Here is a 57,671-nt window from a genome sequence, read left to right on the forward strand (position 1 = left end):
GCTCGGTGAGGTCTCCGGTGTCGGTGACCGGCGGCTGGCGGACCTGCTGCCCCTGGTGCTGGTGTTGGTCGCCGTCGCGATGGAGACCGGGCTCGGCCTGCCCGGCGGAGCCGGCGGCGGGCGAGGCGACGCCGACCACGGCGCCGGAGGTCGTCGTGGACGTCGCCGGCCGTGTGGCGCGCCCCGGGGTCGTGCGCCTGCCGGCCGGATCCCGGGTCGTGGACGCCGTGGAGCGGGCCGGCGGTGTGCTGCCCGGCACCGACACGACGGGGCTGGCACTGGCCAGGGTCCTCACGGACGGTGAGCAGGTCCTCGTCGACGGGCGGCCGGGTCCCGCCCCGCCGCCTCCGGAGGCGGCCGGTGGCGGCTCGCCCTCCGGGTCGTCAGCCGGTTCGGCCGGCGGTTCCGCGGTTGGTTCGGCGGGCCGGCCGCTGAATCTGAACACCGCCACGGTGGAACAGCTCGACGCCCTGCCCGGGGTGGGTCCCGTGCTGGCCCAGCGGATCATCGACTGGCGGGCGGCGAACGGGCCCTTCACCTCGCCCGACCAGCTCGGTGAGGTCTCCGGTGTCGGTGACCGGCGGCTGGCGGACCTGCTGCCCCTGGTGACGGCCTGATGGTCGCCGTCGCGATGGAGACCGGGCTCGGCCTGCCGAGCGGCTCCGATGCGGCGGGCGGCGGTCGGCTGGACCTCCGCCTGGTCGGTCCTGCCGTCGCGGTCTGGGGCGGGGCGGCCGCGGCGGGGTACTGGGGCTTCGGGCCGGTGCTTCTCGGCGCCGCCGGCATGGTGCTGTGTGCGTGCCCGGTGGGGGTGCTGATCGCGCTGCATCAGGGTCCCGGCGGCCGGCTCGGCCGGCCGGGAGCGCTGGTGGCGTTCGTCACCCTGGCGTTCCTCGCGGCCGGGGTTCTCGTGGGCGGGGCGGCCGCGCGGCCCCGGTTCACCGGCCCGCTCGCCGAGATGGCGCGGGCCCACCGGACCGTCAACGCCGAGGTCGTCCTGAGCGACGATCCGAAGATCTCGGCGGCGGCGGCGCCGGCTGCCACTTCGGGCCCGCGGGAGGGGGCGACGGTCACCGCCCGGGCTCGACTCGAGGCCGTGACCGAGCCCGGCCGCCGGCTGCGGGCCTCCGTGCCCGTGCTCCTGGTGGGGCGCGGCTCGGATCTCGCGAACTACCTGCCGGGGCAGCGGCTCAGCGTCCGCGCCGGGCTGGCGCCGGCGGGTCCGGGCGACACGATCGCGACGGTTCTGTTCGTCCGGGCACCGCCACGGGCACGGGGGCGCCCGGACGCCGTGCAACGGGCCGCCGGGTGGCTGCGGGCCGGCCTACGGGACGCCGCCGACGTGGTGCCCCAGCCCGCCGGCGGGCTGCTGCCGGCACTGGTCGTCGGTGACACCTCGGGCCTTGATCCCGGGCTGAAGGACGACTTTCGCACCGCCGGGATGAGCCATCTGACCGCGGTGTCCGGCGCCAATCTGGCGATTACCGCGGGGACGGTGCTGTTCCTGCTCGGGCGGCTCCGGCTCGGGGCCCGCTCCAGGGCGGTCGCCGCGGCCCTGGTCCTCGTCGGGTTCGTGATCCTGGCCCGGCCGTCCGCCAGCGTGGTCCGGGCCGGAGCCATGGGCCTGGTCGGCCTGGTCGCGCTCGCCGCGGGTCGGCCCCGCGCGGTGCTGGCGGCGCTGGCCACCGCGGTCATCGCCGTCGTGATGGCGGATCCGGCGTTCGCGCTGTCGGCCGGGTTCGCCCTGTCGGTGCTCGCGACGACCGGGATGATCGTGTGGGGGCCCGGCTGGAGTGACGCGCTGGAGCGCGGCCGCGCGGTCGGCCGGCTCGGCGAGGTCGTGGCGGTGGCCGCCGCCGCCCAGCTTGCCTGTACGCCGGTGCTGGCCTGGCTCGGCGGGGGCATCAGCATCGTCGCGATCCCGGCCAACGTGGTGGCGGCGCCGGCGGTCGCGCCCGCCACCGTGCTCGGCGTGTCGGCGATGGCCGTCGCCGCCGTCAACGACCCGGTCGCCGCGCTGCTCGCGCGGCTCGCGGGGCTGGCCTGCCGCTGGCTCGTGCTGGTCGCGGACGTGGCCGCCGGCGTCCCCGCGGCCACGATCGGCTGGCCGGCGGGGCTCGCGGGGGCGGCCACCGCGCTCGGCTGCGTAGTACTGGTGGTGGCCCTGGCGCGCCGGCGCCCGACCCGCTGGCTGCTGGTGTCGGCGGTGGTGGGCCTGCTGGCGGCCCGGGTGCTCCTGCTGCCGAGGCTGGCGGGCTGGCCGCCGCCGGGCTGGCGGCTCGTTGCCTGCGATGTGGGCCAGGGCGACGGCCTGGTCCTGCGCGCCGGGCCGGCCTCGGCGGTCGTGGTCGACGTGGGTCCTGACCCGGCGCTGATCGCCGCCTGCCTGGATGACCTCGGAGTACGCGAGGTGCCGCTGCTCATGCTCACCCATCTGCACACGGATCACGCCGCCGGCCTCAGCGGGGTGGTGGGCCGGCTGCCGGTGGGGGAACTGGTGGTGAGCCCGCTGCCCGAGCCGGCCGACCAGTGGGACGCGGTCGAGCGCGCGGCGCGGGCGGCGGGCGTGCCGGTGCGGGCCGTCACCGCCGGCGCCGCGGGGGAGACCGGAGCGGTCCGCTGGCGGGTGATCGGCCCGGAACGGGTCCTGCGGGGCACGGCCAGCGATCCGAACAACGCCAGCCTTGTGGTCCTGGCGGCGGTCGGCGGCGTGACGATACTGCTCACCGGGGATGCCGAGCCGCCGGAGCAGCGGCAGGTGGCGCGGCGCGGTCTCGGGCCCGTCGACGTGCTCAAGGTGGCTCACCACGGCTCCGAGGACCAGCTGCCGGAGTTCCTCACCCGGACCGGCGCCGAGGTGGCGCTGATCAGCGTCGGCGTCGACAACACCTACGGGCATCCCGCGCCGAGCACGCTGGCCGGCCTGCGCGCGGCCGGGATGGCGGTGGCCCGCACCGACCTGCACGGCACGGTGGCCGTTGTCGAGACGGCCGGCGGTGGCGTCCGGGCGGTGGCTCGCCGGCCCGGCCCGCGAGGAGGCGGGGCCGGCTCGTGACATGCTGATCCACGTGCCGCCGCCCTCCGCCCCGCCACCGCTGGTCGTCGTGAGCGGCGACGAGGACCTCCTCGTCGCACGGGCCGTCCGGGAGGTGCTCGACGCCGCAAGGGCCCGTGATCCGGAGGTCGAGGTGGTCGACCGGTCACCCGGCGAGCTGACCGAGGCCGACATGATCGATCTCGGCGCCACCTCGATGTTCGGGGGTGGCCGGGTGCTGGTGGTTCGGGGTGCTGCCGACCTGGCGGAGGATCTGCGCGACGCGCTGTTGGCCTACGTGGCCCACCCGCTCGACGATGTGGTCCTCGTTGTGGTCCACAGCGGCGTGGTGAAGAACCGCAAGCTCGTTGACGCGATGAAGAAGGCCGGCGCCCGGGTCATGCCCGCGGCGAAGATCACCCGTCCGCGCGACCGGCACGACTTCGTGATCGCGGAGATCCGCCGGCTTGGCGGGCGGATGACCGACGAGGCGGTCCGTGCCCTGCTCGACGCGGTCGGCGGTGACCTGCGCGAGATTGCGGCGGTGTGCGACCAGCTCGTCGCCGACACCGCCGGGGTGATCGACGAGTCGGCGGTCGCCCGCTACCACCGGGGCCGGGCCGAGGCGAGCGGGTTCGCGGTCGCGGACGCCGCCGTCGCCGGCGATCTGGCCGGCGCGCTGACCCTGCTGCGGCAGGCGCTCGAGGGCGGGACGGCACCCGTCCTGGTCACCAGCGCCATCGCCGGCGGGCTGCGTGACCTCGCCCGGGTGTCCGCCGTGGGCGGCGGGTCCAAGTGGGACGTCGCCAAGGCCCTCGGCATGCCGGACTGGAAGGTCGAGCGCGCCCAGCGCGCGGCCCGGAGCTGGTCGGACGCGGGGCTGGCCCGGGCGATCCGGGCGGTCGCGGTCGCCGACGCCGGGGTCAAGGGCGCCGCCGTGGACGCCGGGTACGCCCTGGAACGGCTCCTCCACGAGGTCACCCAGGCGCGAGGCCGGGGCGAGTACGCCGGGCGGGCGCGGTGAACGACTCGGCGGGCCGGCACGGCGGCCCAGGGCACGGCGAGCGGGACGAGCCCGGCCACGACGGCCACGACGACTACGAGGTGCAGCCCGGGGGGATGCTCGGCCTGCGGGTGCTCCCGGCGGGCTGGATGCGCGGCGTGCTCGGCACGGTGACCGCCCTGGTGACGCTGGTGATCGCCATGGGGGACCTGGCCAGCGCCTGGGTGCTGCTGGTGCTGCCGGCTACCGTCGCGGCGCTGGTGGCGTATGCCGAGAACCTCGAACGGGTGCTGGGCCCGGCTGCTGACCCCGAGGACTGACGACTCGGGGACTGGTTGAGTAGGGGCGTCCCGGACGTGTCCGGGACGCGCCGAAGACCGGGGCCCGTCTGGCGGGTTGCCCGGTCTTCGAACGAAGTCTGTGATGAACCTGACGCGGGCGCGGATGCCCGCGGTCGGGTCAGGAGGCGCCGATCTCCGCGTTGGCCTTGGCGAGCGCCGACTTGCGGTTGGCGGCCTGGTTGGGGTGGATGACACCCTTGCTGGCGGCCTTGTCGAGCTTCTTGGAGGCGATGCGGAGGGCGCTCTCGGCGCGCTCGACGTCCCCGGCCTCGACGGCGTCGCGGAAGCGACGGACGTGCGTCTTCAGCTCGGACTTCACGGCCTTGTTGCGCAGCCGTCGCTTCTCGTTGGTGAGGTTGCGCTTGATCTGCGACTTGATGTTGGCCACGCGGGAGAACCTCTGAGTTTCGAGTCGGGATGGTACGAGAGTGCCGGGAGGCACCGACGTTATCAAACCAGCGTGCCGGGGCGGTGGTGCGGGCGCGGCCACGCGGACGGGCGCGGCGCGCCTGGCACGATGGGGGCCTGGCACGATGAAGGACTCGAGCCCGTGCACATGACAGTCCGTGCACACGGCGCCAGCCGGACCGAGTGCCCGACAGACCGACGAGCAGCGAAACGAGACCAGCCCGCGTGTCCGAAGCCCCGCACGAGGCCTCCGGCGTCGACCCCGCGTCGATCCGCAACTTCTGCATCATCGCCCACATCGACCACGGCAAGTCCACGCTTGCCGACCGCATGCTGGGCGTGACCGGTGTGGTCGAGGCGCGCAACATGCGCGCGCAGTACCTCGACCGGATGGACATCGAGCGCGAGCGCGGCATCACGATCAAGGCGCAGAACGTCCGGCTGCCCTGGCGGGCCGACGACGGTCAGGACTACGTCCTGCACCTCATCGACACGCCCGGCCACGTGGACTTCACCTACGAGGTGAGCCGGTCGCTCGCGGCCTGTGAGGGCGCGGTGCTGCTGGTCGACGCGGCCCAGGGCATCGAGGCGCAGACGCTCGCCAACCTCTACCTGGCGATCGAGAACGACCTGACGATCATCCCGGTGCTGAACAAGATCGACCTGCCGGCCGCGCAGCCGGAGAAGTACGCCGCGGAGATCTCCTCGATCATCGGCTGCGACCCGGGCGACGTCCTCAAGGTCTCCGGCAAGACCGGCCAGGGCGTCCCGGAGCTGCTCAACGAGATCGTCCGCCGTATCCCGGCGCCGAGTGGCGACCCGGACGGCCCGCTCCGGGCAATGATCTTCGACAGCGTGTATGACATCTACCGCGGTGTGATCACCTATGTCCGGGTGGTCGACGGGTCGCTCAGCACCCGTGACCGTTGCCTGATGATGTCCACCGGGACCAGCCACGAGACCCTCGAGGTCGGTGTCATCTCGCCGGAGCCCCAACCGACCGGGTCGCTGTCGGCAGGTGAGGTCGGCTATGTCATCCCCGGTGTGAAGGACGTCCGCCAGGCCCGTGTCGGGGACACGATCACCTCGGCGCGCCGCCCGGCCACGGAGATGCTCGGCGGCTACCGGGACCCGCGTCCGATGGTCTACTCGGGGCTGTATCCCCTGGACGGCAGCGAGTACCCGGCGCTGCGCGAGGCGCTGGACAAGCTGCAGCTCAACGACGCGGCGCTCACCTTCGAGCCGGAGACGTCGGCGGCGCTGGGGTTCGGCTTCCGGTGTGGCTTCCTCGGGCTGCTCCATCTGGAGATCGTCCGGGAGCGGCTGGAGCGGGAGTTCGACCTCACGCTCATCTCGACGGCCCCCAACGTGGTCTACCGGGTCGTCATGGAGGACACGTCCGAGGTCACGGTGACCAACCCCAGCGACTGGCCCGGCGGCAAGATCGCCGAGGTGTACGAGCCGGTCGTGGATGCGATGCTGCTGCTGCCCACCGACTTCGTCGGCGCCGTGATGGAGCTGTGTCAGGGCCGGCGCGGCGTGCTCAAGGGGATGGACTACATCTCCACCGACCGGGTGGAGCTGAAGTACACGCTGCCGCTCGGTGAGATCATCTTCGACTTCTTCGACGCGCTGAAGTCGCGCACCCGCGGCTACGCCAGCCTCGACTACGAGCCCGCCGGCGAGCAGGCCTCGGACCTGGTCAAGGTGGACATCCTCCTGCAGGGCGAGGCGGTGGACGCGTTCTCGGCGATCGTGCACCGGGAGAAGGCCTACTCCTACGGAGTGGCGATGACCTCGAAGCTGCGGGAGCTGATTCCCCGCCAGCAGTTCGAGGTGCCGATCCAGGCGGCCATCGGTAGCCGGATCATCGCCCGGGAGAACATCCGCGCCATCCGCAAGGACGTCCTCGCCAAGTGCTACGGCGGTGACATCAGCCGTAAGCGGAAGCTGCTGGAGAAGCAGAAGGAGGGCAAGAAGCGGATGAAGACCATCGGCCGGGTGGAGGTCCCGCAGGAGGCGTTCATCGCGGCACTGTCCACGACCGAGAGCCCGAAGGCGCCGGCGCCCAAGACCGGGCGGTAGCGGCGCGGCGGTCCGCACCGTGCGAGCGGCACGGCGGCCCGTGCCGGCCCTTCGCGGGCCGGGCGCGGGCGGGCGGCCGTCAGACGTTCTCGGGAGCCGCGGCGATCCGGGGAAGCCGGATCGGTTCGGTGGCCGGTTCGGCTTGGGCGAAGCCCAGGGCGAGGACGGATCCCGACCGGTACTCGGTGGTATGTGGGGGTAGAAGTTCCTCGATGGTCACGAGGGCACTGATGGGCTCCTCTTGCATGGTCGAATCATTTCGTACCGACCTCGACTGATCCATGACCAATCGCCCACGATTTGACCCTGCGATTGTCAACAGACCACAAACTGGGTGATTCTGGGCGGTCGGTGGCGTCGTGCCGCCGGTGTCGGCCCGGTGATGGCCCGTAAGGGCGGCGCGCCGGGGCGTCTTGTCCGTTCCTGGTCCCGATGTCGTCCGAGACCGGCAAAAATGACGGTCTCCGGGCACGTTGACAAACAGAGCGTTGCGGTCTCGGCACGCGTTGGGGGCACACTGGGGACATGCCATCCAAGCCTCTCGAGGGGGCGCCGGCACCCGTCGACGGCGCACTCCCCGACGCCGCGCTCACCGAGGTCGGGACCCGGCCGTTCGGTGTCTACGTGCACGTGCCGTACTGCGCGGCACGCTGCGGGTACTGCGACTTCAACACCTATACCCCGGCCGAGCTCGGCGCGGGCGGCCAGGGTGGGGCCGCCTCGTTCGTCGACTCGGTGGCCACCGAGGCCCGGCTGGCCCGCTCGGTCCTGGGCGAGCGGGACCTGACGGTCTCGACAGTCTTCGTCGGCGGCGGCACTCCGACGCTGCTGCCGGCCGCCGACCTGGCCAAGGTCCTGCGGGTCCTGGACGACACCTTCGGCCTGGCCGGCGACGCGGAGGTCACCACCGAGGCCAACCCGGAGTCCGTCGACCGGGAGACTCTCGAACAGCTCCGGGCGAGTGGGTACACGCGGATCTCGTTCGGCATGCAGAGCGCCCGCCCGCACGTGCTCGCGGCGCTGGACCGGCGGCACACCCCCGGCCGGGTGCCCGAGGTGGTCGGATGGGCGCGGTCCGCCGGGTTCCGCCAGCTCAGCCTCGACCTCATCTACGGCGCGCCGGGGGAGTCCGAGAGCGACTGGGCGGCGAGCCTGGACACGGTGATCGAGCTCGCGCCCGACCACGTCAGCGCCTACGCCCTGACCGTGGAGGAGGGCACCAAGCTCTCCCGCCGGGTGCGCCGCGGCGAGCTGCTGGAGCCGGACGACGACCTGCTCGCCGATCGCTACCTGCAGGCCGACGAGGCGCTCGCCGCCGCCGGCCTGACCAACTACGAGGTCAGCAACTGGGCGCGCGACCAGTCCTCCTGGTGCCGCCACAACATGGGCTACTGGCGGGGCGACGACTGGTGGGGGCTGGGGCCGGGCGCCCACAGCCACGTGGGCGGCGTCCGCTGGTGGAACGTCCGCCACCCGACCGAGTACGCCACCCGGGTCGGTGCCGGCCACAGCCCGGCCGCCGGCCGCGAGGTGCTGGACGCCCAGGCCCGCCGGGTCGAGCGGGTCATGCTGGGGGTCCGCCTCGTCGAGGGGCTGGGCCTCGACGCGCTGGGCGAGCAGGCGCTGGACGTCGCCGCCGAGCTTGCGGCGGACGGCCTCATCGTCGCGGACGTCCTCGCGCAGGGTCGGGTGGCGCTCACCCGCCGTGGTCGGCTGCTGACCGACACGGTCGTCCGTGCCCTGTTGCCCGACTGAGCGTCCCGCCGCCCGCCCGGGCGGTGACCCGCGGTCGGAGGATCTCCGTGTGTCCTCGGAGGCGGGTCTGCTCACGATGGCTGCCCCGACCTGGGTGGGAAGCTACACTTGGCACTCACGGCGGCCGAGTGCCAGGACCGGGTTACCAGTAGGGCCGGGTTACCAGTGGGACAGGGTGACCAGTAGCACAGGGTGACCGGTCCGGCGCGCGCCGCCAGCCCCGCCTGGCTTACCGAAACCGGCGAAGGGGGTGTGGCCACGTGTTGGAGGAACGGCGGCTGGAGGTGCTGCGGGCGATCGTCGAGGATTTCGTGCTCAGCAACGAGCCGGTGGGATCCAAGACGTTGGCCGAGCGGCACGCTCTGGGCGTGTCGCCCGCCACGGTGCGCAACGACATGTCGGCCCTCGAGGAAGAGGGCTACATCACGCAGCCGCACACCAGCGCGGGCCGCATCCCGACAGACAAAGGCTATCGCCTCTTCGTCGACCGGCTCTCCGGCGTCAAGCCGCTGTCACGCGCCGAGCGCCGGGCCATCCAGAGCTTCCTGGAGGGCGCGGTCGACCTCGACGACGTGGTGCGGCGGTCGGTGCGCCTGCTCGCGCAACTCACACGTCAGGTGGCTGTGGTCCAGTACCCCTCACTCTCGTCCAGCAGCGTCCGACACATCGAGATCGTCACGCTCAACCCGAACCGCCTGCTCCTGGTACTGATCACGGACACAGGCCGGGTTGAGCAGCGGGTGGTGGACATTCCCACCCCGGTCGACGACGGCGTGGTCGGCGAGCTGCGCGGCCTGCTGAACGGCTCGCTGCGGGGCCGCCGTGTGGTCGACGCCACAGAGGTCGCGGCGGACCTGCCCGAGACCGTCCGGCCGGATCTGCGTCCGCACCTGACGACGCTCACCACCGTGGTGCTCGAGGCCCTCCTGGAGCGGCAGGAGGAGCGGGTCGCGCTGGCCGGTACCGCCAACCTCACACGCTCCTCGGTCGACTTCGCAGACTCGCTGCGGTTCATTCTGGAGGCACTCGAGGAGCAGGTCGTGCTCCTCAAACTGATCGGTTCAGCCCGGGAGACCGGTACTGTGACGGTGCGCATCGGGCGTGAGACGGATGTGGACGCCCTCCGCTCAACGTCGGTAATCGCCACCGGGTACGGTCTCGGCCCAGCGGTGCTGGGCGGAATGGGAGTCGTCGGCCCGATGCGGATGGACTATCCGGGAACGATGGCGGCCGTACGAGCCGTCGCCAAGTACGTGGGTGAACTCTTGGGTGCCGACTGATGGCAGTGGATTATTACGCGACGCTCGGTGTGCGGCGTGACGCCACCGGTGACGAGATCAAGCGGGCCTACCGCAAGCTGGCCCGGGAGCTGCATCCGGACGTCAATCCGGACCCGGAGGCGCAGCAGCGGTTCAGGAACGTGACGAACGCCTACGAGGTCCTCTCGGACCCCGAGAAGCGGCAGATCGTCGACCTCGGTGGTGACCCGCTCGCGCCCGGTGGTGGCGCGGCCGGCGCCGGTTCGCCGTTCGGCGCCGGTTTCGGCGGCCTCGGCGACATCATGGACGCCTTCTTCGGTGGTGGCGCCAGCCGCGGCCCGCGCTCGAGGGTGCGCCGTGGGAACGACGCGCTGCTGCGGCTCGAGCTCGACCTGGCCGAGACCGCGTTCGGTGCCACCCGGGACATCACCGTCGACACGGCCGTGGTGTGCGCGACCTGTACCGGCGCGGGCGCCGCGCCCGGCACGCAGCCGTCGACCTGCTCGACCTGCCACGGCCGCGGCGAGGTCCAGCAGGTGACCCGCTCGTTCCTCGGCCAGATGGTGACCTCGAGGCCCTGCCCGCGCTGCTCCGGCACCGGAACGGTCATCGAGCACCCCTGCCGGGACTGCTCCGGTGACGGCCGCGTCCGCAAGCGCCGGACCCTGACGGTGAAGATCCCCTCGGGCGTCGAGGACGGCATGCGCATCCGGCTGTCCGGCGAGGGCGAGGTCGGCCCCGGCGGCGGGCCGCCCGGCGACCTGTACGTCGAGGTCTCCGAGCGTCAGCACGCGGTCTTCAGCCGGGAGGGCGACGACCTCCACTGCGACCTTCGCCTGCCGATGACCGCCGCGGCCCTGGGCACGATGGCGACGCTGGAGACCCTCGACGGCTCCGAGACGATCACGGTGAAGCCGGGCACCCAGCCCGGCGAGGTGCTCAGGCTCGCCGGGCGCGGTGTTCCGCACCTGCGCGCGGTGGGGCGCGGGCACCTGCACATCCACATCGTCGTCGAGACGCCGACGAAGCTCGACGCCGAGCAGGAACGCCTCCTGCGGGAGCTGGCGAAGCTGCGTGAGGAGGAGACGCCGGCGGTGGTCGGCGGGTCCTCCAGCGGGTCCGGCCTGTTCTCCCGGCGCCGTGGCGGTCGGCGCAACCGCTGACCGCGCCCGTCTTCCACCTGGATCCGCTGCCGTCGGCCGACGTCTTCGTGCTGGGCGGCCCCGAGGGCCGGCACGCCGCGACGGTGCGCCGGCTGCGGGTGGGTGAGCGCCTGGACGTCACCGACGGCGCCGGTGCCGCGCTGGAGTGCGAGGTCCGGTCGGTTGGCCGCGACGAGCTCGAATGCGTCGTCCTGCGCCGGCGGTCGCCGGCCGCGGCCGGGCCCCGGCTGGTGGTGGCGCAGGCCCTGGCCAAGGGCGACCGTGGGGAGTTGGCGGTCGAGATGCTCACCGAGATCGGGGTCGACGAGATCGTGCCCTGGGCGGCCTCGCGCTGCGTCGTCCGCTGGGACGGGGAACGCGGCGAGCGGTCGCGCGCCAGGTGGACCCGCGCCGCCCAGGAGGCGGCCAAGCAGTCGCGCCGGCACGCCTGGCCGCTGGTCGGCCCGTTGGCGGGCACCGCGGCGCTCGCCGAGCGCGCGCGCCGGGCGGCGCTCGCCGTCGTGCTGCACGAGACGGCGACGACGCCGCTGGCCGGGCTCGCGCGTGCCCTGCAGCCGGCGTTCGCGGTCGAGCCGGTGCCCGCGGTCGAGCCGGAGATCGGCGAGATTCTGCTGGTCGTGGGTCCGGAGGGCGGTGTGGCCGACGGTGAGCTCGAAGCGCTCACGGCCGCCGGCGCGGTGGCTGGCAGGCTCGGCCCGACGGTGCTGCGGACGTCCACGGCAGGCGTGGTCGCGGCGGCCGTGGTACTCGCCGACATCGGTCGGCTGGGCGGATAGACTCGAGATCGGCCGGTAACGTGTCGGCCCCGCCCCGGGTGGCACAGCTGGCCGGTGGCGTGGTTGGTGTGGCACAGCATGGCTGGCGTGGCACAGCGTGGCTTGTTCGCAGTTTCGACCTGGTCCTCGGTGGCCGAGGCATGGATCCGACGGTCCCGCGGCGTTACCGCCTTCTGAGGGCGACCTTCGTCCCAGGTTGAAGCGAGAGGTGCTCCGGCCCAGGCGGCCGTACTACATGCCCGAATCCGACACCCCACCCGGCTCCCGGGTCACCACACGCATCGTCGTCCCCGACGGGCACAGCATGGTGAGCCTGCTCGGGCACCAGGACCAGCTCCTGCGTGTGATCGAGAAGGCCTTCTCCTCTGACATCCACGTCCGCGGCAACGAGATCACGATCACGGGTGACCCGGCGGAGAACGAGCTGGCCGCCAGGTTGTTCTCCGAGCTCGTCGCGCTGCTCGACGCCGGCACCGAGATCAGCCCGCAGCACGTCGACCACTCGGTGGCGATGCTGCGCAGCGGCGCGGGGGAGCGGCCTGCCGAGGTGCTCACCCTCAACATCCTGTCCAACCGTGGTCGGACGATCCGTCCCAAGACGTTGAACCAGAAGCGGTACGTGGACGCGATCGACCAGCACACGATCGTGTTCGGGATCGGCCCGGCGGGCACCGGCAAGACCTACCTGGCGATGGCCAAGGCCGTGCAGGCGCTGCAGGCGAAGAAGGCCAACCGGATCATCCTCACCCGGCCGGCGGTCGAGGCGGGTGAGCGGCTCGGCTTCCTGCCCGGGACGCTCTACGAGAAGATCGACCCGTACCTGCGTCCGCTCTACGACGCGCTGCACGACATGATCGACCCCGACTCGATCCCGCGGCTCATGCAGAGCGGCACCATCGAGGTCGCGCCGCTGGCGTACATGCGTGGCCGTACGCTCAACGACGCCTTCATCATCCTGGACGAGGCGCAGAACACCTCGGCCGAGCAGATGAAGATGTTCCTGACCCGCCTCGGCTTCGGGTCCAAGATCGTGGTGACCGGTGACGTCACCCAGGTCGACCTGCCCAGTGGCACGCAGAGTGGCCTGCGAGTGGTCCGCGAGATCCTGGACGGCGTCGCCGACGTCCACTTCGCGACCCTGACCAGCACGGACGTCGTCCGGCACCGGCTGGTCAGCGACATCGTCGACGCCTACGCGCGCTGGGACGCGGCGAGCCCGGCACCGAGCACGGACGCGCGCCCCACGCGGGCGGCCCGCCGGGACCGCCGATGAGCGCCGGTGCCGGCGCTGGCGCCGTGGCTCCCCCCCCGGCGGCGGGAAGGGTTCTCTGATGGCCGTCTTCGTCGCCAACGAGTCGGGCGTGACGGACTTCGACGAGGTCACGCTGGCCGCGCTCGCCCGTTTCGTGCTCGACACGATGAAGGTCAACCCGTTGGCGGAGCTCTCGGTCATGCTCGTCGAGATCGACGCGATGACCGACCTGCACGTGCGCTACATGGCCGAGGAGGGCCCGACCGACGTGCTCGCCTTCCCGCAGGACGAGGCGTTCGAGCCGTCGTGGTCGGAGTCGCCCGAGGAGGACCCGACGACCCTGCTCGGCGACGTCGTCCTGTGCCCCGAGGTGGCCCGGCGGCAGGCCGCGCAGGCCGGCCACGGGATGGAGCGCGAGCTGCACATCCTCTGCACCCACGGCATCCTGCACCTGCTCGGCTACGACCACGCGGAGCCGGAGGAGGAACGGGAGATGTGGAAGCTCCAGAACAGCCTGCTGGCCTCCTGGGACACCGCGGCCGGCACCGGCGCCTCCTGACGGGGCCGGGCCGCCATGGACTCCGGTGATCTTCTCCTCGTCTTCATCGCCGCGGTGACCGCGCTCGCCGCAGCCGGCCTGGGCGCGGTGGACGCGGCGCTGACCAGGGTCTCCCGGGTCAGCGTCGACGAGTTCGCCCGGCAGGGCAAGGCGGGGGCGGCGAACCTCGCCCGGGTCGTCGCCGACCCCGGGCGCTACCTGGCGTTGTTGCTGCTGCTGCGGATCGCCGGCGAGATGGCCGCGGCGGCCTGCATCACCGTCCTGGCCGTGCACGCCTACGGCTCCGGGTTCGCCGCCGTCGGGCTGGGGGCCCTGGTGTCGACGCTCGTCGCCTACATCCTCGTCGGCGTGATGTTCCGGACGCTCGGCCGCCAGCACGCCCCGGCGGTGTCGCTGGCCACCGCCGGGCTGACCATCCGGCTCGCGAAGGTCTTCGGCCCGCTGCCCCGCCTGCTGATCGCCTTCGGCAACGCGGTGACGCCCGGCCCCGGCTACCGGGACGGCCCGTTCGCCTCGGAGGCGGAGCTGCGCGACCTCGTCGACCTCGCAGAGGAGAACGAGGTCATCGAGCCCGAGGAGCGCGACATGATCGCCTCGGTGTTCGAACTGGGTGACACGCTCGTCCGCGAGGTGATGGTGCCGCGGCCCGACATGGTCTTCATCGAGTCCGACAAGACCGTCCGGCAGGCGATCTCGCTGGCGCTGCGCAGCGGCTTCTCCCGCATCCCGGTGATCGGCGAGAGCATCGACGACGTCGTCGGCATCGGCTTTCTCAAGGACATGGTCGGCTGGGAGCGGGAGGGCCGGGAGAGCAGCCGGGTCGCGGAGGTCATGCGCCCACCCGTGCTCGTCCCGGAGAGCAAGCCCGCCGACGACCTGCTGCGCGAGATGCAGGCGTCGCGCACCCACATGGCCGTCGTCATCGACGAGTACGGCGGCACGGCCGGCCTGGTGACCATCGAGGACGTCCTCGAGGAGATCGTCGGTGAGATCACGGACGAGTACGACAGCGCCGCGCCGCCGGTCGAGTGGCTCGACGACGACACCGCCCGGGTGACGGCGCGGCTCGACGTCGACGACCTCGCGGACCTGTTCGGCGTCGAGGAGCTGCCCGGAGCGCAGGACGTCGAGACCGTCGGCGGGCTGCTCGCGAACGCGCTGGGCCGGGTGCCCATCCCCGGCGCGACGGCGGACGTCGCCGGCCTGCGGCTGTCGGCGGAGCGCGCGGCCGGGCGGCGCAACCAGATCGGCACCGTCGTCGTCCACCGGCTGTCCCCGGCACCGGGCAACGGCGGGAACGGAGCCGGCAAGAGCGGCGATGGCAGGGGCACCACCGGCAAGGGTGCCACCGGGAGTGACAGCAAGGGCAGCAACGGCAAGGGCAGCAACAGGAAAACCGACGGCAAGAAGACCGACAGCGAGTCGGAGGGCCACCCGCCGGGCCCAGCGAGCAGAAAGGTGACATCGTGACGTCTCCCACCCCGCCGGCCGGCCTCGTCCTTGAGGCCGAGGACGCGAAGCTGGTGGTGCTGGCTCGGTCCGCCCGGCTGCGCGCGTACACGTCCGCGGGCCAGCCGGCCGAGGGCGCGGCGGTGCGCGACACCGACGGCCGGACGTACGCCGCCGCGACTGTCTCCCACACCCGGCCCGAGCTGGCCACGTCGGCGCTGCGTGCCGCGGTCGTGGCGGCGGCCTCCAGCGGCGCCCGCCGCTTCGAGGCCGCGGCCGTGGTGACCGAGGCGGGCGAGGCCGCCGGCGACGACCTGGCGATGCTCGCCGAGTTCGGCGCCGGGGTGCCCGTCTACCTCGCCGGTCCCGACGGCGTCGCGCACAGCCGGGTGACGAGCTAGTGGACATCGAGCTCGCCGACCCGGCGACGGACTTCCGGTCGGGGTTCGCCTGCCTGGTGGGGCGGCCCAACGCGGGCAAGTCGACGCTGACGAACGCCCTGGTGGGGACGAAGGTGGCGATCACCTCCGGGCGGCCGCAGACGACCCGCCACGCCATCCGGGGCATCATCAACCGCCCCGACGCGCAGCTCATCCTGGTCGACACCCCGGGGTTGCACCGTCCGCGCACCCTGCTCGGCCAGCGGCTCAACGACGTCGTCCGCACGACGCTGTCCGAGGTCGACGTGATCGGCTTCTGCATGCCCGCCGACGAGCCCCTCGGCCGCGGCGACCGCTTCATCGCCGACGAGCTGGGCCGGATGGCGGGGCGCACCCCGGTGGTGGCGATCCTGACCAAGGTCGACGCGGTCGGCGACCCGGACCGCGTCGGCGCCCGGCTGCTCGAGGTCTCCGGGCTCGGCGACTTCGCCGACATCGTGCCGGTGAGCGCGGTGTCGTCCTTCCAGGTCGGCACGCTGGCCGACGTGCTCGTCTCCCGTCTGCCCGAGGGCCCGCGGCTCTACCCCGACGGGGAGCTGACCGACGAGCCCGAGCAGGTCATGGTCGCCGAGCTGATCCGCGAGGCGGCGCTGGAGGGGGTGCGTGACGAGCTGCCGCACTCACTGGCCGTGGTGGTCGAGGAGATGATCCCGCGGGAGAACCGCCCGGAGGACAGGCCGCTGCTCGACGTCCACGTGAACGTGTACGTGGAGCGGCCGAGCCAGAAGGCGATCGTCATCGGCGCCGGCGGCTCCCGGCTGCGCGACGTCGGCACCCGGGCCCGGACGCAGATCGAGGCGCTGCTGGGCACCCCGATCTACCTGGACCTGCACGTCAAGGTTGCCAAGGACTGGCAGCGGGACCCGAAGCAGCTGCGCCGGCTGGGCTTCTGAGCGTCACGGCGCGGAGCGTCATGGCCGTGGGTGTCACGACGGTGTCGGCAGCCGGCGCCGCAGGCGGTCCCGCCAGCGCCGGGCCGGCGACCGCTCGTCGGTGGTCCGGCCCGCCGGGGCGCCGACGATCTCGCCGTCCACGATCTCGAGGATGGGCGGCATCGACGGCCGGGCGGGCTCCGGCTCCGGCTCCGGCTCCGGGGCGTCGGCCCGCATCAGCGGCGGGTCGTCACCGCTGAGCGCGGTGGCCAGCAGGGCCTGTCTGTTGGCCACGATGTAGTCCTTCACCGCGGCCGGCTGGAGGTCGTAGCGGGCGAGCTTCTTGCCGCGCAGGTCGATCCGCTCGACGGCGTAGCGGCCCTTGGCCGGGTTGCCGAACTCGGCGCCGGTACGCCGGTCCAGGTCCATCGAGACGAGCCGGCAGACGAAGAAGTGCTGCAGGTTCATCCCCTCGCCGCGGGGCGCGGCGGTCACGTAGACCTGCTGGACCCGGTCCACCACGGCGCCGAGCTCCTCGGCGAGTTCGCGGTGCAGCGCGTCCTCCACCGAGGCGTCCTCGGGGTCCACGCCGCCGCCCGGGGTGGACCAGTACGGCTTGCGCTTGGGGAAGGTTCTGCGGAACAGCACCAGCCGCCCGTTCTCGTCAATGATGATGCCTCGCGCCGTCCGCCGAACAACCCGCACCCACACATGATGGCGATCGCGGCGGCGGTGGTCGCCGGAATCCCCGCCCAACGCCGCGCCAGCGGTCTGCCGCCGCCGGGTCCGTCTCGTCGTGCCCTGCGGGCGGCGGCCTACCTGTTCGGGGGGACGGGCGTGCAACCATGGGAACGTGCCGGTGTATCGCGATGAAGGCGTCGTCCTGAGGACGGCGCCCTTCGTCGAGGCCGACCGCGTCGTCACGGTGCTCACCCGGCGTAACGGCCGGGTCCGCGCGGTGGCCCGGGGGGTGCGGCGGACGTCCTCGCGGTTCGGTGCCCGGCTGGAGCCCGGCACCCACGTCGACCTCCAACTGCACGAGGGTCGGTCGCTGGACACGGTGACCCAGGCGGACATTCTCGGTGCCTACGGTGCGACGATCGCGCAGGAATACGCGCGGTACACGGCGGCCGCGGTGATGCTGGAGACGGCCGAGCGCCTGACCAGCGAAGAACGCCAGCCTGCCCTACGGCTGTTCCTGCTGCTCGTCGGCGGCCTGCGTACCCTGGCGGGCGGTGAGCGTCCGCCGTCGCTGGTCCTGGACGCCTTCCTGCTGCGTTCCCTGGCGGTCTCGGGGTACGGCATGGCCCTCGACGAGTGCGCCCTGTGTGGGGAGCCGGGGCCGCACCACTCGCTGTCCGTTCCCGGCGGCGGCGTAGTGTGCCCGGAATGTCGACCGCGGGGTGCGGCGTCGACGTCTCCGGCCGCGGTGCGGCTGCTTGCCGACCTCCTGCACGGTGACTGGGACGGCGCCGAGGCGAGCGATGCCCGCGTCCGGCGGGAGGCCGGCGGCATCGTGGCCGCCTACCTGCAGTGGCATCTCGAGCGGGCGCTGCGCGCCCTTCCGCATCTCGAACGGACGTGAGGGCCACGGGCATGGGCGGCCGGAGGACACGTGGCCGAGGGCGGGGGCCCTGGCCGGGCACGGCAGTGCGCGGCGGGCGTGAGGGACCGTGTGAGGAGCGGGGACGGGATGTGTGCTGCGAGACCGGCGGTCCGGGTGTGCGCGGGCCGGCCGGTTCGGACCATGGGGGTGAGCGCCCCACCGGGGCGGAGGTCGGTCGCCGTGCCGTCGGCCCGAACGAGAGGATGTCGGCTGTGAGCCTGCGTGAAGAGGTGGGCCGGCGGTTCCGCGATCCGCGTCCTCATCCGTCCGGAGCGCAGCCACCGCCGTTGCCGCCGGCCCTGGTCCCGCAGCATGTCGGGATCGTCATGGACGGAAACGGGCGCTGGGCGAAGCTGCGCGGCCTGCCCCGTACCAAGGGGCACGAGGCGGGTGAGGAGGCGCTGTTCGACTGCGTCGAGGGCGCCATCGAGATGGGGGTGCGCTGGCTGTCGGTGTACGCGTTCTCCACGGAGAACTGGAAGCGCTCGCCGGACGAGGTCGCGTTCCTGATGCGGTTCACCGACGGCGTGTTCGGTCGCCGTATCGACGACATGGACGAGCTCGGAGTCCGGGTCCGCTGGGCGGGCCGCCGTCCCCGGCTGTGGGGCAACGTGATCCGGCGGCTGGAGTCGGCGGAGCAGCGCACCCGGGACAACGACCGGCTCACGCTCGTGATGTGCGTGAACTACGGCGGGCGGGCCGAGCTGGCGGACGCCGCGGCGGCGATCGCCCGGGACGTGCGGGCCGGCCTGCTGCGCCCGGAGCGCGTCAACGAGGAGACCGTCGCCCGGTATCTCGACGAGCCCGACATGCCGGACGTCGACCTGCTCATCCGGACGTCCGGCGAGCAGCGGCTGAGTAACTTCCTGCTCTGGCAGGCCGCGTACGCCGAGTTCTCCTTCGTGCCCACTCTGTGGCCTGACTTCGACCGCCGGGATCTGTGGCTGGCCTGTGAGGAGTACGCCCGTCGTGACCGGCGCTACGGCGGGATCATCACCAACCGTGCCTGACCGCGACCAGACGGGGGCTCCGGTGGTGGCGGTCCTGCGCTTCGAGGTGCCCGAGCCGGCCCAGGTCGACTTCGCCGCGGCCGGGGAGCGGGTGGTGGCGGCGCTCGCCGGCCAGCGCGGGTTCCGCTCGGCCCGGCTCGGCCGCGCCGTCGACGAGCCGGTGGCCTGGCTGCTGGTGACGGAGTGGGCAGGGCCCGGGGCCTGGCGGCGGGCGCTGTCCGCCTTCGCCGTGCGGTGCGAGCTGACACCGCTGCTGGCCTGGGCTCAGGACGCGCCCGGCGCCTTCGAGGTGCTGCACGAACGGGAGGCCGACGGCGCGGCGCGCTCGCACGGGTCCGCGCTGGCGCCGGACGCCGCCGTAGCTGCGCCTGGCGGGCGCCGGGAGGGCTAGCCACGCCCGGAGCACGCCACGCGGGCTACGGGTAGCGGCGCCGCCACCCGGTAGCCTCGGCTGTGAGTGGCCGAGACCGAGTCGCCGAAACCGAGCTGCCGAGGCTGAACCCGATGCTGACCATGCAGGACGCCCTGCTGACGTTGACCCGCTACTGGACCGAGCGCGGCTGCATGATCGTGCAGCCGTTCAACACCGAGGTCGGCGCCGGTACGCACAACCCGGCGACCATCCTGCGGGTGCTCGGCGGCGAGCCGTGGCGGGTGGCCTACGTCGAGCCCTCGGTGCGCCCGGACGACTCCCGCTACGGCTTCAACCCGAACCGGCTGCAGACCCACACCCAGTTCCAGGTCGTCCTCAAGCCCGACCCGGGCAACCCGCAGGAGCTCTACCTGGGCAGCCTGCAGGCCCTGGGCATCGACACCGCGGCGCACGACGTCCGCTTCGTGGAGGACAACTGGGCCTCGCCGGCGCTCGGCGCCTGGGGGCTGGGCTGGGAGGTGTGGCTGGACGGGCAGGAGATCACCCAGTTCACCTACTTCCAGCAGGCCGGCGGCCAGAGCCTGGACCCGGTGAGCGTCGAGATCACCTACGGGATCGAGCGGATCCTGATGGTGCTGCAGGAGGTCCGGCACTTCACCGAGATCGCCTACGCGCCGGGGGTCTCCTACGGCGAGGTGTTCGGCCAGGCCGAGTACGAGATGTCGCGGTACTACCTCGACGAGGCCGACATCGACACGGTGCGCCGCATGTACGCCGACTGCGCCGCAGAGGCGCGCCGCCTCATCGACGCCCGGCTGCCGGTGCCCGCGCACATTTACGTGCTGAAGTGCTCGCACGCGTTCAACATCCTGGACTCGCGCGGCGCGGTCTCCACCACCGAGCGGGCCACCTCCTTCGCCCAGATGCGCGGCATGTCGCGCGAGGTCGCCCAGCTCTGGCGGGACAGGCGCGACGAGCTCGGCGACCCGCTGGGGGAGGCGCCGCGCCTGGCCCCGGCCGTCGCCCGGCCGGTCGACCCGGCCGCTGTGCCGGCGGGGCCGGCCACCCTGCTGTTCGAGATCGGCACCGAGGAACTGCCCGCCGCCGAGGTGACCCGCCAGACGGCCGCCGTCCGCGCGGCCCTCGTCGAGCGGCTCGCGGCGACCCGGCTCACCTACGGCGAGCTGCGGGTGCAGGGCACCCCGCGGCGCATCGTCGCGATCGTCGACGACGTCGCGCCGCGTGAGCCCGACGTCGAGCGGGTCGTGCGCGGCCCGCGCCGCTCCGCCGCCTACGACGACCAGGGCGCGCCGACGAAGGCCGCGACGGGTTTCGTGCGCGGGCAGGGCGGCGACGTGGCGGACCTGACGGTCGTCGAGCACCGCGGGGTGGAGCACGTCGCCCTGGTGCGCACCGACACCGGCCGTCCCGCGACGGAGGTGCTCGCCGAGGTCCTCGGCGCCGTCCTGGGCGGGCTGCGCGCCGAGCGGAACATGCGCTGGAACGACCCGGAGCTGTCCTTCAGCCGTCCGGTGCGCTGGGTGGTGGCGCTGCTGGGCGGGGCGGTGGTCCCGGTCGCGGTGTCGACGCTGGCCGCGGGCTCCACCACCCGCGGGCACCGGCGCGCCGGGTCCCCGCCGATCGAGGTGACCGGCGCCGTCGGCTACCCGGAGCTGCTCGCCGAGAACTCCGTCCTGCTCGACCCGGCCGCGCGCCGCGAACTGATCGTCGACGAGGCCGCGAAGCTGGCGGCCGAGCACGCGGGCACGATCGACCTCGACGCCGAGGCCGACGTCCTCGACGAGGTGACCAACCTGGTCGAGTTCCCGCGTCCGGTGCTCGGCTCCTTCGAGCCGCGTTACCTCGACCTGCCTGCCGAGATCCTCACCACCGTCATGCACAAGCACCAGCGCTACCTGGCGGTGCGGGACACGGCCGGGGCGCTGCTGCCCTGCTTCGTCACGGTCGCGGACGGCGCGGTGGACGTGCCGCTGGTCCGCGCGGGCAACGAGGCGGTGGTGCGGGCCCGGTTCGAGGACGCGGCGTTCTTCTTCGACGCCGACCTCAAGGTCCCGCTGGAGACGTTCCGCGCGGGGCTGGCGAAGCTGACCTTCGAGCAGCGGCTCGGGTCGGTGGCCGACCGCGCGGAGCGCATCGCGCGGCTGGCCGGCCTGTTCGCGGACCGGCTCGCCACCTCCGACGCGGGCGCGCTGTCCCCGGCGGAGCGGCGGACGTTGGACCGCGCCGGCGAGCTGGCCAAGTTCGACCTCGCCACCCAGATGGTGATCGAGCTGTCCAGCCTGGCCGGGACGATGGCCCGCGAGTACGCCCGCCGCGCCGGCGAGCCGGAGGCGGTCGCCGTCGCGCTCCACGAGATGGAGCTGCCGCGCCGGGCCGGCGGGACGCTGCCGGCCACGGTCCCCGGCGCGCTGCTCGCCCTGGCCGACCGGATCGACCTGCTTGCCGGGCTGTTCGCGCTCGACGCGGCGCCCACCGGCAGCTCCGACCCGTTCGGTCTGCGCCGCGCCGCGCTGGGCGTCACCGCGATCCTGGCCGAGCGGCCGGAGCTGGCCGGGATCACCGTGGCCGACATGCTGGCCGAGGCCGCGAAGCTCGTCCCGGTGCCGGTTCCGGAGGCGGCCCTGGAGCAGGCCGACGCGTTCGTGCGCGGCCGGTTCGCCCAGTACCTGCTCGACACCGGCGTCGACCACCGGCTGGTCGGCGCGCTGCGCCCGCTGACCGGCCGGCCCGGCCAGGCGATGGTGACCCTGCAGGCACTGCGCCCGCTGGTGGAGACCGCGTCGTTCGCGCGGCTGGCCGCCGCGCTGGGGCGGGTCCGCCGGATCGTCCCGGCCGACGTCGCGCCGGGCATCGAGATCAGCGCCCTCGTCGACCCCGCCGACCACCGCCTCGCTCAGGCCGTCACCGAGCTGTCCCGCCAGCTGGCGGCGCGCACCGCCGGCCGCCTGCCCGGGCTCGACGACTTCGTGGCCGCCGCCGGGCAGCTCCCGGACGCGGTCGACGGCTTCTTCGACGCGGTGCTGGTGATGGCCGACGATACCGCGCTGCGCGCGGCCCGGCTCGGGCTGCTGGCGGAGATCCGCGACGTCGCCGCCGAGGTGCTGGACTGGGACGCGCTCGGCCCGCTGCCGGCCGCGCCGGGCGGCGCCGACGGCCCCACCGGCACCTGAGTACGCGTTGCGGAGCACCCAGGTGCGCCCGGGAGGTTTGGGCTGGTCCCGGACGGCTAACGTGACATCGCGTGGACCTGTCCCTCCGGCGGCTTGTGCCCCGTCCGCCCTCGGCGTCCTGGTTCAGGGTGCCCTGGTGGCGCTGGGCGGCCCGAATCGTCGCGATCATCGTCGGGATCGTGCTGCTCGGGTCCGTGATGACCTTCGGGCAGGTGTGGTGGGTCGGGCGCGGTGACGACCGGCGGGCCTCCGACGCGCTGATCGTCCTGGGCGCCTCGCAGTACGACGGCCGGCCGTCCGCCATCCTGGCCGCCCGGCTCGACCACGCCCTCGAGCTCTACCGGTCCGGGGTCGCGCCACGGGTCATCACGGTGGGCGGCAACCAGCCGGGGGACCGCTTCACCGAGGCCGAGGCCGCCGGGTCCTACCTGCGTGACCACGGCGTCCCGTCCAGCGCCGTGCTGGTGGTGCCCCAGGGCGTCGACACACTGTCGTCGCTGACCGCGGTGGCCGGGCTGATGGACAGCCGGCAGTGGCGGTCCGCGGTGGTGGTGACCGACCGCTGGCACAGCCTGCGCTCCCGGGCGATCGCCGACGACCTCGGCGTCGACGCGGTGACGTCGCCGGCGACGGCGGGCCCGGCCAACCGCGGGTTCGGCACCCAGATGCGGTACATCCTGCGCGAGGGGATCGGGTACCGCTTCTATCAGCTGTTCCATCGGGCCTCGCCGTCCGCGGCCCACACACCCGCCGTCTGACCCGCCCGGGGATCCCCGGGCGGGTGCCCCACCGGGGGGCGGCGGGACGCGCCCGCCGCGTGATGATCACCACGGTGTGGTGTCGGCCCAGGACGGGTGGACGTCGCGGACCACGCCCAGTAGTCCCTGCGTCCCGGCCGATCGCCAGGTGGCGGCGGGGCCGTGCGGGCCGGGTGACGAGCGGGAAGGTGTGACGAAGGCGCGATTGCGCCAGGCGTGGCGGGCCGTAGGTGCTGGTACGGTTCGGATCGCGGAGTGACAGGGTACTTCGGCAGGCGACGGAACGCTCGGGCCGGCCGGCCCTTGACACATCCGTGCAACCGATCTGCGCAGCACAATCCTGACTAAGGAGGCTGGTGTGGCAACTCCCGTGTCCGAAGTGGTCGGTGTCGCCGACCTGGAGACGGTTCGGGAACTCGCACAGCAGCTGCGGGTCGACTCGGTGCGCAGCAGCACCTCGGCCGGATCCGGTCACCCGACCTCCTCCATGTCCGCCGCGGACGTCATGGCGGTGCTGCTGACGCGCCACCTGCGCTACGACTGGGACACCCCGGACGACCCGGCGAACGACCACCTGATCTTCTCCAAGGGGCACGCGTCGCCCCTGATCTACTCGATGTTCAAGGCGGTCGGCGTCGTCACCGACGACGAGCTCATGACCGGCTACCGCCGGTTCGGGCACCGGCTGCAGGGCCACCCGACCCCGGTCCTGCCCTGGGTGGACGTGGCGACCGGATCGCTCGGCCAGGGCCTGCCCGACGCCGTCGGGGTCGCGCTGGCCGGCAAGTTCCTGGACAAGGTTCCGTACCGGGTCTGGGTCGTCTGCGGCGACAGCGAGATGGCCGAGGGCTCGATGTGGGAGGCGCTGGACAAGGCCGCCTACTACGGCCTGTCCAACCTGATCGCGATCGTGGACGTCAACCGTCTCGGCCAGCGCGGTCCCACCGAGTTCGGCTGGGACATGGACGCCTACGCCCGCCGGGTCGAGGCGTTCGGCGCCCGCGCGGTCGTGATCGACGGCCACGACCTGGGCGCGATCGACGCCGCGCTCGCCGACGCCGAGGACGCCTCCCGGCCCACGGTGATCCTGGCCCGCACCCGCAAGGGCGAGGGCTTCTCCGAGGTCGCCGACGCCGACGGCTGGCACGGCAAGCCGCTGCCCGAGGACATGGCCGCCCGGGCGATCGCGGAGCTGGGCGGCGAGCGGAACCTGCGCGTGCGCGGCCCGGTTCCCCCGGCGGACATGGCGCGCCCGGCCCCGGCCCAGAAGCCGGCGATCAAGCTCCCCACCTACGAGCTGGGCGCCAAGGTCGCGACCAGGCGGGCCTACGGCCAGGCGCTGGCCGCGGTCGGCGCGCACACCGACGTCGTCGCCCTCGACGCCGAGGTGAGCAACTCGACCTACGCCGAGGACTTCGCCAAGGCGCACCCCGAGCGGTTCTTCGAGATCTTCATCGCCGAGCAGCAGCTCGTCGCGGCCGCGGTCGGCCTGTCGGTGCGCGGGTACGTCCCGTTCGCCTCCACGTTCGCCGCGTTCTTCTCCCGCGCCTACGACTTCATCCGGATGGCGGCCATCTCGCAGGTCGACATCCGCCTGGCCGGATCGCACGCCGGGGTGGAGATCGGTGCGGACGGCCCGTCCCAGATGGCGCTCGAGGATCTCGCGATGATGCGGGCCGTGGGCGGCTCGACGGTGCTCTACCCGAGCGACGCGACCTCCGCGGCCAAGCTGATCGAGGCGATGGTCGGGATCTCCGGTGTCAGCTACATGCGGACGACCCGCGGTGCCTACCCGGTGCTCTACGGCCCGGACGAGACGTTCGCGCCGGGCGGTTCCAAGGTGCTGCGCAGCTCCGACGCCGACACCGTGACGCTGATCGGCGCCGGGGTCACCCTGCACCACTGCCTGGCCGCGGCCGACGTGCTCGCGGCCGAGGGAGTCTCGGCACGGGTGATCGACCTGTACTCGGTCAAGCCGGTGGACACCGCGACCCTGGCGGAGGCGGCGCGGGCGACCGGTGGCCGCCTCGTCGTCGCGGAGGACCACTACGCCGAGGGCGGCCTCGGCGGCGCGGTGCTCGAGGGCCTCGCGGGCGTCCTGCGCGACGGCAGCGTCTCGCTGCGGCTAGCGCATCTTGCCGTCGGTGAGCTTCCCGGTTCCGGTACCCCGGACGAGCTGTTGGACTTCGCCGGCATCTCCACGCCGCACATCGTCGAGGCGGCACGCGGCCTGCTGCGCTGAGACCACCTCCCGCGCCGGCTCGTCCGGCGCGGGATCCGCGGCCGCCCGTCTCCCTGGCCGGGCGGCCGCGGATCGTCACCGCGAGGGGTCGTACCAGACCTTCGCGGCGTTCCGGAGCCGGGCGATCACCTGGTCTCCGATCTCGAGGGCGGGCCGGTCGCCGGCCACCCGGGCCCGGGCACGCAGCTCCGTGCCGCTGACGGTGGTGCCGCTGACGGTGCCGCTGCCTGCCCCCGGGCCGGGGATGTTGGCCGCGTTGGCCGCGAGGGCGGCGTCCTCGTCCCGCACGGCGAGGGTGACCAGCACCTCGTGGCCGTGGTAGTCCCGCGCGACGACGCGGGCGAGGCGGCCCGACTCCTGTCCGCCGCCCGTGCCGGGCGGTGTCATCCGGCAGTGAGCGTCCGCGGGCACGAGTTCGATCTGCTCGGGCCGGACGAGCACTGTCACCGGCACCGGCCCAGGAGCGGGGTCGGTGAGGTCGACGTCCGTCCCGGTGACGGGCACCGTGCCCAGGGGTGTGCGGACCTCGCCGTCGCCGAGCCAGCCCCGGACCAGCGCGGCCTCGCCCACGAAGCCCGCCACCCACGGGTCGGCCGGCATCGAGTAGACCCGGTGCGGCGCGTCGACCTGGACGATCCGCCCCGCCCGCTGCACCGCCACCAGGTCGGCCATGCTGAGCGCCTCGTCCTGATCGTGGGTCACCAGGATGGCGGTGGTGCCGTCGGCGAGCAGCGCCTCCCGGACCTCGCGGCGCAGCGTCGCCCGCAGACCCGCGTCCAACGCCGTGAACGGTTCGTCCAGCAGGATCAGCGCCGGCCGGGGGGCGAGGGCGCGGGCGATCGCGACCCGCTGCTGCTGCCCGCCGGAGAGCTGGTGCGGCATGCGGTGGCCGTAGCCCTCGAGCCCCACCAGCGCCAGCACCTCGGCGACCCGTCCGGACCGGCGGGTGGCGTGGTCCAGGCCGTATCCCACGTTCCGCGCCACGTCGAGGTGCGGGAACAGGGCTCCCTCCTGGGGCACGACGGCGGCGCGCCGGTGGTGTGGCGGCTCGTGGACGCCGGGTCCGGCGACGGTCCGGCCCCGTACGCTGATCTCGCCCGCGTCGAGGCGTTCGAAGCCGGCGACGGCCCTCAGCAGCGTCGTCTTCCCGCAGCCGGACGGGCCGAGTACCGCGAGCAGCGAGCCCGCCGGCACGACGAGATCGAGGCCGTCGAGTGCGCGGACCGATCCGAAGCTGCGCACCGCGCCCCGCACCAGCAGCGCGGGCGGGTCCCCGCCCGTCCCCGCGCGGCTCACCGGGACACCTGTGCGCCGGACTCGGCCAGCACTCCGGTGCGGCGGGCGAGCAGCCAGGCCGGACCGGCGGAGACCACCAGCAGCAACGCCGCGTACGGGGTCGCCGCGGCGTAGGCGGCGACGCTTGTCTGCGTCCACAGCTCGGTGGCCAGGGTGTCCATGCCGGTCGGCCGCAGGAGCAGCGTCGCCGGCAGCTCCTTGACGCAGGCGATGAACACCAGGGCGGCGCCCGACGCCACCCCGGGGATCATCAGGGGCAGCGTCACCGTCCGTAGGACGCCGAGCGGGCGTCTGCCCAGCGAGGAGGCGACCTCCTCGAGGACCGCCGGGGCCTGCGCGGCCGCCGCGGCGATCCCCGCGACGGCGAGCGGCATGAACAGGGCCGCGTAGCCGAGGGCGAGCAGCCACGTGCTCTGGTACAGCGGGTAGGCGACGTTGATCCCGAAGAAGACCAGGGAGAGGCCGATCACGACGCCGGGCAGCGCGTGCGAGAGGTAGGTCAGCCGTTCGAGCAGGGCCGCCAGCCGCCCGGGTGAGCGGACCGCGAGGAGACCGACCGGCAGCGCGAGAACGGTGGTCAGCGCGGCGCCCGTGCCGGCCAGCCACAGCGTCGCCCCCGTCGCGCGGGCGACCTCACCGAGCGTGCCCGGCTCCGACACGCCGGCCGCCAGGCGCCGGGCGAGATTCACCGCCGGCAGACCCAGCGAGAGCGCGCAGAGCCCGGCCATCGCGGCGGCGACCGGGAGCCGAGCCCGTCCCAGGCGCAGCCGCGGGTGCGGCCGCCGGGCCCCCGACCCGAGCCGGGTGTAGCGGGCGTGCCTCGTGCGCGTCACGCTCTCCGCCGACAGGACGACCACGGTCAGCAGGACGAGGGCCGTGGAGAGCAGCACGGCGCCGGTCCGGTCGAAGCCGAGGTCGAACGTCACGAACACCGCGCGGGTGAACGTGTCGGTCCGCAGGATGGACACGGCCCCGAAGTCGGAGAGCACATACAGTGCCACCAGCAGCGCGCCGGCGCCAATCGCCGGGCGGATCTGCCCGAGTGTCACCGCGACACCGGTGCGCAGCGGTCCGCGTCCGAGCGACGCCGACACCTCCTCCTGCGCCGGGTCCGCCCCGACCAGCGCCGCGGTCACCGGCAGGAACACATACGGGTAACAGCAGAGTGTCAGCACGAGCGCCGCCGGCCAGAAACCCTCCATCCCCCGGAACGTCGACACCCAGGTGAAGGCGGCGATGTAGGTCGGCACCGCGAGCGGGAGCGCCGCCAGGACGGCGAACGCCCGCCTGGCGGGGAGGTCCGTGCGCGTGACGGCGAAGCCCGAGCCGACCCCGAGTACCACGCAGGCGGCGGTGACCACCGCGGCCAGTGCCAGGCTGCGTGCGGTCAGCTCCGCGACGCGTGTGGTCAGCACCGTCTCGGCCCACCCCGCCCAGCCCGGCGTGAGCGCCCGGACCAGCAGGTAGCAGAGCGGTATGGCGGTGACCGCCGCGGCGCCGAGGGCCGCCAGCGACAGCAGCGGACGACGGGGCGGCGACAACCGGGACAGCGGGAGGGCCCGCGACACGGCGCTCAGGGTGTCAACCCCGACGCCTGGATGAGGGCGATCGTGCCCTCGAGACCATCGAGGTCGTTGAGGTCGACGTCCGGCGTGGTCAGCTCGGCCAGCGCGGGCAGCCCGGCCGGGCCGGCCACCCCGTCGACCACGGGGTACTCGAAGGTCTGCTCGGCGAAGTACGTCTGGGCGTCCGGGCCGAGCAGGTAGTCGACGAACGCCTGCGCCTCGGGGTCGTCGGCGGCGGTGGTGAGGATCCCGACCCCGGCGACGTTGACCAGCGCGCCGATGTCACCGCCGGGGAAGAAGTGCAGCCGGGCGTCGAGCCTGTCCGGCGCGACGCCGCGCTCGGCCGCCAGCTCGCCCACGTAGTAGTGGTTGATCAGGCCGATGTCGAGCGTGCCGGCGTCGACCTCCTCGAGAACCGCGAGGTTGCTGTCGCGGATCTGCGGCTCGTTGTCCGCGAGCCCGGCGAGGAACTCGCGGGTGCGCTCCTCGCCGTGCACAACGGTCATCGCGGTGACGAAAGCCTGGAACGAGGCGTTGGTCGGCACCACCCCGACCCGCCCGCTCCACCGGGGCTCGGTGAGCTCGAACACCGACGCCGGCAGCTCCGTCTCGGCCACCGCGTCCGCGTTGTAGACGAGGACCCGGGATCGCGCGGTCACCCCCACCCATTCGCCGCCCGCGGATCGGAAGCCCGCCGGCACCGCGTCCAGGCTTGCCGCGGGCAGCCGCGTGAACAGGCCCTCCTTGGCCACCGCGCCGAGCGCGCCGGCATCCTGGGCGAGGAAGACGTCGGCTGGTGACCGGTCGCCCTCCTCCAGGAGCTGGGCCGCCATCTGCGCGGTGTTGCCGTACCGGGCCTCGACGTCGATGCCGGTGTCGGCGGTGAACCGCTCGAGCAGCGGCGCGATCAGATCCTCGTTCCGGCCGCTGTACAGGGTGAGGGAGCCCTCGGCCGCGGAGCCGCCGTCGTCGCCGCAGGCGGTGAGGACGGTGAGGGCGGTGACGAGCGCCGCCAGTGCGAACCCGGACTGCGCTCTGCGGCGTGCGTGGCGTGCGTGGCGTGCGCGCCGCCGGGGGTGCCGGTGGGCGTGCGGCGCGTCGTCGGGGGTGCTCGCGCGGACATCAGGCACGGCGGAAGTCCCTCTCTGTGAGACGTGCTGGCAGCGCGACCGGGCCCGGCGCAACTTCTACGATGTTTGTAGAACTTAGCGGAGCCTTACCTTAAACCTGATGACTGTGGCGCGGTTCACATATGCCACGCAAAGGCTCGCCTGGGCCCCGCTGACCAGCGCGTTCACGGCCGGCAACCGGCCGCGGCCCGGGGCGGGTGAGGGTCAGCAGTCCCTGTTCGTGAAGGCGAACGGGAGGGGAAGGTCGACCAGCGCCTCGATCGCCAGACCGCAGGACGCGGCGGCGAGCGCCGCCGGGAGCGCGGACAGCGCAATCCGGTTGAGCCGGTTCCCGGGCGGCGGCACCAGCAGCGCGGCCACGCGGCGCGGGACCGGGCCGGACCCGGACGGCAGCCGTCGTCGTCGGGCGCTGACCGGTGCCCCGTACCGGCCGCCGACGACTCGGCGGCGGCGGCCGGGATCGCGGCGGAAACTGCCGATGTGCAGGGTGGTCGTGCCGCACACGGCGTGGGGTGAGGTCGTCAGCAACGCGGCTGTGCTGATCGCGCGGGCCACGACGCGGCGGTCCCGGATCACCCGGGCGGCGTCCTCGTCCGCCCAGCGTTCGACGGCGTACTCGAGGGTCGGCGCGACCGCGCGCAGGCCCGGATGCGCGGCGGCGGCGAGCCGCGCGGCGAAGCTGAAACGGTGATGGCGGGCTGCCAGGTGGGCGCGTTCGTGCGCGATGACGATCTCTCGTTGCTCGGCGGTGAGCGCCGACATCATGCCGCTGGTCACGACGATCCGACCCGGTGATCCGGGTAGGGCGAACGCGTCCACCCGGTCGTCGGGCACCACGACGACCTCGGCGGCACCGGGCAGCGCCGCGGCCTGCGCGCGTGCCGACCGAAGCCCGAGCCGTTGCCGGCGTACCGTCGCCCCGACCGCGCCGACCTGCGCGCAGAACGCGACGAGCGACGCCCAGGACAGCCACCGGGGAGTGACGGCGGTCCGCCAGGCGTCGGTCACCGGCCCGGTGCCGACCACCAGGGCCCAGAGCTCGACCGCGGCCGGAGCCGCGAGCGCCGCGAGACTGATCATGCTGGCCGCGGCGACCAGCACCGCCGCGACGGTGCAGGCGACGACCGCCGTCCGCGGCCACAGCAGATCCACCAGCGCGCGGATGACCAGCATTGTCAGCAGGGGGGCGACGAGCACCGACCCGAGGAGATGATCACTCATCGGACTCGGTGATCAGGGATCGCAGCAACGCCTCGTCGCCGGGGGAGAGGGCGGCGAGGAAGTGAGCCAGGGCCACCCGGTGATCGGCCTGGTCGTCCAGCAGCCGTGTCATCCGCCGGGCGGCGGCGGCGGCCGGGTCGCCCGCGGCGTAGCGGTACGCACGGCCGTCGCGGTGTCGCGTGACCAGGCCTTTGGCGTGCAACCTGGTCAGGATCGTGACAACGGTGCTGTAGGAGAGCGGGATCGACCCGGGAAGCCGCGCGCGTACCTGGGCGGGCGACAGTGCGCCGCCGGACTGGGCCAGGATGTCGACGATCTCCGTTTCGAGGGAACCCCGTGCCCGGCGACCCGTCGCGGACCGAACCGTCGAGTCGACCCGCTCGGCGTCCGCGCCGGCGGGCCCGCCGTTCTCGGTGTTCTCGGTGTTCTCGGCCGAGGCACCGTCGGGGCCGCGCCGCTCGCCGGACGGCATCGCCTCGTCGGGGCTCATAGGCCCACCTTACGAGTGGGTCGGCACGGTCCGGGCGGTCTCAGCCGGGTCGGTTCAGGCGGCCGAACGCGTGGGTCAGCGGCTGCCCGAGCAGGATGGGCCCCGCCAGCGACCCGACCGAGGCGGCCCGCAACGGCGGGGCCACAGCCCACCGCCGGCCCCGCGCCGTCCGCTCGCCCACCCGGACCGCGCCCCGCCAGAGCGCGGCCGCGAGGTGCTCCGCGCGCGGTCGGCTCAGTCGCGCCCGTTCGGCAGCGGCCGCCGTGCCTGTCCCGATCGCCAGGCAGAGCAGGAGCACCGGCAGCGGCCCCAGCGAGGGAAGCGCGATCTCGTACACCGCGTAGTGCGTGAGATAGGTGTACAGGGACGCGCCCGCGATCCCCCCGGCGAGCGCGACGACAGCCCCGGGAAGCGGCACCCGTGGGACGAACATGAGCGCGGCCAGGCCCACCAGCACCACCGTCTCCCGTGTCGGATTGCCGAAATAGCCCGGTACCGTCGCGGCCGCGATCCCCAGCACCGTGAGACGCCCGGCGGTGCCCGTCGTCCGGCAGGCGAGCCAGCCGAGCATGAAGAACCACGCCGCGCCATGCGTGACGTAGAACGCGCTGGGGAAGGTCCCGACGCCGTCCGTCGGGATGTTGACCAGCAGCGCGAGCCCCAGCAGCACGAGGGCGAAGACGAATCCGTTCCGTTGTTCCCAGCGCCGGACCGAGGGGATCGCGAACAGCGCGGCCAGCAGGACCAGCACCTGGACGAGGACCTCGACGAACCAGTACCCGGGCACCCCGCGGCGCAGGTAGTTGTCGATCAGTGCCACGTTGGACAGGCCCACGTCCGAGGCCCTGACCGCCCGCCAGGCCAGCCAGAGCATGGACGGGACCGCGATGCGCCCGGCGGCGCGCAGGATCCGGCGGCTCGTCGCCGCCCCCCGCCCGGTGCCGCCGGGGCCGCCGGGCGTCAGGCAGAACCGCGCGAAACTCCACCCGGCGACGACGAGGAGGAGATGCGCCCCGCCGAGCAGATGGAACAGCCCGACATGGTTGGCGACGATGAGCACCACGGCCACCGCCCGCAGCACGACGTTGACCTCGACGGTCCGGATGAGACCGGTTCCGGTTCCGGTCGTGCGGGCCGGGAGGGTGCCGCCGCCGTCCCGGCCGCGTGCGCGCCGCCGTCCGGGTCGTCGCGTGTACCCGTCGCGCTGGGCGGCGAGGCGTTCGAGTTCGGCCACGGGCATCGTGGGCCAGGCGGTCGGGAGATGACCGAGCACGCGCTCGATCTCCAACGACATCCGCACATAGGTCAGGGAGTCGCCGCCGAGCCCGACGAAGGTGGCGTCATCCGGTACGTCGGCGTGGCCCAGGATCCGGGCGAACCGCGCGCGAACGACCGACGTCGCCGCGGGAGACAGGGCTGCAGGCGGGCCGGACGGGTGCGCGCCGGACGTCTCGGCCCCGGAGGGGTGCGCGTCGGCCCATGCGCGGACGGCCGGATAGTCGATCTTGCCGTTGGGTCGGCGGGGGATCGCCTCGACGGCCAGTACCCGGACATGGGCCGGTGGCAGGCGCAGCCGGGTGGCCAGGACGGCGGCCGCCTGATCGGTCCCGGGTGCCGTCACCAACACGGTCAGCTGTTCGTCCGTTCCGACGCACGCCGCGCTCAGGCCGCGCTCGGCGAGGATGCGCTCGGTGCGGTCGAGGTCTATGCGCAGACCGAACAGCTTGACGAAGCGCGAGGCCCGTCCGACGATCTCGTACAGCCCGTCCGGTGCGCGGCGCGCGATGTCACCGGTCGTCAGAGCCTCCACCGTGCGGCCCGCCGCGAGGTCCGCCGCGTTCTCGGCGTATCCCATCATCACGTTCGGTCCCCGGTAGACCAGCTCGCCCTGCGAGGGCTGGTCGGGGTCGGGGACGATCTCGAACGATCCGCCGGGGATCGGTCGTCCGATCGACTCCGGGCGGGTCATGGCGAGGTCCGGCGGCAGGTACGCCATCCTCGCGGTCGCCTCGGTCTGGCCGTACATCGCGAAGAACCGCCAGCCGCGGCACCGGCCGAGCCGTGCGAGTTCACGGATCCGCTGTGGCGCCAGGGCACCGCCGGCCTGGGTGACATACCGCAGGAGCGGCAGATCCATGTCCTCGAAGCCGATCCGCCGCAGCAGGTCGAACGTGTACGGCACCCCGTGCAGGCTGGTCGCGCCCCACTCGCGGAACATCGTCCAGAACCGCTCGGCGGTGACCGAGCCCTCGGGGAGCAGCAGCCCGGCGCCGCGCGCGAGGTTGCTGTTCACGACCGAAAGGCCGTAGCAGTAGTGGATCGGCAGCTGGACCGGTGCGCGGTCGCTGTCCCGGATATCCAGGTACGACGCGATCGCCTCGGCGTTCGCCTGGACGCCGTCGGCCGAGAGCCGGACGAGTTTCGCGGATCCGGTCGAGCCCGAGGTCGACAGCAGCAGGGCAAGGTCGGGGTGCAGGTCCCGGGTCGGCCCGGTGTGGTGCTCGCGCATCCGCCAGCCCTCCGGTGCGCGCGCCAGGACGACGTCCGGGCGGTACACCGCGGTGAGTTCCCGAGCCTGCTCGTCGTCGGGGCCGACGAGCAGCACGGGATGCCCGGCGGCGAGCGCGGCGAGGTAGACCACGAGCGGCTCGGGGTCGTCAGACAGCTCGGCGGCTCCCAGGATCATCACCAGCCGCCGCGTCGGGCCCAACCTCGTGACGGCCTGGTCCACCCGGTCCGCGAGCTGGCGGTAGGTGAGCGTTGATCCGTCGGCGCCGACGGTGGCGAGCCGGTCACCGAAGACGCGTAGTCCGCGCGCGAACGGGACGCCAACGCTGGCACGCATCTCTGGCAGGCCCCGACCCTCGCACAACGCAGACGACGACACCGGGTGGATGACGGCGGACTGGAGATGGGCCCGTGTCAGGGCCAGTCCCCATACATGCCCACGTCATCCACCCAGGTGGAAGGCGCTTAGCTTAAGCTCACCTTTCCCTGGAACGCCAGAACCGGGTCCTTCGTTCGGCAGGCAGGGTGAACGGCGCGATGTGGCGAGGCGGCAGTGTGACGGGAGACGCCGGCGGGTATGGGCAGCCGCGGGGTGAGGGTGGGACGTCCCCTCGGGGGTGAGCCGAGGGGATCAGTCGTCGCCGGCCGGGGACGGACCGCCACCGAAGGTCATGTCGACCAGGGTGAGGTAGAGGCGGTCCGGCCGTGGCAAAAAATTGATCTTCGAGAGGGCCTGGTCCTGCCCCGCGGACTCGACCACGAACTCGCCGTAGCCGAGGAGCCGCCCGAGCGGGTCCCGGTTGTAGGTGAGATCCGTGATCTTCGACAGTGGCATCGTCTGAACCTTCCGGAAGACGATGCCGGACACCTTCAGCAACCGCTTGTCGGTGATCATCAGGTGGTCGAAGTGCCAGTCCGCGATCTTCCAGAGCATCCGGAGGATCATGAACAGGGCGAAGTACCACAGCACAGTGGTGATCGGCCCGGTGTCGATGCCCTGCGCCGCGAAGAGGATGTTCACGACGAGCGCGAGCATGACGGCACCCAGCGTCTGCAGAAGGATCGGCAGCATGATGGCCCAGTGCAGCCGGACCATCATCACCAGGCGTTCCTGGGAGGCCAGGTACTTGGTGTCCCGCAGCGCAGGGTCGGGAAGCTGGAGTCTCACCACGGACGAAGTGTCGCAGACATGAGGCCCCGCCGGGACCGCATCACAGGGCCGTGTCTGTCACGAACTCCGACACTCCGTTCCCGATGTCCTCGAGCCAGCCGAACACCCGGTCGATGATGCTCGCGGCGCTGTCCGGTGCGGTGACGACGAAGAAGATAAGGAATGCGATCGCACCGTACTTGACGATCTTGTCCACGGCGGGCCTCCGGGCCGAGTTGGGGGAACGGGGTGCGCCCAAAGTATCGCCGTTGCGATCGACGTAGGTACGTGAATCGCGCCGATACGCTCGGCTATGTGGTCAGTGAGTGGTATGACCCTGCCGACCTGGCGCGACGGGTCACAGAGCAGGACAAGGCTACACCGGGCGAACGCACCCCGTTCGAGCGGGATCGTGCCCGAGTGCTCCATTCGAGCGCCTTGCGGCGACTTGCCGGAAAAACCCAGGTCGTGGGCCCGCTCGACGACGACTTCCCGCGCACCCGGCTGACCCACTCGCTCGAGACGGCGCAGATCGGGCGCGGTCTGGCCCGCTCGCTGGGCGCCGATCCCGACCTGGTGGACGCCGCCTGCCTCGCCCACGACATCGGGCATCCCCCGTTCGGTCACAACGGAGAGGTGGCGCTCGACCAGGCGGCGCACACCTGCGGCGGGTTCGAGGGCAACGCCCAGAGCCTGCGCGAGCTGACCCGGCTCGAGGTGAAGATCGTCGCGCCCGCCGGGGAGACCGGCGGTGGCGCGGCCGGCGGCGGCGTGGGGCTGAACCTGACCCGGGCGACCCTGGACGCCGCCGTGAAGTACCCGTGGCTGCGCCGCGCCGGCACGCCGAAGTTCGGGGCCTACGCCGACGACGCCGGCATCCTCTCCTGGCTGCGCCGCGACGCCCCCGGCGCGCGGCGCAGCTTCGAGGCCCAGCTCATGGACTGGGCGGACGACGTGGCCTACTCCGTGCACGACCTGGAGGACGGCGTCGTCGCCGGGCACATCGACCTCGCCGCGCTGCGTGACCCCGAGCTGCGTGCCGAGCTGGCCGCCCGGACGGCGGCCTGGTACCCGGACGTCGACGCGCCCGCCGCGGCGGCCGGGCTCGACCGGCTGCGCGCCCAGCCGTGGTGGATCCGGGAGGAGGTCGGGTCCGTCGCCGGCCTGGCCGCGCTGCGCGCGATGACCAGCGAACTCGTCGCCCGGTTCTCGATGGCCGCGGTGCGGGCCACCCGCGAGCGGCACGGAGATGAGCCGCTGCGCCGCTACCGGGCCGACCTGGTCGTGCCGGTGGAGACGCTCGCCGAGTGCGCGGCGCTCAAGGGCGTCACCGCGTGGTACGTGATGGGCCGGCCCGGCGCCGCCGAGCGGCGGGCCCGGCAGCGCGAGCTGATCGCCGAGCTGGTCGACCTGCTCGCGGCCAGCGCCCCGGCGTCGCTGGACGCGCCGCTGGCCGACTCCTACCGGCACGCGGCCGACGACGCGGCCCGGCTGCGGGTGGTCATCGACCAGGTCGCCCGGCTCACCGACGCCAGCGCCGGGCGCCGGCACGCGGCACTGACGGGCCGCCCGCTGCCGAGGGCGCTGTGACCAGCGAAAAACGACGTACGCTGTGATCGCTGCCGACAGCGTTTGGGATGGGATGTGACCGTGGCGCGATGCTGGAGTGATCCGGGTGGTCCGTCGGGCGCGTCCGTTGTGGTTCGTGGCGCATCATGGTTCGGCCGGAGCGCGCCGCTCGGTGTGGTCGAGCGTGCGCGTGCGGTGACGTCGCCGTGGCGGTCCGTGGGGTCGCCGATCGGTCGCCCACGGAGTTCCTGCCGGCAAGATCGGCACTGTCGGCCGGATGACAAGTACCATCACGCTAAAGGACCGTTGACACCGGCGTCATCGGTGGCACCGTCCGGCCGGCGGCATAGTAGCCCCGGCGGTCGGCCGTACCACCGGCAGCGTCGTATCAGGTGACCGGACACAAGTAACCCGCGACGCGCAACCCCCGACCGGGGCGCGCCGTCTATCCAGTGACTCGGACCAGTGACCTCGGAGCCCGCCGCTGGTGGGTCCGCCGGACGTGAGCAGGGAGGGTATCGGTGGCCGGACGCATCCGCGACGCTGACATCGCTCTCGTACGGGAGCGCTCACCCATCGCGGACGTCATCGGTGACCACGTGCAGCTCCGTCCGGTCGGCGGTGGCAGCCTGGTCGGCCTGTGCCCGTTCCACGACGAGAAGTCACCGTCGTTCAACGTGCGGCCCTCGGTCGGGTTCTTCCACTGCTTTGGCTGCAACGAGGGCGGGGACGTCTACGCCTTCATCCGCAAGATCGACGGGTTGACCTTCCCGGAGGCCGTCGAGCGGCTCGCCCGGCGGGCCGGCATCACGCTGACCTACGAGGGCGGGGGCACCACCAGCCGCGCGGTGACGAGCCAGCGTCAGCGGCTGCTGGACGCCCACCGGCTGGCCGCCGAGTTCTACGTCGAACAGCTCCACTCCTCCCCGGACGCCCGGGCCGGCTGGGAGTTCCTGGCCTCGCGCGGCTTCGACCGGGCGGCGGCGGAACAGTTCGGTCTCGGCTACGCGCCGTCGTCCTGGGACGCGCTGACCAGGCACCTGCTCGCCCGCCGGTTCACCGCCGAGGAGCTGGAGCTGGGCGGGCTGGCGAAGCGGGGCGGCCGCGGCGGCCTCATCGACCGGTTCCACCACCGCCTGCTGTGGCCGATCCGCGACCTCGGCGGCGAGGTCGTCGGTTTCGGCGGCCGGCGCCTCGCAGAGGGCCCCGATGCCGGTCCCAAGTACCTCAACACCGCCGAGACGCCGCTGTTCAAGAAGGCGAAGCTCCTCTACGGCGCCGACCTGGCCCGCCGCGAGATCGCGCGCCGCTACCAGGTTGTCGTCGTCGAGGGCTACACCGACGTCATGGCGTGCCACCTGGCCGGGGTGCCGACGGCGGTCGCGAGCTGCGGAACCTCCTTCGGTGCCGACCACGTCGCGATCGTCCGCCGGCTGCTGATGGACTCCGACGCCCGCACCGGCGAGGTCATCTTCACCTTCGACGGAGACAAGGCGGGCCAGGCCGCCGCCCTGCGGGCCTTCGAGTACGAGGACCGCTTCGTCACCCAGACCTTCGTCGCGGTGCAGCCGGACGGCCTCGACCCCTGTGACCTGTGGACGCAGCACGGTGACGCGGCCGTGCGCGACCTGGTGGCCAGTCGCCAGCCGCTGTTCGAGTTCGCCATCCGCGGCGTGATCGACCGCTACGACCTCAACACCACCGAGGGCCGCATCGCCGCGCTGGACGCGGCAGCCCCGCTGGTGAACCGGCTCAAGGACGCCGGCATGCGGCACCGGTACGCGGTGAACCTCGACCGCTGGCTCGGCTTCCTCGACGAGCGGTTCGTGGTCGAGCGGGTGGGGCAGCACCGGCCGCAGGCCGGGGCGGCCGAGGGCGTCGGCGCGCGCCGGCGGCTGGACCCGGCGCCGGACGATGCGACCGCCATCGTCGAACGGGAGACCCTCAAGCTCGCCCTGCAACATCCGGGGCTGGCCGGGCCGATGTTCGACACGCTGTCCACAGAGCTGTTCACTGTTCCCGCGCACCGTGCCGTCCGGGAGGCGATCGCCGTGGCGGGCGGGGTGTGCGCGGGTCTGTACGCGGCCGGTGACCCGTCCGGCTGGGTTGCGGCGGTGGTGGACGCGACGCCGGACGAGGAGCTCCGGCGGTTCGTCCTCGCGCTCGCTGTCGAGGGGGTGCTGTGCGACCACGATGTGGACGACCGCTACGTCGACGATCAGATGTCGCGTGTGCAGGAACTGCATGTGACCCGTCGGATCCGGGAACTCAAGTCGCGGGTGCAGCGACTGAACCCGGCATCCGACACCGATGCCTTCAACCGTGCGTTCGGTGAGCTGATTGCTTTGGAACAGCACAAGCTCCAACTCCGGGAGCGGGGCGTAGGTGCCGCGTAACCTGGGTCGATCCCGAGAAGGAAGTGACGAGATTCCGCCCATGAGTCCTACCGTCCTACCCCGCGAGGCCCAGGTGGACGAGGTCAAGGACCTCATCACCCGTGGCAAGGAGATCGGTTTCCTCACCACCGAGGACGTCACGGTCGCGATCCAGGCGGCCGAGCTGCCCCCCGAGCAGGCCGAGACCGTCCTGCAGGTGCTCAACGACGAGGGCATCGAGGTCCTCGAGGCCGGGGGGGAGAACGCCGACGAGGCGGATCTGCTGGCCCGTCGCCGCCGCGAGGAGGAGGAGCTCGCGCTCAAGGCGCCGACCTCCGACCCGGTGCGGATGTACCTCAAGGAGATCGGCAAGGTACCGCTGCTCACCGCGGAGGAGGAGGTCGACCTCGCCAAGCGGATCGAGGCGGGCCTGTTCGCCTCCGAGAAGCTCGCGGTGGCGACGAAGAAGACCTCCCCGCAGATGCGGCGGGATCTCGAGGCCATCGAGCGGGACGGTCAGATCGCCAAGCGGAAGCTCGTCGAGGCGAACCTGCGGCTCGTCGTCTCGATCGCCAAGCGCTACGTGGGGCGCGGGATGCTCTTCCTGGACCTCATTCAGGAGGGCAACCTCGGCCTCATCCGCGCGGTCGAGAAGTTCGACTACACCAAGGGCTACAAGTTCTCCACCTACGCCACCTGGTGGATCCGGCAGGCCATCACCCGCGCCATCGCGGACCAGGCCCGGACGATCCGCATCCCGGTGCACATGGTCGAGACGATCAACAAGCTGATCCGCATCCAGCGCCAGCTCCTGCAGGACCTCGGCCGGGAGCCGAGCCCGGAGGAGATCGCCAAGGAGATGGACCTCACGCCCGACAAGGTGCGGGAGATCCTCAAGGTGTCGCAGGAGCCGGTCTCCCTGGAGACGCCGATCGGTGAGGAGGAGGACTCCCACCTCGGCGACTTCATCGAGGACTGCGACGCGGTCGTCCCGGTGGACGCCGCCAGCTTCATCCTCCTGCAGGAGCAGCTCGACTCCGTGCTGCACACGCTGTCCGACCGCGAGAAGAAGGTGATCCAGCTGCGCTTCGGCCTCACCGACGGCCATCCGCGCACGCTGGAGGAGGTCGGCCGCGAGTTCGGGGTCACCCGGGAGCGTATCCGGCAGATCGAGTCGAAGACGCTGTCGAAGCTGCGCCACCCGTCCCGATCCCAGAAGCTGCGCGACTACCTGGAGTAGTCGAACTCGTAGTAGTCATTCGTTGACTTAACGTGTTCGGCCTGTCAGGGTCGGACCTTGTGACGCAGCGGTCAGGCAGTCCGGAAGGATCTGCGGCTCCCGGACTCTCTGACGGTAGGGCTTCAGCACCCGCGCGCATCTCGCGTGTCCGCTCCCTGGCGGTGGCAGTGACAGGGGGACGGACGTTTCTCGGCGCGAGGTGGGTCCGCGCTCTGCTGGCGCTGACCCCGCCCGCCCGGCAACCAGGTCTCGCGCTGTGGCTGCTCGGGCTGGCCCCGCATTACTTCCGGGGCCGCGACCGGGGCGGCGAAGCCCATCGCAACCGTGTGTCACGAGAGCTGTTCGTCCGGGATGTGCTCGCACCGTTCCTGGCACCCGAGCAGGACCTGCTCGACATCGGCTGCGGCCCCGGGTACCTGGCGAGGGCGGTGGCCGGGCGGGTCTGGTCCGTCACGGCGGTCGACGTCTCGCGGGGCGTCCTGGCCTGCGCGCGGGTCCTCAACCCGGCAGTCAACATCGATTATCGGACTCCCCGGGAGTTCTTCGGATCCCGGCGTCGGGTGGACATCGCCGTGTCCCTCGCGGTCGCCGAGCACCTCGGCGACGGTGAGCTGTCGGCGATGCTGTCCTCGGTACGGCCCACACTCCGACCGGGCGGCCGCCTTCTCCTTCGCGTGGCCGTGGCGGACTCCGACACCTCCGGCGAGGGCGTGCCGCCGTCCGCCGGTCCGGCACCTGGCCTGTGGGGTCGATACGCCCTCCGGATCCACCCGCGCACCCGGGACCACCTCGTGGGGCTGGTCGAACGGGCCGGGTTCAGCGACGTCGAGCTCCACGCCCTGGGCACGCTGACCGACCTCGACGACGGGCTTGCGGCCCGGCATCTGCTGGTCGCCACCCGCCCGCACGATCCGGTCGCACTCCGGACCGCACTCGAGTTCGCTCAGGCCCGCCCGGACAGCCAGGTAGGCATGCGTGTCGGGGTTGGTTCGGACGCGCGGACCGGGCCGGATGGCGTGGCGGCGGTCCTGGTGGACCTCGAGGAACGCCGAGCGACCGCCTGAGGCCCGCCTCCGGCGTGGTCAGGTGATGCTCTGCGCGGGTGCTCCGCCGACAGGGGAGACGTCCGGCTCGCGTCCCAGCAGCGCGGCGAACACGGCCCGGGTGTGGTCGCCGGGGTCGGTGATGGCCCGCGCCCACTCGGAGGCCTGCCGGCCGGCACGGGCCAGGCGCGCCCGGTCGGCGAGCAGGTCCTGCAGGATGTGTGCCAGAGCCGGCGCGGATTCGTCGGCTGGAGTCCATCCGGTCATGCCTCGTTGATAGGCGTCGCGGGATCCGCCCTGCGCCGGGCCGATCACCGCACAGCCCGCGAGCTGCGCCTCGATGAGCGCCGTCCCGTGGGCCTCGCCGCTGGCGGGCGCGGTCGTGCGCGTCCGCGTGCAGAGGGCGAACAGGTCCGCCGTGGCGTACAGCCTGGCCAGGGCCTCGTCGCCGGGATCCTCGTGCAACTCGGTGTGTTCCCGTGCGGCGACGTGGGCGTGGAGGGCTCCTGGCGCCGGGCCGGGGCCGGCAATCACCAGCCGCACCGGTCCCAGCGTGCGGCTCGCGGTCTTCACGGCCTCGAGGAGGGCCGGCAGGCCCTTGACGTCCCACTCGTCGAGCGGGAAGACGCTGAGAACGGTGGGTATCGGCGGCAGCGGCCGGCGGCGGGCGGCCTCGGCGAGCAGCGTCTCCCGCCAGTGATGGTCCAGTCCGGGCGGGAGGATCGCGCCCATCCGCACGGTCGACAGCGCGCCCGCGCCGAACGAGCTGGTCGTCACCGGATACAGCAGCGGGTCACGGCGCAGGAGGAACCGCAGGTGCGGACGCATCGTCCACATGTCGGTGCCGTGGAAGAGCACGGGGACGCGGCGGGCGCCGGTGATGCGGGCGGCGACGATCCCCGCCGGGACGAGATCGACCCGCCCCACCACGATGCTCTCGACCGTTCCCAGCCGCCGCGTCCGGGCGACGGTGCTCCACAGCGACCGGCACCGGGCGGTGAACTCCGTGCCCATGCGGCCGGCCCACTCGCCCCATTCGTTCGGTTCGATCCGCGAGACTTCGGCGCCGCCCGAGTGCAGACCCGCTGTGACAGCGGTGAGGTGACGCGCCGCTTCCGGATGCGGCTGTGCCGGGCTCAACAGGAGCACTCGTGGATCGGTCGCGCTCGGTTCGGTCGTGGCGGGAGATCTGAGAGTCATGGGCACGGAAAGTGATACTAGTTAGTCTCTCCGTAGTTGTGGTGATGCGTGGGCGTGTCAGTCGGAGAGGTTCCGGGCTGGAGTCGTCGTCAACCCGGCCGACCTGTCCGTGTCGTGTCGCGGTTCGCGCCGGCGGGCCTCGGTGTGGCGTGACGTCCATTACCCTTTGTGTTTGAACAATCTCTTCGTGTAGCCGGACAGTTTGTGTTCGAGTGGGAGCCACAAGGAGTCGCCGATGACCACGGATCTCAGATACCGCAATGCCGGAAACCCGGCCCTGCTCGATCTTGTCGACATTCCACCTGGCCGTGCCCTCGACTGTGGCTGCGGCGCGGGCGACAACGCGCGGCGGCTGCGCGAGCGGGGCTGGCGGGTGACCGGGGTGACCCTCGATCCGGCGGAGCTGGCTGCCGCCGCGGCGGAATGCGAGACCATCAAGCTTGCCGACCTGGCCAATGGCCTGCCGTTCGCCGCGGACGGGTCGTTCGACCTCGTCCTGCTCTCGCACATCCTGGAACACCTCGTCGATCCGGCACCGCTGCTCGCCGAAGCGCGGCGCGTCCTTGCACCCGGCGGGCGGATCGCCGTCGCTCTGCCGAACGTCGCGCACTTCCGCCAGCGTGCCCAGCACCTCGTAGGCCGGTTCGACTACACCGAGACCGGCGTCATGGACTCCACCCACGTCCGCTTCTTCACTGTCGTGACCGCTCGGCGACTGCTGGAGGACAACGGGCTCACTGTCCTCGCGGTCGGAGCCAGCGGCGGCCTGCCCCTGTGGCGCAGCCGGCAGTGGCTACCGGACTCACTGGCCGCACGGGCGGACCGCTGGGCGCTGGAGACTCGACCGAACCTCTTCGCCTGGCAGTCGGTGTTCCTTGTGACGGATGCGCGGACGAGGTCAGCGGGCGCGATCCCGTCACCCACGCCCGCGAACGACGAGACCGCCGCCGCATCCTCCTAGACGGTCGAGACGAGGTCCGGCCCACCCGGCGTCAGTCCAACCGGCGGGCCTTGCCTGCGCGTGGGCGGGGTCCCTGTTCGCCGGTCCGACTGCGGGGGAGACCGGATACTCGTGAGGCGCCGCTCATTCCCTCTGTCATCCAGCCCTCTGCCGTCCAGCGGATGACCCGCGGTTCGTCCGGACGCGGGTCGCCGCTCGGCGGGAGCGAACCGAGTCCGTCGACCAGCCCGTGCAGGACGAGGGTGGAGACGGCCGTGCCTCTGCGCCGGAACAGATCGAGGACGACGGTGCGTGGCAGTGTTATCACGGCGGTCCACAGCGCCACGAGGGTTGTGCGCACGGGCCAGTGGCGGACTCGGGTGAACCACAGGCGGTTGCGGATCTCGTAGTAGCCGTACCGGGCCGGAGGGACGGTGTCGCGGCCGCCATGCCACGCCAACGCGGGGCTGATCACCACGCTCCAGCCGGCGTTGCGGGCGCGGTGGCAGAAGTCGACATCCTCGAAGCCGAGGAAGTAGCGGCCGTCCATCGGGACCCGCCGGTGACATGCGGCCTTGATGAACATCACGGCGCCGGCTACCCAGTGGGCCTCGCTCGGTCGGTCGACGGGGGCGTGGCCCAGTACCGTCGGCGCGACGAGGAATCGGGTCCGCCGTGCCGCCGCGGACCGCACCCCGGTGTTGCCGACGAGGGTCGGCGCGACGACGCCGATGTTGGTGCCGGCCAGCAGGTCCAGGCAGGCCGCGATCGCTGTGTCGTCGATCCACACGTCGTTGTCGACCAACAGATAGGCGGAGGCCGAGGGAAATGCCTCGGCCGCGTGGCGGAACCCACCGCCAAAGCCGAGGTCGCGCGAGGGAACGAGCCAGCTCACCCCCGGAGCGAGCCCACCTGGTCGCTCGGACCGGTCATTGGCCACGACGGTGACCTGGTCGACGTGGACGGAGCCGTCCAGTCGGGTCGCGAGCTCGATGGTCGGGTCGGGCGGGCCCCAGTGGATGATCACCGCGACAGTCTTCATGGACTCACCTCGTGCGGACCTGGCGCAGGCGTGCGGTGGGCTGGCGGGTCGCGGAGGCCTGGGCGCGTCCGCGAACTCCTGGTTGTCGAGTCCCGACCACTCGCGGCCGGACACACAGGGTAGCAAGAGAATAACTGAAAGTGCTAAGTCGTGGTCGTGTGGCGTCGAGTGTCATGGGTGAGTGATGGTCTGTGTGGAATCGCGCCTGTATTTCGGTGGCGCGCGATGGGGTTGGGGTCGAGGTCTGTCGGGCTCGATTGGTGTGCCGTGTGGCATCGATCGACCAGATATTACTTATGGTGATAGCATGGATGCATATAGTAACAACCTATGGAGCTACGTTACTTAAAGTGTTTAAGAATTCACCTTCGGGGCGTCGAATTTTCCGGGAACAGCTGTTTCTCCTGCAAGTGATTCGCAGCTGCGTATCCTTAGCAGCTGTGGGCCGGTCGGGCATCGCCGCCTGCCCGGACGCCTTGACGGAGGGGGGATCATGCATATCCCGGACGGATTCATGGACGCGCCGACGTCGGTGGCGTTCGGCGTGGTCGCGATCGCGGGCGTCGGTTACGCCGTGAAGCGCGCAGGCGAGGAGAGCTCGGACCAGGTGGTGCCGCTCGCGGGACTGTGCTCCGCCTTCGTCTTCGCGGCTCAGATGCTCAACTTCCCCGTCGCCATGGGGACCAGCGGCCATCTGCTCGGTGGTGCGCTGGCGGCCGTTCTGGTCGGGCCGTGGCTGGGCGCGATCGCCCTGGCCGTGGTGCTCGGCGTCCAGTCGCTGTTCGCCGACGGAGGCCTGACGGCGCTCGGACTCAACATCACGAACATGGCGGTGGTGGGCGCGCTCGGCGGCTACGTCCTCTTCTGGCTGGTGCGACGACTCCTTCCGCCGCACGCGCCGTCGGTGGTGGCCGCGTCCGCGGTGGCCGCGTTCCTCACCGTGCCCCTCGCCGCGGGAGCTTTCGTGATCGAGTTCGCCATCGGCGGGACGGTCGACCTGCCGCTGAGCGGCGTGGCTGGCGCAGTGCTCGGAGTTCACCTGCTGATCGGGATCGGCGAAGCCGTGATCACCGCGGCGACCGTGAGTCTGGTCATGAGTACTCGGCCCGACCTGGTGTACGGGGCGCGAGATCTGCGCGGAACGCAGCGGCTGGAGATCCGGCGGCCGGTGCTCGCGGCGCCGAGGAGCACCCCGGCGGCCGCGACGACCGAAACGGCCATGACCGAAGCCGCGGCGGCGCCCGCCGCGGGCGGCTGGGGACGAGGGGAGCGAGCGTGAACTCGTTGGACGAAGCCGGTCAGGTGCAGGCGGCGCCGCCCCCGGCTGCCACCCGCAGCCGGAGCAGGATCTTCCTGGTTGTGGGCCTGTTCGTTGCCTTCGTGCTCGCCGGGTTCGTGTCCGGCTACGCCAGCTCCAGCCCGGACGGCCTGGAGAAGGTCGCCGAGGAGAAGGGATTCCTGGACCAGGCGGAGCACCACTCGTTCGCCGACTGGCCGCTCGCGGACTACGCCGTGTCCGGGATCGACAACGAGCGTCTCGCCGGCGGTGTCGCCGGGATCATCGGAGTGTCGATCGCCTTCGTCGTCGGTGGCGTCCTCGTCCTCGGCGTCGTGCGGCTGCGGCCGCGTGCCTCCGAGCGACGGCCGCCGCTCGCGGACGGGCAGGGGACCGGTGGCGGAGCCGGAACCGCCCCGGCCGCCTGACCGCCGCCGAGAGGTAACCGCGTCATGGGCGGTGCGCACATCCTCGACCCGTACCGGCCGGGCCACACGATCCCGCACCGACTGCCTGCTCAGTGCAAGATCGTGGCCGCGTTCGGCTATGTAGTCTGCATAGTGATCACGCCGATCGCGGCCGGCTGGGCGTTCGCGGCGCACCTGTTCGTCGTGGTCGGGCTGTGCGCGGTCGCCCGCCTCCCACCGCTGCTCGTCCTGCGCAGGCTCGCCGTCGAGCTGCCGTTCGTGGCGTTCGCGGTCGCGCTGCCCTTCGTCGTGCCGGGAGAGCGGATCGACGTCGTGGGCGTCGCGCTCTCCCGACCAGGCCTGGAGCAGGCATTCGGCCTGCTTGCGAGGGCTACGCTCGGTCTGATGACGGTCATCGTGCTCGCCGCCACCACACCCGTCCGGGAGCTGCTCGTCGGCCTGGAGCGGCTGCGGCTGCCCCCGGTGATCATTGCCGTCGCCTCCTTCATGATCCGGTACGCCGGCGTGGTGATCGACCAGATGCACCGGATGGGCGTGGCTCGCCGTTCGCGCGGGTACGAGCCTCGCTCGCTGCTCGCGACCCGGGCGCTGGCCGCGTCCCTCGGTACCCTGTTCATCCGCTCGTACGAGCGGGGGGAGCGGGTCCACCTGGCGATGCTGGCGCGCGGCTACACCGGCGTGCTGCCCGGTACTCTCCCCGGGTCGGCTCCGCGGTGGGTCGAGTGGGCGGTCGCGTTCGGCGTGATCGCCGTGGGTGCCGCGATCGCGGTGGCAGGCTGGAGCGTCGATTTGGGCGTGTATTCGTGATCGTTTCCGAGATCCCCGCGACACCGGGCGGACCGGTCGTCGAGATCGAGGGGCTGGCCTTCGCGTATCCGGACGGCCGCCAGGTACTCTTCGGCGTCGACCTCATGATCGCTCGCGGCGAGCGGATCGCCGTACTGGGGCCGAACGGCGCGGGCAAGACGACGCTGATGCTGCATCTCAACGGAATCCTGACCGCCGGGTCCGGGACGGTGCGCATCGACGGCGCGCCGGTGGCCGGCGGAAACATGCGGGAGATCCGCCGGCGTGTCGGCCTGGTGTTCCAGGATCCCGACGACCAGCTCTTCATGCCCACGGTCGGCCAGGACGTCGCCTTCGGCCCGGCGAACCTCGGCCTGCGCGGGGCGGAACTCGCCGGGCGGGTCAGCGAGGCGTTGTCGGCGGTCGGTCTGCGCGACCACGCGGACCGGGCACCCCACCATCTCAGCCTGGGCGAACGGCGCCGGGCGGCGGTGGCCACGGTGCTCGCCATGCGGCCCGACGTCCTCGTCCTCGACGAACCGTCCGCGAATCTCGATCCGGCGGGGCGGCGGGAGCTCGCCGAGGTCCTCACCGGCCTGGACCTCACCCTGGTCATGGTGACGCACGATCTTCCCTATGCGCTGCAGCTCTGCCCACGTTCGGTCATTCTGGACGGTGGAGTGATCGCCGCGGACGGCTCGACGCAGGCCCTGCTCTGCGACGCGGAGCTGATGGCCGCCCATCGTCTCGAGTTGCCGTTCGGCTTCGAGCCTCGCCGAACCATAACTGGAAGTGGTTGCGGCGTGCCTTAGAGTGACGGTATGGATGGTGCGTCGAGGGCTTCAGAAGATGAAGACGGTCCACGGACCCTCCTGCCGGCGCCGGACCCGCCCACGGACCTGCCGCCTGCCGACGCGCCTACGGAGTTGCCGCCTGCCGACGCGGCGACCGAACTTCCGGTGTCGGAGCCGGCGACGGATCGCCGGCACCTGGCTGATTCGCTGACGGATCTGCCTGTCCAGCCCGGAGCCGAACGTCCTCCGGCTCCGCCGTCGCCGACCGCGGATCCGCACCTGGGGGAGCCGGCGCATCGGGGGGCGCGGGCGGCGCCCGGAGGGCCTGGCCGAAGCCGGGGCGCTCGGCGGCCCGGGCTGGTCCGCCACACCCCCTGGTCACGGCGGGTCCAGCCCGATCGAGCGGACGGCCGGAGACGCCGGCGTAACCCGGTGGCGGGGCTGGCGGATCGGCCGGTTGGCGGTCGGGTCTCCCGGGGCCTTGGCGAAGTCATGATCACAGTGGGTCTGGTGGTGGTGCTCTTCCTCGCCTACCAGCTGTGGATCACCGACATATTCGCGGCCAGGACGCAGGACCGGCTCCGAAGCGACCTGACCACGGCGTGGTCTCGACAACCGCATCCTCCCGCGCCCGGCGAAGAGACGAAACCGCGACCGGTCGTGCCGCCCGTCGAACTGGGTGAGGGAGTCGCGGTACTGCGGATCCCCCGCTTCGGAGCCGACTACGCACCCGTCATCGTGGAAGGTGTGTCGGCGGCGGCGCTACGCCGCGGACCTGGACATTTCCCGGGTACTGCCATGCCGGGCGACGTGGGGAACTTCGTCGTCTCCGGCCACCGCACCACGTACGGAAAGCCGTTCAGCCGGTTGGACGAGCTGAGAGCGGGCGATCCGCTCGTGGTGGAGGTGGCGGACCGGTATTTCACCTACCGGGTCACCGGCTCGGAGGTCGTGGATCCCCATCGGCTGGACGTGACCTACCCGGTTCCAGAACATGCCGGAGTCGCGCCCACCAGCGCATTGATGACACTCACCACCTGCCATCCACGGTTCTCGGCGCGGAGTCGACTCATCGTCTTCACCCAGCTCGACGAGACCACAGACAAGTCCGACGGACCGCCTCGTGCGCTTGCTGACAAGTAGAAGGAAACGAGAATGTACAGCTGGATCTACCGGCACCTGCCGGGGCCGGCACGGGTGCGGATCCCGCTCGCGGTGCTCCTCGTGCTGTTGGCCGTCACCTTCCTGTTGCTGGTGGTGTTCCCGGCGGTCGAGCCACATCTGCCCGCTACGAGAGTAACGGTCAGCGACTAGGCGTGGCGAGTGGCGCGAGCGTTGCCTCTTGTGGCACGGCGACTCGTCCGACAGTCCTTCGCCTCCGACAGACCACATGCAGACCACGTCGTGCCATTGTCACGCTGTTCGTCCGTCCAACGATCGCCGCTAATCGGGAAATCGTTCGGTAGCGCGTTCCACCGGAGAAGCATGCGGGGTAGGTTCGGCTCCCGCCGGTCCGGAAATCCCCGGGCGTCGGATAACCTGCCAACTCGTGCGCGTTACGCTCGCACACCGCAGGGACGAACGAACCGGGCGCAAGGGGCCCGCCCTGGTGGCGGGCAAAGCGCGGGGGCGTCCGTTCCACGACGGAGCAGGTTCGACTTCGGGGGCAAAATCGTATGGTCAGGCTAGTTTGTTCTTTGATCGGTTCGGTGGGTGCGGGCCGATGGTGACGTCATTGCATGTGAGTCGGGCCGTCCGGCATCTCGCCATGCCGATGGCCCGGCGGTGCCAGATATCGCCCGATTTGGCCGCCTACAACGGTTCTGTGGCGTGTAACGGTCCGGGTGTGCGCGGCGGTGTTGCAGCGGGCGGCGGAGAGGAGCCGCTGGATGATCCGACGGTCGTTCCCGCCATGGCGCAGTCGCCGACCGCCGGACCCTCTCCGATGGTCCTGGGACTGGCGCCCTGGGCCGGCGTCGTCGCGTCCGCGGCCGTGGTCCTTCTCGTGGCGGTCGTGTCCTGGTGGGCGGCGATCAAGATGCTGGCCCCCTCCGGAGCGATCACCGCATCGGTGGCGATGGCCGCGGTGGCGTGCCTGCCCCTGTTCGGGATGGGTAACCGGATGGTCGCGCCGATCCGTCGCCGCTGGCACAGCTCGGACGAGCTGACCGGTCTGCCCGGTCGCCGCCATTTCGTCGAGACCGCATCCCGCTGGCTCGGGGGTGGTCACCGAGCCCGGGGCTCGGTGTCGGCGGCGCTCATACTGATCGATCTCGACCGCCTCCGGGACATCAACGGAACCCTCGGCCACGAACACGGTGACCGCATGCTGGCCACCGTCAGCGCCCGGCTGCGTTCCGTGCTGCGCCCCACCGACCTGCTCGCGCGGGTCGACGGCGACGAGTTCGCGGCGCTGCTGCGGGACGTCGACCTCGCCGGCGCCGAGGCCGTGGCCCGGCGGATCCGGGATGCGCTGAGGGTCCCCGTCAGCCTGGACGACCTGCGCGTCCAGGCGGACGCCAGCGTCGGCATCGCCCACGCCCCCGAGCACGGGCGCGGCATCCTGGAGCTCATGCGGCGGGCGGAGGAGGCGATGTACGCGGCCAAGGGGGCCCACACCGGCCAGCGTGTCTACGACCCTGCCTGCCAGCTCGGCAACCGTGCCCAGCTGGGGTTGCGGGCCGATCTGCGGGAGGCGCTGGACGAAGGCCAGATCGAACTCCGCTACCAGCCCAAGGCCGATATGCGCAGCGGCCGGATCAGCGGTGTCGAGGCTCTCGTGCGATGGCGCCATCCCACCGGCGGGCTCCGCCCGCCGAACATGTTCCTGCCCGAGATGGAACGCGCCGGCCTGATGGGGCGCCTGACCCAGCGGGTCCTCGACATCGCCCTCGCCGACTGCGCCCGCTGGCACGCGGCCGGGGCCGCCCTGGCCGTGTCGGTGAACGTGCCCGCCTCGGTCATCGTCGACCACGGATTCGTGAAGCTGGTGCGCGGTGTGCTGGCGCGCCACGGCCTGCCGGCGTCGGCGCTGGTGGTCGAGATCACCGAGGACGGGCTCATCACGGTCCTGGAGCAGGCACAGCGGACTCTCTGCGGTCTGCGTGACCACGGAGTGCGGGTCAGCCTCGACGACTACGGCACAGGCCTGTGCTCACTCGCCTACCTGCGGGAGCTTCCTGCGGACGAGGTGAAGCTCGACCAGCGGTTCCTGCGTGACATCGATCGTGATTCCTCGGCGGCGGAGATCGTCCGGTCCACGGTCGCGCTCGCGCACGCCCTCCGGCTTCGGATCGTCGCGGAGGGGGTCGAGACGTCGCGTTCGTGGGCGTCGCTCGCGGCCTGGCAGTGCGACGAGGTCCAGGGATACTTCGTCTCCCGCCCGCTCGTCGGAGAGCGGGTGCTGAGCTGGCTGCGGGAATGGGGTGACCGGCTCCGGTGGCTGCCTTCTGCGGCGGATCCCGCTCCGACCGGCCCGATCAGTGTCACCGCCGCCTCGCGCGTCGCCCGCGCGAACCCGGCGGGCACTGACAGGAGCACCCGGTCTTTTCCACCCTCGTCGGGAACTATCCCCGCGGTGCCGGCTGTGGCCGCCTCGCCGACGAACTCGGCCCCACCGCCGACCCCGGCGTCGTCCATCCCGCCGACTTGCTCCCCGGCGGTCACGGGGCCGGTGCCGCTGACGGACGCGCGGACCGTTCCCGTCTCGCTCACGAGAACGGTCGGGCCTTCGAATCGGGTGGCGACGGCATCGATGATCGCTTCGGGCGGGGCTGACAGCGCTGGTTCGGCGTCCGGCGACGAGGAGCCGAACCAGCCCGAACATCTTCTGCGTGCCATGCCAGACGAAAGTCCGGGCCCGTGGTCGATGGGATTCCGCGCGTCGCAGCACGCCGATGTCCGGAGCCGACGACTGTCCGGTCAGCTCATGCGTGACGGGCGTCTGACCGGGTAGGCGAGCGTCCAGCACCGCAATCGGCCGGGTCCAGATTGCCGATCATCCGGCCCGCCGTTCGGCGCTGCACTCCCAGGCAGGGGAAGCCGTCAACGACACGGCTGCCGACCGATGCTGTAAGGCCTGGCGCAACAATGCGAGCACCTATAGTAGTTCCCTGGGGTCTCACAGTAGTTCCACGGTCGCGATCTTGGTCGCATGGCGCGATTTCGTGTGCTGTACGCAAGCACCGGCAGAAGCAAGGATGGGGCCGCGTGATGGTCGGGCGTTCGGACGGCGTGTCGGAGCGGGAACGCTGGTCGGTCCTCATGGTCTGCACGGGCAACATCTGCCGCTCGCCGATGGCGGAGCGCCTCGCCCTGGCTCGCCTGACCCGGCTCGCGGGGCAGGCGGGCCTGTCAGGTGCGTCGGAACCGGCGGCGAGCGTCAGCAGCGCGGGAGTCCGTGCGCGGGTCGGCGAGCCCATGGACACGCATGCGGCGACCGTGCTGGCCGAGCGGGGAGCGGACTTCGTCGGATTCCGTTCCCGCCAAGTGACTTCCGTGATCGTGGACCAGGCGGACCTCGTGCTCTGTGCGACGCGGGCCCATCGGGCCGAGGTCGTCAGGCTCGCACCGCGCACCGTCCGGCGAGCCTTCACGCTGCGTGAGTTTGCGCGCCTGATCGATACGGTCGAGTCGGAGCGCGTCGAATCGTCGGTCGCCGAGCTCGCTGCCCACGACCGGCGCGGACGTCTCCGGGCGGCGGGAAGGACGCTCGTCATGGCCGGGGCGGCCGCTCGTGGCGTGCTTCCTCCGGCCGCTCCGGAGGATGACGATCTTGTGGATCCGGTGGGCTGCGACCTCGATGCCTTCCGTGCGTGCGCGGAAGCCATCGAGGCTGCTCTCCAGCCACCGACCCGCCTGCTCGGCGTCCTGCTGGGGACCGTGGCCGCCCGTTGACGGTAGGCGACTCCTGGCCACCGCGCTGGTCGCGCTCACGTTCATCGAGAGCGCCCACAGGAGGCGAGCTGACGCCGCGGTCAGGGGTGCCTCCACATCAACCGGATGGTTCAACGTGTCGAGGAAGCGAGGTCAGGTCAGCGCGGGGAGGCGATGCGGCCGCCTCCACCTCCCCCGGTTGACCGGGTCGGCCGTACATCGCCCCGCCGGCGCGGAATGACCGGCCCGCTCGTGGTCTGAGGAGCGACGGCGGTCAGTGTGGTCATCACCAGCCGGGTGTAGCTCGCCGGATCCGTCGTCGCCTGCGCCCAGTCCGTGGCGCGGTGGCCCATACGCGCCAGACAGGCGCGGTCGGCGAACATGCCGCAGAGGATTTCGGTCAGCGCCTCTGGAGACTCATCGGGCGGGGTCCGGCCAGTCAGGCCCTCGAGGTAGGCGTCGCGCGAACCGCCGGATGCGGGTCCGATCACGGCGCAGCCGGCGAGCTGCGCTTCCATCAACACGATCCCGTATCCCTCACCGCTGGCCGGAGGATCTGTTCGGGTGCACAGTGCGAACACGTCGGCGGCCGCGTACAGCCTGGCCAGCGCGGCGTCGTCTGGAGACTCGTGCAGATCGATGTACTCGTGGGCGGCGACGAGCTCATGCAGGGCTCCGGGCGCGGGCCCCTTCCCCGCGACCACCAGCCGTACCGGTCCGGCTGTCATGCGGGCGGCCGTCACGGCCTTCACGAGTTCAGGGAACCCCTTGGCCTTCCAGACTCCAAGCCTGAAAACGCTCAGTACTGTGGGAACAGCAGACGGCGGGCGCTGTCGGGATCCCTCGGCGAGCAGCATGTCCCGCCACGCCCGCGGTATTCCGGGTGGAAGGATCTTCGCCGTTCCGACCGGAACCAGGCCTCCGGCGCTGTAGGAACTGACCGCTACCGGATACAGAAGTGGATCGCGTCTAATGATCCGAAGAAGTGCCCGCCTGCGTCCCCAGATGTCGATGCCGTGGAACACGACGGGCACCCGGTGGGCTCCGGCCAGTCGTGCCGCCAGGCACGCGACCGGCGCAAGACTGACATGCCCGACAACGATGCTGTCGACTCGGCCCGGCCGGGATATGGACGCCAGCGTCCGCAGGATGTAGCGGGCCTGGCTGTGCACCGTGTGCGACGTGGATGCGTCGAGCAGGTCGAAGCGCCGGATGTCCGCTCCACCGGCACGCAGATGGTCCTCGACGGTGCCCAGGTAGCGCTCGATCCCCCCACCCAGACCCCGGGATGGCGCCAGCAGCACCACCCGCGGCGGGCGTGTGCCAGGTTCCACGGTGGACTTCCGGCCTCTCAAGATGGTCACGGAAGGTAATGGTAAGGGTGCTGTAGGCGATCGTCTGTCTCCGGTGAGCGTGTCCACGATTCGCTGGGGGGATGCCACCCGGCCTGGTGACCCGGCCTGGTGACCCGAGCCGGTTGGAGTGGGCGCCGGGCCAGCCGTAGCCGGTGAGTCGTTCTCGCTCGGTATGCGGACTACCGGCTTGCCAACACGGGCGTCGGATGTTCCTATGGCTGCCTGCGACCGACACCGACCGGCTTACCCGGTTGGAGCCTGCTTCCGGGAAACTCGGTGACGTAAGTCCGATCCCGGAATTGTCTGGGAAGAAAACTGCATGCCATCGACTCAACCGGGGCGAACCGGCGAGCGAATTCTCCGTGTCCCGTGTCGTGGCTGCTCGCGTGCCCCGGTACTGGTCAAACATCGATTACGCTGCCATCTGTAGGTGGCGACACGCGGGTACCTCACTCTTCTGCCTTCCTGTTGTGTGGGCAGCGATTTCAAGCGCCGCGATGGCCGTGAGTGGTATGTCGGGGGTTCCTAGTCCCGGCATGCGAGATGGGAGACGACATGTCGTACACGTGGTCGTCGCCGACTGACGTTGTCGGCGATCCGGGTGACGGAGTGGGGCCGGAAACCCAGCCGTCCAATCGAACCGATCTCTATTTTGCCGAGGTCGCGGACACGTGGGTCGACAGATACACCCGGAACCCCTCCTTCCAAGAACGTCTGCGAGCGGTCGCGGGTGCAATCGAACCGGTATTGGTGAGGTCTTCTTCCGCATGGGTTCTGGACTTCGGCGGAGGACCGGGGGTGTTCAGCACGCTGTGCGCCGGTCGGGCGGCTTTCGTGCTGAACCTCGAGCCCTCGGTGGACATGCTGTGGGCCGGGGTCCGCAGCGCCGGTGTGATGGCCTCGGCGGTCCGACAGGCCACCGGCGCGGATCCGGGAGAGGTGCACAGCGTCGCCGGTTCGCTGGAGGTACTCGGGCCGAAGGCGAGAGGGCGGTTCGATCTGGTTCTGGCGATCGCGGTACTGGAGTACCTAGAAGATCCGTCCGGCGCGGTCCGGTGCCTGGGTGAACTGCTCCGCCCGGGAGGCACGATGGTCCTCACCGTGCCGCGGGCCCGTTCGTTGGTACGCCGTGGAGAGCGCGCGCTCGCACCAGTGCTGGAGAGAGCCGGACGGCTGGTCGGCTGGCGGCAGGTCCGAGACCGGTCGTACACGAGCCTTCGGCCACACAGGGATGACGTGCCGTGGGTCGAAGGTTTCAGCGCGGCCGACGGGGGCGATGGCTTTCAGGTGGAGTTCAGACAGGATTTGGCGTTGGCCGGCACCTGGCCGAAATCGTTGGCTCGACCTAACGAGATCATTGTCGCGCGGAAGGCCGTTCCAGTGGATGCCATCTGATCGTTGACCTGCCGCGGAGGTTACGTGCGGCATCGGCTCGGTCCAGCGCCTGAATCAACATGGGAATCACACGCGGGACGTCGCCGGGAGCTGCTCCATGGAGCTGGTCTGGCTGACAGGCAAGACCCGCGACCCCTTCCGTCTCATAACGGAAGGAATTCCCCTGACCCACCGTACGGACTACTGTGCGCCCGCCGCCCGGACGGAGGCGACGGCCCGAAGGAAGCCGGCTATCGACGCCTCGAGGTCGATCTCTGGGATGATCTTCTCTGATTCCATTGCCATCCTTGTCAACTCCTCAGGACGGCGCCGCAGATCGTCGAGGATTCGCGCAAGGCCGTGGACGTCTCCCGCCGCATGGATCCGGCCGTTGAGTCCAGGCCGGACATCGTCGGTCGGCCCGACCGAGCCCACGAGATCGGTGGTGACCACTGGAAGCCCGCACAGCACGGCTTCCTTGACCGCCACCGGATGCGCGTGCAGTTCGGCCGGGTGGAGGTAGACGTCCGCGGCCATGTAGAGCCGGGGGAGATCCCGCTCCTGGTTGACGAACCCGACCAGTTTCAATTTTCCGTCCAGATCGGCGGCGGCTGCCTCGAGCGCTGGCCGCAGCACGCCGTCGCCAGCCAGGATCGCGACGACGTCCCGGTTGTCCGGTGTTCGGGCCAGCACCCGGATGGCGTCGGCGATGTCAAGCGGCCGTTTTCTGGCCACCAGTTTCCCGGCGAACAGCGCGACGAGCGCATTTTCCGGAATACCGAGTTCAGCCCGCACCGCGGCTCGAAGGTCGGCTCGTTTCAGCCGGGCTTCTCGCAGGATCTCGTTGTCCGTCGGCAGCGGTGTCCGGAACATGCGGAACCGTGGGACGCCGTAGTGCGCCAGGTAGGCCTCGTTGAGGTCACCAATTGTGAGGAAGCCGCTGATCGATCTGAAGAGGGCGGGCAGGGTGATACGTTTGCCGGCCTGGACCGGCAGCGACCGCGTGTGGAGCAGCTCGCTGTCGCTGAACATGAGCGACGGCACGCCCCGTCGACTGCACCAGGCCAGCGCCGCGATCGCGTAGGCACGGCCGTACCCGTGCACCAGCACGCAGTCAGGCTGCAGGCGGTCGAGACGCCGCACGAGCTTGCGAACGGCCTGCTGACATGGGCGCGGGTGTTTCCAGTCCGGGCCGACCTCGAGGTCTGCGACGAACTCGTGGGAATAGCCGGAGGTTACTGCGGAGCCCCATTGGATCTCGACGCCGAAGTTGGGATCCAGGTATTGATCGAGGCCGGCCCGGGACATGAACAGGACCCGCAGGTCGACGTCCCGTTCGGCCAGGGCCGAGTAGAAGGGCGCGAAGTGTTGAATCGGGTTGGAAAGTACAACCGCAACCCTCGCTGCGGCAGGCGGCAGTGCCATCTGGGCTGAACTCCTCACGGTAGCCGGTGGTGGTAGGAAGCCATAAGGTTCGCGACCCGGAGAGGAGTACCTTGTCACGCTTGGTTATCGGGAACCAGTACTGCATAACGCGTGTCGAGTCCGAAGTTGACCAGGGATTTTCCTGGCTCGTTACATTCGGCGGTGGTGCGTCGGGGGTGGCGTAGCCCCTGGACCGGAGTCGTGGCCGACCAGGCGCAATGTACCCCCTGCGCGCTACACGGACCGACTGAGACACATTGGGGCCGCGATATCCGACGTCGCCAGAGATGATTGCGAACCGCGACCGCGACCGCGACCGTGACCCGCGGCGTGGATGGCCGAGTCACGGTGCTGCTCCGGTCGGGTTTACACCCGGGGGCTCTGGTGGCTGAGCGATCTCACCGTACTCGACGGAGCAGCCTTCGGGGATGCGATGGCCGACGCGTCCGTTGGTGGAGCGGGGTGTGTGGTGGCGGTGGAAGAAGCCTTGGGGCGGAATGCGAACCGACAGACCAGGGAAGCTGTGAGAAGGGTGAGAGGCAAACCCGCAATCACGCTTGTGAGGGCGGCCTCCGCCTTGATGAACTGGAGGAAGAAGGGGAAGTAGATGATCACAAGTCGGAGATCGTGCCGTGGATGCAGAGTGCGGTCGACAAGTCGGATCATCGCTCCGATGACGAACATCCCGACGAGCAGGACGAGGGGACCGCCGTGCTGGTAGAGATCAGCGACAGGTGGTATGGCGGCGCTGGTGTAGACACCGGGGCCGGTGCCCAGATAGACCCGCGCGAATTCTGCGCCGGAGCTGACGACCGGCTTCGAGGACCAGATGATCCGGGGGATCAGCCCCAGTACCGGCGCGTACAGGTAGTCGGACGGGGGGTGGTAGGCGTACTGGGTCGGTGTCGTCTGGACCACCACGGCGAAGTTGTCGATCTGGCGGGTCCGGTCCGACATGAGATCGACGGTGTCCCTGAATCGGCTGCCCGCATCCCGGGTGAGAGTGTCCTCCA

Annotated in this window: 49 protein-coding genes and 1 pseudogene (1 of these 50 running past the window's edge); 34 read left to right on the forward strand and 16 right to left on the reverse strand. The window is 71.8% G+C overall.

Annotated elements, in window-relative coordinates; translation table 11 throughout:
- The first annotated feature begins 155 nt into the window (after nucleotides 1-155).
- The 4 genes from FMEAI12_RS17230 to FMEAI12_RS17245 are packed head-to-tail and all read left to right on the forward strand — an operon-like array spanning nucleotide 156 to nucleotide 4,357.
- Nucleotides 156-617, forward strand: a complete 462-nt coding sequence (locus FMEAI12_RS17230; protein ID WP_235014102.1) for a ComEA family DNA-binding protein — start codon at nucleotides 156-158, stop codon at nucleotides 615-617.
- Nucleotides 617-3,055, forward strand: coding sequence for a ComEC/Rec2 family competence protein (locus tag FMEAI12_RS17235; RefSeq protein ID WP_112106834.1), 2,439 nt, complete (start codon nucleotides 617-619; stop codon nucleotides 3,053-3,055). The genes FMEAI12_RS17230 and FMEAI12_RS17235 overlap by 1 nt, the downstream gene beginning before the upstream one ends.
- Before the next feature lies 1 nt (nucleotide 3,056).
- Nucleotides 3,057-4,058 carry a DNA polymerase III subunit delta gene (gene holA / locus FMEAI12_RS17240; protein WP_112106875.1) on the forward strand — a complete coding sequence of 334 codons (1,002 nt, stop codon included), beginning with the start codon at nucleotides 3,057-3,059 and terminating at the stop codon, nucleotides 4,056-4,058.
- Complete coding sequence (locus FMEAI12_RS17245) at nucleotides 4,055-4,357, forward strand: hypothetical protein (protein WP_071065329.1); 303 nt, start codon at nucleotides 4,055-4,057, stop codon at nucleotides 4,355-4,357. Before holA ends, FMEAI12_RS17245 begins: the two co-directional genes overlap by 4 nt.
- Nucleotides 4,358-4,496: 139 nt before the next feature.
- Here the strand turns inward: FMEAI12_RS17245 and rpsT are convergent, their stop codons facing one another.
- Nucleotides 4,497-4,766 carry a 30S ribosomal protein S20 gene (rpsT, locus tag FMEAI12_RS17250; protein ID WP_071065330.1) on the reverse strand — a complete coding sequence of 90 codons (270 nt, stop codon included), beginning with the start codon at nucleotides 4,764-4,766 and terminating at the stop codon, nucleotides 4,497-4,499.
- Nucleotides 4,767-5,011: 245 nt separating this feature from the next.
- Between rpsT and lepA the strand changes: the two genes are divergently transcribed.
- A complete protein-coding gene (gene lepA / locus FMEAI12_RS17255) occupies nucleotides 5,012-6,871 on the forward strand; it encodes a translation elongation factor 4 (RefSeq protein ID WP_071065331.1) in 1,860 nt (619 codons plus the stop codon).
- Between the two features lie 79 nt (nucleotides 6,872-6,950).
- Here the strand turns inward: lepA and FMEAI12_RS37200 are convergent, their stop codons facing one another.
- Nucleotides 6,951-7,118: a hypothetical protein gene (locus tag FMEAI12_RS37200; protein ID WP_198541400.1), complete on the reverse strand. Its 168-nt coding sequence runs from the start codon at nucleotides 7,116-7,118 to the stop codon at nucleotides 6,951-6,953.
- A gap of 278 nt (nucleotides 7,119-7,396) precedes the next feature.
- Between FMEAI12_RS37200 and hemW the strand changes: the two genes are divergently transcribed.
- From hemW to era, 9 genes are all read left to right on the forward strand, one after another.
- Nucleotides 7,397-8,626 carry a radical SAM family heme chaperone HemW gene (hemW, locus tag FMEAI12_RS17260; RefSeq protein WP_112106835.1) on the forward strand — a complete coding sequence of 410 codons (1,230 nt, stop codon included), beginning with the start codon at nucleotides 7,397-7,399 and terminating at the stop codon, nucleotides 8,624-8,626.
- Nucleotides 8,627-8,886: 260 nt separating this feature from the next.
- A complete protein-coding gene (gene hrcA / locus FMEAI12_RS17265) occupies nucleotides 8,887-9,906 on the forward strand; it encodes a heat-inducible transcriptional repressor HrcA (protein WP_020459711.1) in 1,020 nt (339 codons plus the stop codon).
- The gene (gene dnaJ, locus FMEAI12_RS17270) at nucleotides 9,906-11,048 is read left to right on the forward strand and encodes a molecular chaperone DnaJ (RefSeq protein ID WP_020459712.1); all 1,143 of its coding nucleotides are present in this window, start codon (nucleotides 9,906-9,908) and stop codon (nucleotides 11,046-11,048) included. Before hrcA ends, dnaJ begins: the two co-directional genes overlap by 1 nt.
- Nucleotides 11,045-11,824 (forward strand): 16S rRNA (uracil(1498)-N(3))-methyltransferase, encoded by a 780-nt coding sequence (locus FMEAI12_RS17275; RefSeq protein WP_112106836.1) that lies wholly within the window; start codon nucleotides 11,045-11,047, stop codon nucleotides 11,822-11,824. Before dnaJ ends, FMEAI12_RS17275 begins: the two co-directional genes overlap by 4 nt.
- Nucleotides 11,825-12,059: 235 nt before the next feature.
- Nucleotides 12,060-13,097, forward strand: a complete 1,038-nt coding sequence (locus FMEAI12_RS17280; protein ID WP_112106876.1) for a PhoH family protein — start codon at nucleotides 12,060-12,062, stop codon at nucleotides 13,095-13,097.
- Between the two features lie 58 nt (nucleotides 13,098-13,155).
- Nucleotides 13,156-13,635, forward strand: coding sequence for an rRNA maturation RNase YbeY (gene ybeY / locus FMEAI12_RS17285; protein ID WP_020459715.1), 480 nt, complete (start codon nucleotides 13,156-13,158; stop codon nucleotides 13,633-13,635).
- Between the two features lie 15 nt (nucleotides 13,636-13,650).
- The gene (locus FMEAI12_RS17290; RefSeq protein ID WP_112106837.1) at nucleotides 13,651-15,105 is read left to right on the forward strand and encodes a hemolysin family protein; all 1,455 of its coding nucleotides are present in this window, start codon (nucleotides 13,651-13,653) and stop codon (nucleotides 15,103-15,105) included.
- Nucleotides 15,102-15,485, forward strand: a complete 384-nt coding sequence (locus tag FMEAI12_RS17295; protein WP_071065336.1) for a cytidine deaminase — start codon at nucleotides 15,102-15,104, stop codon at nucleotides 15,483-15,485. The genes FMEAI12_RS17290 and FMEAI12_RS17295 overlap by 4 nt, the downstream gene beginning before the upstream one ends.
- Nucleotides 15,485-16,417: a GTPase Era gene (gene era / locus FMEAI12_RS17300; protein ID WP_020459718.1), complete on the forward strand. Its 933-nt coding sequence runs from the start codon at nucleotides 15,485-15,487 to the stop codon at nucleotides 16,415-16,417. Before FMEAI12_RS17295 ends, era begins: the two co-directional genes overlap by 1 nt.
- A gap of 33 nt (nucleotides 16,418-16,450) precedes the next feature.
- On the opposite strand, the gene FMEAI12_RS17305 is transcribed toward era, so the two are convergent.
- Nucleotides 16,451-17,107 carry an NUDIX domain-containing protein gene (locus FMEAI12_RS17305; RefSeq protein WP_165938424.1) on the reverse strand — a complete coding sequence of 219 codons (657 nt, stop codon included), beginning with the start codon at nucleotides 17,105-17,107 and terminating at the stop codon, nucleotides 16,451-16,453.
- A gap of 142 nt (nucleotides 17,108-17,249) precedes the next feature.
- Between FMEAI12_RS17305 and recO the strand changes: the two genes are divergently transcribed.
- The 6 genes from recO (at nucleotide 17,250) to FMEAI12_RS17335 (ending at nucleotide 25,576) form a co-directional block, all read left to right on the forward strand.
- On the forward strand, nucleotides 17,250-17,981 hold the full coding sequence (gene recO / locus FMEAI12_RS17310) for a DNA repair protein RecO (RefSeq protein WP_200835322.1): 732 nt from the start codon (nucleotides 17,250-17,252) through the stop codon (nucleotides 17,979-17,981).
- Between the two features lie 233 nt (nucleotides 17,982-18,214).
- Nucleotides 18,215-19,012, forward strand: coding sequence for an isoprenyl transferase (locus FMEAI12_RS17315; RefSeq protein WP_112106878.1), 798 nt, complete (start codon nucleotides 18,215-18,217; stop codon nucleotides 19,010-19,012).
- The gene (locus FMEAI12_RS17320) at nucleotides 19,005-19,403 is read left to right on the forward strand and encodes an antibiotic biosynthesis monooxygenase (RefSeq protein WP_071065340.1); all 399 of its coding nucleotides are present in this window, start codon (nucleotides 19,005-19,007) and stop codon (nucleotides 19,401-19,403) included. Before FMEAI12_RS17315 ends, FMEAI12_RS17320 begins: the two co-directional genes overlap by 8 nt.
- A 113-nt stretch (nucleotides 19,404-19,516) precedes the next feature.
- Nucleotides 19,517-22,576, forward strand: coding sequence for a glycine--tRNA ligase (locus FMEAI12_RS17325; protein ID WP_112106839.1), 3,060 nt, complete (start codon nucleotides 19,517-19,519; stop codon nucleotides 22,574-22,576).
- 71 nt (nucleotides 22,577-22,647) lie between these two features.
- Entirely contained in the window at nucleotides 22,648-23,334 is a 687-nt protein-coding gene (locus tag FMEAI12_RS17330; protein WP_071065341.1) for a YdcF family protein, read from the forward strand.
- 358 nt (nucleotides 23,335-23,692) lie between these two features.
- The gene (locus FMEAI12_RS17335; RefSeq protein WP_071065342.1) at nucleotides 23,693-25,576 is read left to right on the forward strand and encodes a transketolase; all 1,884 of its coding nucleotides are present in this window, start codon (nucleotides 23,693-23,695) and stop codon (nucleotides 25,574-25,576) included.
- A 279-nt stretch (nucleotides 25,577-25,855) separates the two neighbouring features.
- Here FMEAI12_RS17335 and FMEAI12_RS17340 read toward each other — a convergent pair.
- The 8 genes and pseudogenes from FMEAI12_RS17340 to FMEAI12_RS37205 all read right to left on the reverse strand — a co-directional run.
- Nucleotides 25,856-26,836: pseudogene (locus FMEAI12_RS17340) on the reverse strand (ABC transporter ATP-binding protein); the annotation flags it as partial.
- Nucleotides 26,837-26,868: 32 nt separating this feature from the next.
- Nucleotides 26,869-28,422: an iron ABC transporter permease gene (locus FMEAI12_RS17345; RefSeq protein ID WP_112106880.1), complete on the reverse strand. Its 1,554-nt coding sequence runs from the start codon at nucleotides 28,420-28,422 to the stop codon at nucleotides 26,869-26,871.
- Nucleotides 28,423-28,445: 23 nt separating this feature from the next.
- Nucleotides 28,446-29,453, reverse strand: coding sequence for an iron ABC transporter substrate-binding protein (locus FMEAI12_RS17350; protein WP_112106881.1), 1,008 nt, complete (start codon nucleotides 29,451-29,453; stop codon nucleotides 28,446-28,448).
- A gap of 318 nt (nucleotides 29,454-29,771) precedes the next feature.
- Entirely contained in the window at nucleotides 29,772-30,788 is a 1,017-nt protein-coding gene (locus FMEAI12_RS17355; RefSeq protein WP_112106840.1) for a M56 family metallopeptidase, read from the reverse strand.
- Nucleotides 30,781-31,278, reverse strand: a complete 498-nt coding sequence (locus FMEAI12_RS17360) for a BlaI/MecI/CopY family transcriptional regulator (RefSeq protein ID WP_235014110.1) — start codon at nucleotides 31,276-31,278, stop codon at nucleotides 30,781-30,783. Before FMEAI12_RS17360 ends, FMEAI12_RS17355 begins: the two co-directional genes overlap by 8 nt.
- A gap of 40 nt (nucleotides 31,279-31,318) precedes the next feature.
- Nucleotides 31,319-34,123, reverse strand: a complete 2,805-nt coding sequence (locus FMEAI12_RS17365) for a non-ribosomal peptide synthetase (RefSeq protein WP_112106841.1) — start codon at nucleotides 34,121-34,123, stop codon at nucleotides 31,319-31,321.
- 294 nt (nucleotides 34,124-34,417) lie between these two features.
- Nucleotides 34,418-34,957 (reverse strand): PH domain-containing protein, encoded by a 540-nt coding sequence (locus FMEAI12_RS17370; protein ID WP_112106842.1) that lies wholly within the window; start codon nucleotides 34,955-34,957, stop codon nucleotides 34,418-34,420.
- A gap of 40 nt (nucleotides 34,958-34,997) precedes the next feature.
- Nucleotides 34,998-35,153: a hypothetical protein gene (locus FMEAI12_RS37205; protein WP_020459728.1), complete on the reverse strand. Its 156-nt coding sequence runs from the start codon at nucleotides 35,151-35,153 to the stop codon at nucleotides 34,998-35,000.
- Nucleotides 35,154-35,224: 71 nt separating this feature from the next.
- Here FMEAI12_RS37205 and FMEAI12_RS17375 point away from each other — a divergent pair, with 71 nt between their 5' ends.
- The 4 genes from FMEAI12_RS17375 to FMEAI12_RS17390 all read left to right on the forward strand — a co-directional run bounded on the left by FMEAI12_RS17375 (nucleotide 35,225) and on the right by FMEAI12_RS17390 (nucleotide 41,184).
- Nucleotides 35,225-36,526: a deoxyguanosinetriphosphate triphosphohydrolase gene (locus tag FMEAI12_RS17375; RefSeq protein ID WP_112106843.1), complete on the forward strand. Its 1,302-nt coding sequence runs from the start codon at nucleotides 35,225-35,227 to the stop codon at nucleotides 36,524-36,526.
- Nucleotides 36,527-37,026: 500 nt separating this feature from the next.
- Complete coding sequence (gene dnaG, locus FMEAI12_RS17380; RefSeq protein ID WP_112106844.1) at nucleotides 37,027-38,901, forward strand: DNA primase; 1,875 nt, start codon at nucleotides 37,027-37,029, stop codon at nucleotides 38,899-38,901.
- 40 nt (nucleotides 38,902-38,941) lie between these two features.
- Nucleotides 38,942-40,120: an RNA polymerase sigma factor gene (locus FMEAI12_RS17385; protein WP_006538863.1), complete on the forward strand. Its 1,179-nt coding sequence runs from the start codon at nucleotides 38,942-38,944 to the stop codon at nucleotides 40,118-40,120.
- A 167-nt stretch (nucleotides 40,121-40,287) separates the two neighbouring features.
- Nucleotides 40,288-41,184, forward strand: coding sequence for a bifunctional 2-polyprenyl-6-hydroxyphenol methylase/3-demethylubiquinol 3-O-methyltransferase UbiG (locus tag FMEAI12_RS17390; RefSeq protein ID WP_235014112.1), 897 nt, complete (start codon nucleotides 40,288-40,290; stop codon nucleotides 41,182-41,184).
- An 18-nt stretch (nucleotides 41,185-41,202) separates the two neighbouring features.
- On the opposite strand, the gene FMEAI12_RS17395 is transcribed toward FMEAI12_RS17390, so the two are convergent.
- Nucleotides 41,203-42,312, reverse strand: coding sequence for a glycosyltransferase family 4 protein (locus tag FMEAI12_RS17395; protein WP_235014113.1), 1,110 nt, complete (start codon nucleotides 42,310-42,312; stop codon nucleotides 41,203-41,205).
- Between the two features lie 286 nt (nucleotides 42,313-42,598).
- On the opposite strand from FMEAI12_RS17395, the gene FMEAI12_RS17400 reads away from it, so the two are divergent.
- Nucleotides 42,599-43,324 (forward strand): bifunctional 2-polyprenyl-6-hydroxyphenol methylase/3-demethylubiquinol 3-O-methyltransferase UbiG, encoded by a 726-nt coding sequence (locus tag FMEAI12_RS17400; protein ID WP_112106847.1) that lies wholly within the window; start codon nucleotides 42,599-42,601, stop codon nucleotides 43,322-43,324.
- A 31-nt stretch (nucleotides 43,325-43,355) separates the two neighbouring features.
- On the opposite strand, the gene FMEAI12_RS17405 is transcribed toward FMEAI12_RS17400, so the two are convergent.
- On the reverse strand, nucleotides 43,356-44,345 hold the full coding sequence (locus tag FMEAI12_RS17405; RefSeq protein ID WP_112106848.1) for a glycosyltransferase family 2 protein: 990 nt from the start codon (nucleotides 44,343-44,345) through the stop codon (nucleotides 43,356-43,358).
- A 493-nt stretch (nucleotides 44,346-44,838) separates the two neighbouring features.
- Between FMEAI12_RS17405 and FMEAI12_RS17410 the strand changes: the two genes are divergently transcribed.
- The 8 genes from FMEAI12_RS17410 to FMEAI12_RS17440 all read left to right on the forward strand — a co-directional run bounded on the left by FMEAI12_RS17410 (nucleotide 44,839) and on the right by FMEAI12_RS17440 (nucleotide 52,525).
- Nucleotides 44,839-45,624, forward strand: a complete 786-nt coding sequence (locus FMEAI12_RS17410) for an energy-coupling factor ABC transporter permease (protein WP_112106849.1) — start codon at nucleotides 44,839-44,841, stop codon at nucleotides 45,622-45,624.
- Complete coding sequence (locus FMEAI12_RS17415; protein ID WP_112106850.1) at nucleotides 45,621-46,049, forward strand: PDGLE domain-containing protein; 429 nt, start codon at nucleotides 45,621-45,623, stop codon at nucleotides 46,047-46,049. The genes FMEAI12_RS17410 and FMEAI12_RS17415 overlap by 4 nt, the downstream gene beginning before the upstream one ends.
- A 24-nt stretch (nucleotides 46,050-46,073) precedes the next feature.
- Complete coding sequence (cbiQ, locus tag FMEAI12_RS17420; protein WP_112106851.1) at nucleotides 46,074-46,856, forward strand: cobalt ECF transporter T component CbiQ; 783 nt, start codon at nucleotides 46,074-46,076, stop codon at nucleotides 46,854-46,856.
- Nucleotides 46,853-47,647, forward strand: a complete 795-nt coding sequence (locus FMEAI12_RS17425; protein WP_112106852.1) for an energy-coupling factor ABC transporter ATP-binding protein — start codon at nucleotides 46,853-46,855, stop codon at nucleotides 47,645-47,647. The genes cbiQ and FMEAI12_RS17425 overlap by 4 nt, the downstream gene beginning before the upstream one ends.
- A 474-nt stretch (nucleotides 47,648-48,121) precedes the next feature.
- Complete coding sequence (locus tag FMEAI12_RS38290; protein WP_235014115.1) at nucleotides 48,122-48,772, forward strand: class E sortase; 651 nt, start codon at nucleotides 48,122-48,124, stop codon at nucleotides 48,770-48,772.
- Between the two features lie 12 nt (nucleotides 48,773-48,784).
- The gene (locus FMEAI12_RS37210; protein ID WP_200835324.1) at nucleotides 48,785-48,943 is read left to right on the forward strand and encodes a hypothetical protein; all 159 of its coding nucleotides are present in this window, start codon (nucleotides 48,785-48,787) and stop codon (nucleotides 48,941-48,943) included.
- Nucleotides 48,944-49,574: 631 nt separating this feature from the next.
- On the forward strand, nucleotides 49,575-51,584 hold the full coding sequence (locus FMEAI12_RS17435; RefSeq protein ID WP_235014117.1) for a bifunctional diguanylate cyclase/phosphodiesterase: 2,010 nt from the start codon (nucleotides 49,575-49,577) through the stop codon (nucleotides 51,582-51,584).
- 257 nt (nucleotides 51,585-51,841) lie between these two features.
- Nucleotides 51,842-52,525: a protein tyrosine phosphatase gene (locus tag FMEAI12_RS17440; protein WP_112106853.1), complete on the forward strand. Its 684-nt coding sequence runs from the start codon at nucleotides 51,842-51,844 to the stop codon at nucleotides 52,523-52,525.
- A gap of 137 nt (nucleotides 52,526-52,662) precedes the next feature.
- On the opposite strand, the gene FMEAI12_RS17445 is transcribed toward FMEAI12_RS17440, so the two are convergent.
- Nucleotides 52,663-53,838, reverse strand: a complete 1,176-nt coding sequence (locus FMEAI12_RS17445; RefSeq protein WP_235014119.1) for a glycosyltransferase family 4 protein — start codon at nucleotides 53,836-53,838, stop codon at nucleotides 52,663-52,665.
- Between the two features lie 576 nt (nucleotides 53,839-54,414).
- Here FMEAI12_RS17445 and FMEAI12_RS17450 point away from each other — a divergent pair.
- The gene (locus tag FMEAI12_RS17450) at nucleotides 54,415-55,254 is read left to right on the forward strand and encodes a methyltransferase domain-containing protein (protein WP_160144288.1); all 840 of its coding nucleotides are present in this window, start codon (nucleotides 54,415-54,417) and stop codon (nucleotides 55,252-55,254) included.
- A gap of 180 nt (nucleotides 55,255-55,434) precedes the next feature.
- Here the strand turns inward: FMEAI12_RS17450 and FMEAI12_RS17455 are convergent, their stop codons facing one another.
- Together FMEAI12_RS17455 and FMEAI12_RS17460 are read right to left on the reverse strand one after the other, a co-directional pair.
- Entirely contained in the window at nucleotides 55,435-56,658 is a 1,224-nt protein-coding gene (locus FMEAI12_RS17455; RefSeq protein ID WP_112106855.1) for a glycosyltransferase family 4 protein, read from the reverse strand.
- A 366-nt stretch (nucleotides 56,659-57,024) separates the two neighbouring features.
- A protein-coding gene (locus FMEAI12_RS17460; RefSeq protein ID WP_146776720.1) for a hypothetical protein crosses the window boundary here: on the reverse strand, nucleotides 57,025-57,671 show its final stretch. 727 nt of this gene lie beyond the right edge of the window; 647 of the gene's 1,374 nt are visible here — the last part of the coding sequence; its start codon lies off the right edge, out of view; it ends in the stop codon at nucleotides 57,025-57,027.

Source organism: Parafrankia sp. Ea1.12, assembly GCF_900465275.1.
Classification (GTDB): Bacteria; Actinomycetota; Actinomycetes; order Frankiales; family Frankiaceae; genus Parafrankia; species Parafrankia soli.

Coding starts and splice junctions, on each gene's coding strand:
- FMEAI12_RS38290 (WP_235014115.1), top strand. CDS start 48,122: ATGATCACAGTGGGTCTGGTGGTGGTGCTCTTCCTCGCCTACCAGCTG.
- FMEAI12_RS17355 (WP_112106840.1), bottom strand. CDS start 30,788: ATGAGTGATCATCTCCTCGGGTCGGTGCTCGTCGCCCCCCTGCTGACA.
- FMEAI12_RS37200 (WP_198541400.1), bottom strand. CDS start 7,118: ATGCAAGAGGAGCCCATCAGTGCCCTCGTGACCATCGAGGAACTTCTA.
- FMEAI12_RS17280 (WP_112106876.1), top strand. CDS start 12,060: ATGCCCGAATCCGACACCCCACCCGGCTCCCGGGTCACCACACGCATC.
- FMEAI12_RS17360 (WP_235014110.1), bottom strand. CDS start 31,278: ATGAGCCCCGACGAGGCGATGCCGTCCGGCGAGCGGCGCGGCCCCGAC.
- hemW (WP_112106835.1), top strand. CDS start 7,397: ATGCCATCCAAGCCTCTCGAGGGGGCGCCGGCACCCGTCGACGGCGCA.
- FMEAI12_RS17435 (WP_235014117.1), top strand. CDS start 49,575: ATGGTCCTGGGACTGGCGCCCTGGGCCGGCGTCGTCGCGTCCGCGGCC.
- cbiQ (WP_112106851.1), top strand. CDS start 46,074: ATGGGCGGTGCGCACATCCTCGACCCGTACCGGCCGGGCCACACGATC.
- FMEAI12_RS17400 (WP_112106847.1), top strand. CDS start 42,599: ATGACCACGGATCTCAGATACCGCAATGCCGGAAACCCGGCCCTGCTC.
- FMEAI12_RS17440 (WP_112106853.1), top strand. CDS start 51,842: ATGGTCGGGCGTTCGGACGGCGTGTCGGAGCGGGAACGCTGGTCGGTC.
- FMEAI12_RS17290 (WP_112106837.1), top strand. CDS start 13,651: ATGGACTCCGGTGATCTTCTCCTCGTCTTCATCGCCGCGGTGACCGCG.
- FMEAI12_RS17325 (WP_112106839.1), top strand. CDS start 19,517: ATGCTGACCATGCAGGACGCCCTGCTGACGTTGACCCGCTACTGGACC.
- FMEAI12_RS17410 (WP_112106849.1), top strand. CDS start 44,839: ATGCATATCCCGGACGGATTCATGGACGCGCCGACGTCGGTGGCGTTC.
- FMEAI12_RS17450 (WP_160144288.1), top strand. CDS start 54,415: ATGTCGTACACGTGGTCGTCGCCGACTGACGTTGTCGGCGATCCGGGT.
- FMEAI12_RS17235 (WP_112106834.1), top strand. CDS start 617: ATGGTCGCCGTCGCGATGGAGACCGGGCTCGGCCTGCCGAGCGGCTCC.
- FMEAI12_RS17455 (WP_112106855.1), bottom strand. CDS start 56,658: ATGGCACTGCCGCCTGCCGCAGCGAGGGTTGCGGTTGTACTTTCCAAC.
- FMEAI12_RS17385 (WP_006538863.1), top strand. CDS start 38,942: ATGAGTCCTACCGTCCTACCCCGCGAGGCCCAGGTGGACGAGGTCAAG.
- holA (WP_112106875.1), top strand. CDS start 3,057: ATGCTGATCCACGTGCCGCCGCCCTCCGCCCCGCCACCGCTGGTCGTC.
- dnaJ (WP_020459712.1), top strand. CDS start 9,906: ATGGCAGTGGATTATTACGCGACGCTCGGTGTGCGGCGTGACGCCACC.
- ybeY (WP_020459715.1), top strand. CDS start 13,156: ATGGCCGTCTTCGTCGCCAACGAGTCGGGCGTGACGGACTTCGACGAG.
- FMEAI12_RS37210 (WP_200835324.1), top strand. CDS start 48,785: ATGTACAGCTGGATCTACCGGCACCTGCCGGGGCCGGCACGGGTGCGG.
- FMEAI12_RS17365 (WP_112106841.1), bottom strand. CDS start 34,123: ATGCGTGCCAGCGTTGGCGTCCCGTTCGCGCGCGGACTACGCGTCTTC.
- FMEAI12_RS17405 (WP_112106848.1), bottom strand. CDS start 44,345: ATGAAGACTGTCGCGGTGATCATCCACTGGGGCCCGCCCGACCCGACC.